Here is a 57,671-nt window from a genome sequence, read left to right as displayed (position 1 = left end):
AGCCGGAGCTCGTCGTGCGCGGCTCGACGGCCGCCGCGCGCACGACGGGTCGTGACGCGACGGTCGCCTGACCGCACCCTCTTCCTCCTGGGCCCCGGCCCGGCCGCCTCGTGCGCGCCGGGCCGGGGCCCTCGTCGTCTGCCCTGCGGCGGGAGCCGCTCCCACCTCCGGCCGAAGGCGTCGCGGTCTGGACACGTCGAGATAGCGTTTCGATAACGCTGCTGTCAGGTTCTTGCGCGGATGCTGTCGACTAGTTACTGTCATGCCGACGGCGCGGTCGGCACCCGGTGCACGACGGCCGTCCCGGGACCATCCCGGGACCAACCCGGGACCAACCCGGACGGCATCGAACGCCGTGCGCCGACCGGCGGGGCGACCGCCCCGACCACCCGGCCACGCACTCACGGAAGAGGACGCGGTGAGCAGCGACCACCCCCGAGCCGCCGACGGCGCGCCCACCCCCGACGCGGCCCCCGCGGCGGCGGCACGGCCGGGGGCCTCGTCGCCCGACTGGTGGCGCAGCGCCGTGATCTACCAGGTGTACGTGCGCAGCTTCGCGGACGGGAACGGCGACGGGACGGGCGACCTCGCGGGCGTGCGCCAGCGCCTCGGCTACCTGCGCGACCTCGGCGTCGACGCGATCTGGTTCACCCCCTGGTACGTGTCCCCGCTCGCGGACGGCGGCTACGACGTCGCCGACTACCGCGCGATCGACCCGCAGTTCGGCACGCTCGCCGAGGCCGAGCAGCTCATCGCCGAGGCCCGCGCGCTCGGCATCCGCACGATCGTCGACGTCGTCCCGAACCACGTCTCGTCCGAGCACGAGTGGTTCCGCGCGGCCCTCGCGGCCGGGCCCGGGTCGCCCGAGCGCGAGCGCTTCTGGTTCCACCCGGGCCGGGGCGAGGACGGCTCGCAGGTCCCGACGCACTGGGTCTCGGAGTTCCAGGGCGGCACGTGGACGCGCACGACGAACCCCGACGGCACGCCCGGCGAGTGGTACCTCCACGTGTTCGCGCCCGAGCAGCCCGACCTCAACTGGGACCACCCCGACGTGCGCCGCGAGCACGAGGACATCCTGCGGTTCTGGTTCGACCGCGGCGCCGCGGGCATCCGCATCGACTCGGCGGCGCAGCTCGTCAAGGACCCGGCGCTGCCCGAGGTCCCGGACCACCCCGGCCCCGGCGAGCACCCGCACGTCGACCGCGACGAGCTCCACGACATCTACCGCGGCTGGCGCGCCGTCGCCGACGCGTACGACGAGCCGCGCGTGCTCGTGGGCGAGGTCTGGCTCGCGGACCGGGAGCGGTTCGCCCGGTACCTGCGCCCGGACGAGATGCACACGGCGTTCAACTTCGACTTCATGGCCCGCCCGTGGGACGCGAAGGCGCTGCGCGAATCGGTCCAGACCACGCTCGACGCGCACGCGCCGGTCGCCGCCCCCGCGACCTGGGTCCTGTCCAACCACGACGTGACCCGACCCGTGACGCGCTACGGACGCGAGGACAGCTCGTTCGCGTTCGCCACCAAGCGGTTCGGCACGCCGACGGACCTCGCTACCGGGCGGCGTCGGGCGCGCGCGGCCGCGCTGCTCTCCGCCGCGCTGCCCGGCTCGCTGTACCTCTACCAGGGCGACGAGCTCGGGCTGCCCGAGGTGGAGGACCTCCCGCTCGACGCGATCCAGGACCCGATGCACGCGCGGTCCGGCGGCGTCGACCCGGGCCGCGACGGCTGCCGCGTCCCGCTCCCGTGGACGCGCGGCGGCACGAGCCACGGCTTCGGGCCCGACGGCGGGGCGCCGCCCTGGCTGCCCCAGCCGCGCGGCTGGGGCGAGCTCTCCGTCGAGGCGCAGACCGGCGACGAGACCTCGGTGCTCACGCTCTACCGGCGCGTCCTCGCGACCCGCCGGGCCGAGCCCGCGCTCCGGGCCGGCGGGTTCCGCTGGCTCGACTCGCTCGGCGGGGTCGTGCTCGGCGACGACGTGCTCGCCTTCGCCCGCGAGGCTCCCGGCGACGGCGACGGCCGCGGGGTCGCCTGCGTCGTCAACCTCGGGCCCGACGACGTCCCGCTCCCCGCGGACGCCGAGGTCCTCCTGCGCAGCGACGCGCCCGGGAGCGTGTCCCGCGCGAGCGACGCGCCGGGCGCGGCGCGCCTGCCCACCGACACCGCCGTCTGGCTCCGGGCCTGACCGCGGCGACCGCCACGAGAACCCGGGCCGCGGGGCCCCGGCCTCACGACCCGCACCCGCTACCCAGCACCCCGTAACCCACCCAGCACCACCGGAACCCAGGAGCGACGATGAAGTCCACACGTCAGGCGACCGCCCTCACCCTCGCGGGGGCGCTCGCGTTCAGCACGCTCGCCGCGTGCTCGAGCGGCGGCTCGGGCAGCGACGACGAGAGCAGCGGCTCGGGCGGCGACGGGAAGGTCACCCTCAAGGTGGTGTCCCTCCTGCCGGGCTCCGAGCAGGAGGCGATCGACGCCTTCAACGCCCAGGTCGAGGAGTTCGAGGCCGCGAACCCGGACATCGACGTGCAGCCGGAGGAGTACGAGTGGAAGGCGACGACGTTCGCCCCGCAGCTCGCCGGCGGCACGCTGCCCGACGTCTTCGAGATCCCCTTCACCGACGCCAAGACGCTCGTCGAGAACGGCCAGCTCGCCGACCTCGACGAGCAGTTCCGGACCCTGCCGTACGCCGACAAGTTCAACCCGGCGATCCTCGAGGCCGGGACGGGCTCCGACGGCCACGTCTTCGCGATCCCCGCGAAGAACGTGTACGGCGTGGGCCTGCACTACAACCGGGAGCTGTTCGAGTCCGCCGGCCTCGACCCCGACCAGCCGCCGACCACGTGGGACGAGGTCCGCGAGGACGCGAAGAAGATCGCGGACGCCAACCCGGGCGTGGCGGGCTACATGCAGATGTCGCAGAACAACACGGGCGGCTGGCAGCTCACGGTCAACACGTTCGCGCGCGGCGGCCGGACGCAGGAGGTCGCCGACGACGGCACCGCCACGTCGACGCTCACGAACGACGGCACCAAGGAAGCGCTCGAGTGGCTCCAGGCCATGCGCTGGGAGGACAACTCCCTCGGGAGCAACTTCCTCCTCGACTGGGGGACCATGAACCAGGCGTTCGCCGCGGGCCAGGTCGCCATGTACACGTCGGGCTCGGACGTCTTCACGTCGCTCGTCCAGACGAACGCGATCGACCCCGCCACCTACGGCCTCGCGGCGCTCCCGCTCGAGGGCGACGACGCGGGCGTCCTCACCGGCGGCACGCTCGCCGCGATGCCGGCGGACGTGGACGAGGCGAAGAAGGAGGCCGCGATCAAGTGGATCGACTTCTTCTACCTCGGCAAGCTCGTCGACGAGAAGCGCGCCGTCGCGGACGCCGAGACGCTCGTAGCGAACGACCAGCCCGTCGGCACCCCGGTCCTGCCGATGTTCTCCCCGGAGCAGTACCAGCAGAACCAGGAGTGGATCAAGGACTACATCAACGTCCCGCTCGACCAGATGACGAGCTACACGGACACGATGTTCGACCTGCCGCTCGTGGGTGAGCCGTCGCAGAAGACGCAGGAGATCTACGCCCTGCTCGACCCCGTCGTCCAGGCCGTCCTCACCGACGAGAACGCCGACGTGGACGCGCTGCTGGAGCAGGCGAACACCGAGGCGCAGGCCCTGCTCGACCAGGGCTGACGCCCGTCGGGGCGCGCGGGCACCGTCCGCGCGTCCCGGCCCGCAGACCCGGGTCGGCCGGCGGCACCCCCTGCCGGCCGACCCGTACCCCGCCGGTGCCCGACGGCGCGACGCACCTCGCGTCGTCGGGCACCTCCCACCGCACCGAAGGACGTCCGCCCGTGACCGCCACCACCGCCCCGCCGCGACGGGGACCCGCCTCGCACGCGCGGGCCGACCGCGGCGGCCGACGCCGCAGCCCCGTGACGTGGTTCCGCGGCGGCGGCCTGAGCAACCTCGTGTTCCTGCTCCCGCTGATCGTGATCTTCGGCGTCTTCTCGTGGTTCCCGATCGTGCGCGCGGTGATCATGAGCTTCCAGGAGACGAACCTCGTGAGCGACCCGACGTTCGTCGGGCTGGACAACTTCCGCCAGGTGCTCAGCGACCCGCTCCTGGGCAAGGCCGTGAAGAACACGCTCTACTTCGCGTTCCTCGCACTGCTCTTCGGCTACCCGATCCCGCTCGTCGCCGCGGTGCTCATGCGCGAGGTCCGCCGGGCGCGCGGGCTGTACTCCGCGCTCGCGTACCTGCCGGTCGTCGTGCCGCCGGTCGTCGCGGTGCTGCTGTGGAAGTTCTTCTACAACGGCAGCCCGACGGGCGTGTTCAACACCATCCTCGGCTGGGTCGGGCTCGGTCCGTACCCGTGGCTCCAGGACGCCTCGACCGCGATGCCCTCGCTCGTGCTCGCGGCCACGTGGGCCGGCGCGGGCGGGACGATCATCATCTACCTCGCGGCGCTCACGAGCGTGCCGCCCGAGCTCTACGACGCGTCCGAGGTCGACGGCGCCGGACTGTGGCGCAAGATCTGGCACGTCACGCTGCCCGCGCTGCGCGGCGTCCTGTTCATCACCCTGATCCTCCAGGTGATCGGCACGGCGCAGGTCTTCCTCGAGCCCTACCTCTTCACCGGGGGCGGGCCGAACAACGCGACCCTGACGATCCTGCTGCTCATCTACCGCTACGCCTTCCAGAACAGCCTGGGCGGCGACTACGGGGCCGCGACCGCGCTGTCGATCATGCTCGCCGCCGTCCTCGCCGTCTTCTCGGTCCTCTACTTCCGGCTCACCCGGTCCTGGAGCACGTCATGACCCTCTCGCCCACCGACAACCCGAGCGAGATCGGCGTCGTCTCGCAGGACTCCGCGGCGGCGACGGACGCCGCCGACGACCCGGCGGGCACCGCTCGCCGCGCCGCGGAGGCGAGCCGCACCCGTCGTGAGGCGGACCGCCGACGGCTGCGCGCGCGCCGCCGCAAGGCGCTCGACGGCGTCGAGGACCGCGGCGCGCTCTCCGAGGCGGACTGGCGCCGCCCGTCCGTGCGGTGGGGGATGGGCACGACCCACGTCCTGCTGCTCGTGGTCCTCGTCGTCGCGGGCCTTGGCCCGATGCTGCTGCTCGCGAAGTACGCCGTCACCCCGACGCAGGACATCCTCCGCACGCCGATGGCCGTCTTCCCGAACGGCATCGCGTGGGACAACCTCGACAAGGCGTGGAACGACGTCCAGGTCAGCCGGTACTTCCTCAACACGATCTGGCTCGCGGTCGGGTCGTGGGCGTCGCAGATCCTCGTCGCGACGACGGGCGGCTACGCGCTGTCCGTGCTGCGCCCGCGGTACGGGAAGGTCGTGCAGGCGCTCGTGCTGTCGACGATGTTCGTGCCCGCGATCGTCCTGCTCGTCCCGCTGTACCTGACGATCCTCGACCCGCCGCTGCTGGGGCGCTCGCTCATCAACAGCTTCTGGGCAGTGTGGCTGCCCGCGGGCGCGAGCGCGTTCAACGTGCTGCTCGTCCAGCGGTTCTTCGACAGCCTGCCGCGCGAGGTGTTCGAGGCCGCGCGCATGGACGGCGCCGGGCCCTACCGGCTGTTCTGGTCGGTCGTGCTGCCGATGTCGCGCCCGATCGTCGGCGTCGTCTCGGTGTTCGCGGTCATCGCGGCCTGGAAGGACTTCCTCTGGCCGCTGCTCGTCCTCAAGGACCCGGCGATCCAGCCGCTGTCCGTGCGCCTGCCGTCCATCGAGGCGTCGACCGACCTCGGCGTCTTCCTCGCCGCGCTCGCGATCTCGACCCTCATCCCCGTCGGCCTGTTCCTCGCCTTCCAGCGCATGTTCCTCCAGGGCGCCGGCCTCGGAGGAGCGGTCAAGGGCTGACCCCCCTGGCGCTCTGCCCCCTCGGTCCCCGCCCCGCACCCCCTCTCCGCCCCCACCTCTCCGTCGAGCACGGGGTCGGCGACCGGATCGAGACGATTCCGGTCGCCTACCCCGTGCTCGGCGGCGCCAGGGCCGTGGTCGGCGGCGCGGGGCCGGGCGGCTCCCCGGGGCTCAGCCGCGGCCGCGGGGCTGCATCGCGCGCAGGACGGCGTCGTGGACATCGGTGTTGCGCTGCGCGCCCGCGAGCCGTGCGGCGCCCGGGCCCTGCGCGGTGATCGGCGTCGCCTCGCCCGTGTGGCCGCCCGTCGTCCAGTCGACGGTGAACTGCAGGTCGGAGCCCGCGAGGTCGAACGGGCCGTCCTCGGCCGTCGCGCCCTCGCCGCCCTCGTCGTCGGGGTCGACGTTCTCGATCGCGAGCCCGCCCGTCGCGTGGTCGCCCACGACGAGCACGAGCGTGTCCCGGTTCCGCTTCTGGAAGTCGAGCGCCAGCGCGACGGTCTCGTCGAGCGCCTGCCCGGCCTGGATCGTGCGCGTCGCGTTGGAGCGGTGCGCGAACTCGTCCACGCCCTCCTCCTCGACGAGCAGGAAGAACCCGTCGCGATCGCGCGACAGCACGTCGAGCGCCTTGGCCGTCATGTCGACGAGCGGCACCTCCGGCTCGTAGAGGTCGCCCTCGCCCTCGTTGCGCTGCTCGAACATCTCCTCGTTCGCGAACAGGCCGAGCAGCTTGCGCCCGCGCGCGTCCGCGAGCCCCTCGGCGTCGCTCACGTACGTGTAGCCGAGGTCCTGCGCGCGCTCGACCAGGTTCCCCTTCGTCCCCTTGCTCTGCTCGGTCGGGTCCTTGGCGGGGTTGTCCTCCCACGCGCCGGGGTCGCCCGCCGGGTACCACCAGTCCTCGCCGCCGCCGAGGACGACGTCGGGCCGTGAGCCCTCGAGGAGCTGGCGCGCGATCTCGCTCTGGTCGCCCCGGTCGGGCACGTGCGCGCCGAACGCCGCCGGTGTCGCGTCGGTGACCTGCGCCGTCGTGACGAGTCCGGTGGCCTTGCCCGCGCCCCGGGCCGCCTCGAGGAGCGTCGGGACCGGGTTGCCGTCGACGTCGACGCCCACCGCCCCGTTGTACGTCCGGACCCCCGACGCGAACGCCGTGGCGCCCGCCGCGGAGTCCGTGACGGCCTCCTCGGGGTCGGCCGAGTCCGTCGTGGTCCACCCGGCGTGCTCGAGCGAGTCCATCGCGAGCTGCCCGTCCTTGCCCACCGTCGCGAGCCGGATCAGCTCGCGGTGCGAGAGCCCGAGCCCGTCGCCCTGGATGAAGATGACGTTGCGGGCGCGGTCGTTCCCGTGGCCCTGGCCGCCGCCGCGGTCGCCGCCCCGGTCGTCGCCGCGCTCGCCACCGCCGCCGAGCGGCAGGAGCATCACGAGCGCCGCGGCGGCCGCGACCCCCGTCGTCCCCGCGCTGAACCGTCCTCGTCGTGCCTGCATGAGACTCCCCTTTCCCACCGGCGCCGGCTCCGGTGCCGGCACGGCCGCCGCGGACGGGGTCGCCGTCGTCGCGGGGCACGCCCGACGGCGTCGGTGCCGTCGGGACGTTCCCCACGCTAGGCAGGGGCGGGGGACTGGCAAGCCGGGCCGGGGTGCGGGGCGGTCACCAGCGGTTGTGGACCTCCTCGGCCCAGCCGACGAGCCCGTCGAACCGCACCGGCGCGGGCGGGGTGCCGCCCGCACCCGGCGCGGCCGGCGGCGTGAACGTGCCCGACCAGTGCCCGAAGCACTGGTCGGTCGACGACGAGACGACCCCGAGGTGCGTGCGCGTGACCTTGGTGTGGAAGGGCACGAACGTCGCGTCGAGGCCGCCGCCGGTGACGCGCCACGGCCGGTCCGGGTCGGCGAGGTCGTAGTCCCACACGAGCTCGTCGGGGAGGTGGTGGAGGCGCCCGTCGACGAGGACCGCGTTCTCGGTCGATCCCGTGCCGACCGTCCAGCGGCCGCCCACCTGGATCCCGACGACCCGGCCGTGGCTCTCGCCCGATCCCGCGCCCCAGTTCCACCGGACGTCGTACGGCCAGCGCCCGCGGCCGTGGTCGAGCACTGCCCACGACGACCCGGCGGGCACGTCGACCGTCCGGCCGTCGACCCACAGCGTCCCGTGCGCCGGGCGGGCCACGTCCTTGACCGTGTACTGGAACCGCGTGTCGCTCCACGGGACCACCACTGCGAGCCGCTCGTGACCCGGCGGCAGCGTGGCGACGACGTCGAACGAGACGTCGCGCGTGCGTGCCCGCAGACGCGTGCCGCCGTCGACCTCGTCGAGGTCGATCGCGAGGTTCCTCGCCCGGGCGCGCGCCGGGCCGTCGCCCAGCGTGCCGGGGAGCTCGACGCCGCGCGCCGGCGCCACGGTCGCGGCGGCACCCCACGTCCGGCCCGACTCCCGGTCCAGGACCCACACCTCGTGCACCGCGGCGTAGTCGATCGAGGAGACGGTGAGGGCGAGGACGTGCGTCGGGGTGGTGACGCCCCAGTACTCCCAGCGCTTGTTCCGGCCGAACCGGCGCGGGCCGCCCGCCCCGCGGCGCCCGATCGCGTCGGTGTCGACGAGGGGCTGGCGGGCCCAGCCGACGGCCCGGCGGTCGAGGCGGCCGTCGGGGCGCGTGAGCGGCACGCGCTCGGTGATCTCCGGGAGCGGCACGGCTCCACCTCCACGTGGTCGGCTCGGGCGGCTCGTGCGCGGGCGTCGGTGCCCGCGGCGCGGCCCGAGGGACGAGCGGCCCGAGTCTAGGGTGCGACCGGCCTCGCGAGGGACGAGGTGACACTCTGTCCCGTCAATGTCACGTCCGAGGTGCCCGCTTCCGGACGAGCGGGCTCAGGAGCGGGTGCCATGATCGGGAGCATGCCCCCGTTCTCCCCCCAGGACGTCACTGCCGACACGGGCCGGGCCGCCGAGCCTGTCGAGCCCGTCGAGCCCGCCGCCACCCCCGCGAGCACCGTCGACCCCGGCCCTGCGCCCGACCTGCGCCCGTACGACGCGCTGCTGCTGTACTCGTTCGGCGGGCCCAACAAGCCCGAGGACGTCGTGCCGTTCCTGCGCAACGTCACCGCGGGCAAGGGCATCCCGGACTCCCGCCTCGAGGAGGTCGGCGAGCACTACTACGGCTTCGGCGGCAAGAGCCCCATCAACGAGCAGAACCTCGCGCTCAAGGCGGCGCTCGAGGCCGAGCTCGCGCGCCGCGGCGTCGAGCTGCCCGTCGTGTGGGGCAACCGCAACTGGGAGCCGTACACGACCGACGCGATCGACGAGCTCGAGGCGCTGGGCGCGAAGAACGCCGTCGCGCTCGTGACGTCCGCGTACTCGTCGTACTCGGGCTGCCGCCAGTACCGCGAGGACCTCGCGGTCGTGCTCGACGGGCGCGGCCAGCTCGGCCCCGACGGCTCCACGGGCGTGCAGTTCGACAAGGTGCGCTCCTACTTCAACCACCCGGGCTTCGCGCAGGCGAACGTCGACGCGGTGCTCGACGGCTACGCGGCGCTCGCGGACAAGGGCGGCGACGGCGCGGCCGCGCGGCTCGTGTTCGTCACGCACTCCATCCCGGACACGATGGAGGCGGCGTCGCGCATCTCGTTCGCGACGTACTCCGAGCAGCACCTCGACCTCGCGCGCGTCATCGCCGCGGAGGTCTCGGCGCGCCTGGGCCACGACGTCGCGTGGGACCTCGCGTACTGCTCGCGGTCCGGCCCGCCGAGCCAGCCGTGGCTCGAGCCCGACGTGAACGACCACCTGGAGGCCCTCGCGCAGGACGGCGTCCGCGACGTCGTCCTCTCGCCGATCGGCTTCGTCTCCGACCACATGGAGGTCGCGTACGACCTCGACACCGAGGCGATGGAGACCGCGACGGGGCTCGGGATGACCGCCGTCCGCGCAGGCACCGTGAGCACGCGCGAGCCGTTCGTGCGCGGCCTCGTGGACCTGCTCGTCGAGCGCGCGGCGCTCGCGCGCGGCGAGGACGTCGCGCAGGCCACGGTCGGCGCGCTCCCGGCGTTCCGCTCGGTGTGCGCGCCGGGCTGCTGCCTGCGCCGCGACGGCGAGCCGAGCGGCGTCCCGGCGCTGTGCAGCACGGACATCCACAGCTGAACCCCGGCGGACACCCCCGCACGGACCCGAGAGGAACCCCGATGAACGACGCCGCGCGCGTGCCCGCGGACCACGAGCAGATCAACACCACCATCCGCTACGCGATGTGGTCCGTCTTCGCGACGGCGGCGCCCCTGCCCGCCGACGCGGACGAGCGCGCGGGCCTCGTGGCCGACGCGCTGGCCGCTGTCGGTGGCGGCGACGACCCGTCCGCGACGGACGGCGACCTCGTCGTGCGCGGCTGGTACGACGTCGCGGGCCTGCGCTCGGACGCCGACCTCATGGTGTGGTGGCACGGCCCGACGGTCGAGTCGGTGCAGCGCGCCTACCAGCACCTGCGCGCGAGCGGCCTGGGCGCGCACCTCGAGCCCGTGTGGTCGAACGTGGCGCTGCACCGCCCGGCGGAGTTCAACCGGGGGCACGTGCCCGCGTTCCTCGCGGGCGAGGAGCCGCGCGACTACCTGTCGGTGTACCCGTTCGTGCGCTCGTACGACTGGTACCTCCTGCCCGACGCCGAGCGTCGCACCATGCTGCGCGACCACGGCCTCGCGGCGAAGGACTACCCGGACGTGCGGGCCAACACGGTGGCGTCGTTCGCGCTCGGCGACTACGAGTGGATCCTCGCGTTCGAGGCCGACGAGCTGCACCGCATCGTCGACCTCATGCGCGAGCTGCGCGCCACCGAGGCGCGCCGCCACGTGCGCGAGGAGGTCCCGTTCTTCACGGGCCCGCGCACGACGCTCGCCGACTGGGCGGACCGCCAGCCCCTGGCCTGACCCCCACCCCACCCGCCCGCCCGGCAGGCCCGGCCCCGCCCCGGGCCTGCGGCCGAGAACGACTCTGGTGTCGGTATCTCCGCGATACCGACACCAGAGTCGTTCTCGGCGGGGAGCAGAGTCGTTCTCGTCGGCGAGCAGCGTCGTTCTCGGCGGGGGAGCGGCGACGCTCCCAAGATGCTCAGCATGCTGAGTGATGTCAGGCTGGAGGTATGACCACCGCAGCCGCCGTCCCCGCGGGAAGCGTCCGCGCCCCCGCTCCCTCCGACCGGGTCCGCCAGGTCGTCGTCCTCGTCGGCTCGCTCGTCGCGGCCGGCGCCGCCGCGTACGGCGCGGGCGCCTTCGGCGGCACGTCCGTCGAGCAGACCGCCGGCGGAGCGCTGTCCTCGACCGCGACGCCCGTCGCGCCCGACAACCCGGCGTTCCGCATCTGGTCCGTCATCTACCTGGGCCTCTTCGCGTTCGCCGTCTACCAGGTGCTGCCGCGGCACGCGACGAGCCCCCGCCTGCGCGCGACCGCGTGGTGGGTCCTGGTGTCCATGGTCCTCAACGCCGCGTGGATCGGCGTCGTGCAGGCCGGGTGGGTGCCGCTCAGCGTCGTCGTCATCGCGGCGCTGCTCGCCGTCAACGCCGTGGTCGTCGTGCGGCTCGTGCGCCGTCGGCCCGAGTCGGCGGCGCAGGCCGTCGTGCTCGACGGGACGATGGGCCTGTACACCGGCTGGGTGAGCGTCGCGACGCTCGCGAACGTCGCCGCGGCGCTCACCGACGCGGGCGTCGGCGAGCTCGGCCTCGGCGCGACGGGCTGGTCGGTCGTGCTCGTCGCGGCGGCCGCCGCCCTCTCGGTCGCGTGGGCGGCGTTCGCCGCCGGTCGCCGCGCGGTCGTGCTCGGCATCGGCCTCGCGATGTCGTGGGGCCTCGCGTGGATCGCCGTCGGGCGGTTCCAGGGCGAGCTCGTGAACCCCACCGTCGCCTGGGCCGCCGTCGCAGCATCCGCGATCGCCCTCCTGTCGGCGCTCCTGGCGACAACCCGCCACCCACGCCCCTGATCACCCGCCGAGCACGGGATCCGCGACCGGATCGAGCCCAGGACGGTCGCGGACCCCGTGCTCGGCGGGGCCGAGCGTGGTCCGTCAGGGGTAGAGGCCTCGGATCTGGTGGGCCTCTGCTACGCGCTGGACGCCGATGACGAGCGCTGCGTCGCGCAGGCTCAGGTCCTCTCGGCGCGCGAGACCCGCGACCTCCTCGTAGGCGTGGAGCATGCGGTGCTCGAGCTTGTCGCCGATCTCCTCCGCGGTCCACCAGTACGCCTGGTTCGCCTGGACCCACTCGAAGTAGGAGACGACGACGCCGCCCGCGTTCGCGAGCACGTCCGGCACCACGGTCACGCCGTTCTTCGCGAGCACGCGGTCGCCCTCGGCGGTCGTCGGGCCGTTGGCGCCCTCGACGACCCAGCGCGCGCGCACGGTGCGAGCGGTGTCGCCGTCGAGCACGCCCTCTACCGCGGCCGGGACGAGCACGTCGACGTCGAGCGCGAGCAGCGCGTCGTTGTCCACCGGGTCGGCCCGGTCGAAGCCCACGACGCTCCCCGTCGCGGCGACGTGCTCGACCAGGGCGCGCACGTCGAGACCGTCCGGGGCGTGCACCCCGCCGTACTGGTCGGAGACCGCCACGACGCGGGCCCCGCGGGCCGCGAAGATCGCGGCCGCGTGCGACCCGACCTTGCCGAAGCCCTGGATGGCGACGCGCACGTCGGACAGCGGCACGCCCGCCTCCTCGAGCGCCGCGGCGGTGACGTGCACGACCCCGGCGCTCGTCGCCGTCGTGCGGCCGAGCGACCCGCCCACGGTGATGGGCTTGCCCGTCACGACCGCCGGGATCGTGTAGCCCTGGTTGACGGAGTAGGTGTCCATGACCCAGGCCATGGTCCGCTCGCTCGTGCCCATGTCGGGCGCCATGATGTCCCGCTCGGGCCCGATGACCGGCATGATCTCCGACGTGTAGCGGCGCGTCACGCGCTCGAGCTCCGCGTCGGAGTAGGAGCGCGGGTCGATCGCGACGCCGCCCTTCGCGCCGCCGTACGGCAGGTCCACGAGGGCGCACTTCCACGTCATCCACATGGCGAGCGCGCGGACCTCGTCGATGTCGACGCTCGGCGCGTACCGCAGGCCGCCCTTGCCCGGACCGCGCGACACGTTGTGCTGCACGCGGTAACCGTGGAAGAGGACGGTGCGGCCGTCGTCGCGCCGCAGCGGCACGGCCACGTTCACCTCGCGGCGCGGGGTCGCGAGCATCTCGTGCAGGCCGTCGTCGTAGCCGAGGAAGCGGACCGCGCCGGCGAGCTGCGCGTGCGCGGTGTCGAGCGCGGACGCCGGGGCGCCGGCGTCGGGGGAGCGGCGCGTGCCGCGGGGGAGATCGGTGCTGTCGGTGGGGGTGGGGCCGTCGCTCGTGGTGGCGGGCGGCACGGACGTCGTCGTCACGGTTCCTCCGGTTCGAGGTTCTCCTCGGTGCCGCGGGGGTGTGCGGCACCGAGGGTCACGCTACCCCCGGCGCGGTCGCTCGCCCCTCACGCGCCCCGGCGGTGCCCGAGCGCGTCGACCGCCGCGAGCTCGTCGGCGGTGAGGGAGAACCCGGTCACCCGGAAGTTCGCCTCGATCCGCTCCGGCGTCACGGACTTCGGGATGACCACGAACCCGTGGTCGAGGTGCCAGCGCAGCACGACCTGCGCGGGGGTGACGCCGTGCGCGGCCGCGACCTCCGCGAGGACCGGCGCGTCGAGGTCGGTGCGCTTGAACGGGCTGTACCCCTCGAGCACGACGCCGCGCTGCGCGAGCTCGTGCACGACCCGGTGGTCGTAGTCGGCCGGGCTCCACGGGATCTGGTCGACGGCGGGCGTCTCGCCGACCTGCTCGGACAGCACGTCGACCTGCTCGACGGAGTAGTTGCTCACCCCGATCGAGCGCACCTTGCCCTCGTCGCGCAGCTCGACGAACCGCTCCCACACCCACGGCGACGCCTCGCCCGCCGGAGGCCAGTGGATGAGCCACAGGTCCACGTGGTCCGTGCCGAGGTCGCGCAGCGACGCCTCGAGAGTCTCGCGCTCGCGGCCCGCGGCGTCCGGCGGGAGCTTGGTCGTGACGAACACGTCGGCGCGGTCGACGGACGAGTCGGCGAGCGCGCGCCCCACCTGCGCCTCGTTGCCGTAGCCCGTCGCGGTGTCGACGTGCCGGTAGCCCACGTCGAGCGCGTGGCGCACGGCGCGGTAGGCGTCGTCGCCCTCGGACTGCCAGGTGCCGAGGCCGAGCAGGGGCATCGTGCCGCCGGGCAGCTCGACCGTGGAGACGGGGGCGGGGTCTGCGGAGGTCATGCCGTCAGTCTCCGTGCCCGACGCCGTCTCTCGCCACCGCGGGCGCGCGCGGCACCGCGGGCCCGCCCGTCGTCGCGCGGGCGGGAACGGGTCAGCGCCGCGTGCGGCGCCGGTACTGGGCCGGGGTCTCGCCCGCGAGGCGCGCGAACGTGCGCGTGAACGACGGCTGGTCGTAGAACCCGCTCGCCGCCGCGACGTCGCCGATCGACACGGCGCTCCCCGCGAGCAGGCGCGTCGCGTGGTCGACCCGGGTGCGCAGCACGAGCTGGCGCGGCGTCACGCCGTACACGCGCCGCACGCGCCGGTCGAGCACCGCGGGCGTGCACCCCGCCGCCTCGGCGAGCCGCGCCGTCGTCCAGCGCGCCCCGAGGTCCGCCTCGACCGCGGCGACGAGCGCGGCGAGGGAGTCCATCGTCGCGTCGTCCGCCGCGCCCGCGCGCAGGTCGTGCGAGACCGAGACGATCCCCACGAGGTGACCGGCGTCGTCGTGCACGGGGAGCTTGGAGGTGAGGAACCAGCCCGACGTGCCGCCGAGCCGCCGGATGCGCTCGAGCTCGCCGCGCAGCGCGCGCCCGCGCAGCACCTCGGCGTCCTGCTGCTCGTAGCGCTCGGCGAGCTGCGCGACGAACAGGTCGCGCGCGCGTCGGCCCAGCACCGCGCGGCGCGAGCGCTCGTTCGTCCGCGCGACGAACACCGGGTTGACCGCGACGTACCGGCCCGTGACGTCCTTCGCGCAGAACATCGTGTCCGGCAGCTCGTCCATGAGCGCGACCATGGCGGGGCTGAGGGCGGCGAGGAGCTGGTCCGCCGCGGGCGGCGAGGTCTCGGCGTTGTCGCGGACGGGTGCCATGTCGCCCTGGATCGTACAAGACGAGCTACCGCGACCCGAGGCACCCTGGAGGGATGAGCAACGACGCGCCCGCCCGGCCGCTCCCCACCCCCGGAGCCGTCGGCGACACGAGCCTCACCTCCCCGGACGACCTCGTCGAGGAGGCCGTCGCGCTGGCCCGGCGCTGGCTCGCCGCCAGCGAGGGAGCGGGCGACGCGCGCGCCCGCAAGACCGCCGAGCGGCTCGGTGCGCTCGTCTCCGACCCCGCGGGCCTCGAGCTCGCGGTCCGGTTCGTCGACGACGTCGCGCGCCCCCAGGACGTGCACGTCGCCGCGCGCGCGCTCGGCCGCCTCGGCGAGCTCGCGGGCAGCGCGGGGTCGTTCCTCGGGCCGGTCGACCGGTCGCTCCTGCGCGTCGGGGCGGGCGTCGCACCGGTGCTGCCGCGCGTCGTCGTGCCGGCCGCGCGCGTGCGCCTGCGCCAGCTCGTGGGCCACCTCGTGGCCGACGCCGGCCGCGGCCTCGGCCCGCACCTCGCGCGGACCCGCGCGGAGGGCTACGCGCTCAACGTCAACCTCCTCGGCGAGGCCGTGCTCGGCGAGGCCGAGGCGGACGCTCGCCTCGAGCGCACGCTCGCGCTCGTGCGGCGCCCCGACGTCGACTACGTGTCGGTCAAGGTGTCGTCCGTCGCGTCGCAGCTCGTCACGTGGGACCTCGACGGGTCGTGCGCCCGCGTCGTCGAGCGGCTGCTGCCGCTGTACCGGGCGGCGCGCGACCACGGCGTCTTCCTCAACCTCGACATGGAGGAGTACAAGGACCTCGCGCTCACGACCGCGGTCTTCCGCGAGATCCTCGCGCACGACGACCTGCACGACCTCGAGGCCGGGATCGTGCTCCAGGCGTACCTGCCCGACGCGCTCGGCGCGCTCGACGGGCTCACCCGCTTCGCGACCGAGCGCGTCGCCGCCGGGGGAGCGCCGATCAAGGTGCGTCTCGTCAAGGGTGCGAACCTCGCGATGGAGGCCGTCGAGGCCGAGCTGCACGGCTGGCCGCAGGCGCCCTACCCCACGAAGCCCGACGTCGACGCGAACTACGTCCGCCTCCTCGACCACGCCCTGCGCGCGCCGCGGACCGACGCCGTGCGCATCGGCGTCGCGAGCCACAACCTCTTCCACGTCGCGCTCGCCGTGCTCCTCGGCCGGGCCCGCGGCGTGAGCCACGCGCTCGACGTCGAGATGCTCCAGGGCATGGCCCCCGGCGAGGCGCGCGCCGTGCGCGACGAGGTCGCGGCCGACCGCGTCGAGAGCGGCCCGCACGCCGGCCGCGGCGGCCGCGTCGTGCTGTACACGCCCGTCGTGCGCGACGAGGACTTCGACGTCGCCATCTCCTACCTCGTGCGCCGCCTCGAGGAGAACGCCGCCGAGCAGAACTTCCTGCACGCCATGTTCGCGCCCGACGGGTCGCCCGCGGGCAGCCCCATGGAGCGCCAGGAGGCCGCGTTCCGCGCGTCGGTGCGCCACGGGGTGCACTACGCCGAGACCGACGTCGCGCCGCGCCGCACGCCCCGGCCCGCCGTCGGCGGCGGGACCGACGCCGGGTTCGCGAACGCCCCCGACACCGACCCGGCCGTCGCCGCCTCGCGCGACTGGGCCCGCCACGTCACCGGGACCGGCTCCGGGTACGTCCCCGTCCGCACGCCCGAGCTCACGACGACCGCCCAGGTGGACGACGCCGTCGCGACCGCCGTGCGCGCGACCGCCGCGTGGTCGCAGGTCGCCCCGGCGGCCCGCGCCGCCGCCCTGCGGGCCGTCGCCCGGCGCCTGGAGGAGGCGCGCACCGACCTCGTCGCCGCGATGGTGCACGAACCCGGCAAGACCGTCGCCGAGGCCGACCCCGAGGTGAGCGAGGCCGTCGACTTCGCGCGCTACTACGCGCGCTCCGCCGAGGAGCTGGACCACGTGCCCGGCGCCCGGTTCGCGCCCGACGGCGTCACGCTCGTCACGCCGCCGTGGAACTTCCCCGTCGCGATACCCGTGGGCGGGGTGCTCGCGGCGCTCGCGGCCGGGTCGGCCGTGCTCGCCAAGCCCGCGCCGCCGACGCCGCGCTGCCTCGAGGTCGCCGTCGAGGCGGTCCACGCGGGTCTGCGCGACGCGGTGGCGGCGGCACCCGGTGACTTCCCGGGGCTGGACGCGGGCTCGGTGACCGACGTCGTGCAGTACGTCCGCGTGCCCGACGACGAGCTCGGCACCCGCCTCGTCACGCACGACGACGTCGCGCGCGTCGTGCTCACGGGCTCGATCGAGACCGCGCAGCTCTTCGCGCGGTGGAAGCCGTCGCGCCCGGTGCTCGCCGAGACGTCGGGCAAGAACGCGCTCGTCGTCACGCCGTCGGCGGACCTCGACCTCGCGGTCGCGGACCTCGTGCGGTCGGCGTTCGGGCACGCGGGGCAGAAGTGCTCGGCCGCGTCGCTCGCGATCCTCGTCGGCTCGGCGGGCGACCCGCGGACGGAGACGGGCCGCCGGGTGCGGCGCCAGCTCGTGGACGCGGTGCGCTCGCTCGCCGTCGGTCCGGCGACCGACGTCGCGACGACCATGGGCCCGCTCACCGAGCCCGCGTCGGGCAAGCTGCTGCACGCCCTGACGACGCTGGAGCCGGGGGAGTCCTGGCTCGTACGGCCGCGGCTGCTGGACGGCGGGCCCGAGCTGGAGGGCCGCCTCTGGACGCCGGGTCTCAAGGAGGGCGTCGCGCCCGGGTCGCCGTTCCACCTCACGGAGTACTTCGGGCCGGTCCTCGGGATCATGACGGCCGCGACCCTCGACGAGGCGATCGCGCTGCAGAACGCGGTGCCGTTCGGCCTCACCGGCGGCATCCACAGCCTCGACGACGCCGAGGTCGAGCGCTGGCTCGACGCCGTCCAGGTGGGCAACGCCTACGTCAACCGGCACATCACCGGCGCGATCGTGCAGCGGCAGTCGTTCGGCGGCTGGAAGCAGTCGGCCGTCGGTCCGGGCGCCAAGGCGGGCGGGCCGAACTACGTCGCGCAGCTCGGGCGCTGGAGCGACGCGCCCGACACCTCGACGAGCGCGTCGGCGTCGGGCACCGACAGCACGCACGACGCGGTACCGCCCGCGCGCGAGGCCGCGCCCGAGGCGTGGCTCGCGTGGGCGAAGGCCGACGACGCGCGCTGGTGGGAGCGGGAGTTCTCCGTGGGCCACGACCCCTCGGGCCTGCACGTCGAGGCGAACGTCTTCCGCTACCGCCCGGTCGACGTGCTCACCGTGCGCGTCGGCGCGGACGCGCTCCCCGTCGAGGTCGAGCGCGTGCTCCACGCCGCGCGCACCGCGGGGGTGCCGGCCGTCGTCGTGCCGAGCACGGGCGACGCCGCGGTGAGCGACGAGGAATTCGCGCGCCGCGTCGCGTCGGGCGCCGTCCGGGGCCGGGTCCGCGTCGTCGGCTCCGCGCCGGGGCTGCACGAGGCCGCGGCCGAGCGCGTCGGCGAGGTCACGGTGCTCGACCACCCCGTCGTCGCGAGCGGGCGCCGCGAGCTGCTCACCGTGCTCCACGAGCAGGCCGTCAGCCGCACGACGCACCGGTACGGCCACGTGAAGCGCTGACCGCTCCCGGCGCGCGGGAGAGGCTCGGCCACCGCCGGGCCCCTCCCGCGACGACCGCGCGGCACCCCGGTCGCTACCGCGCGTCCGGCACCGGCGAGACGGTCACGGACGCCGCGTCGCGGTACGCGCGCAGGCGCTCCGCCTGCTCGGCGACGGCGTCGGCGAGCCCGGCGTCCCACGGGACCCAGGGGTCGGTGAGGACCGTGAGGCGACGGCCCGACGCGCGGGGCCGCCACGTGCCCACGACCTCGCCGCCCGCGAGCACGGCCCCGGGCCGGCCGAGGACCCGCCACAGGTCCTTGGCACGCGCCACGTCCGGGACGAGCGTCGCGCGGTCGCGCAGCTGCAGGAACAGGTCGTAGGGGCCCACGAGGCGCACGACCGGGGCGCCGGGCGCGGGTCGCGCGTCGCGCTCGCGCGCGGCGGCGCCCGTGACGCGACCGAGATCCTCGGCGAGCACCCAGCGCTCGGTCGGCCGCGGGCCGGGCTCGACGTCGGCGACCTCGACGCGGACCGCGTCGTCGGGCCACCGGTCCCGGACGTCCTTCACCGGGGCGTCGAGGAACGCGGCGACGTCCTGGACGCTGGCGGCGGGGAAGAAGCGCAGGTAGCCGCGGACGACGTCCAGGCGCGGCAGGGCGTCGCCGCCGAGGCGCCCGTAGAGCGGCGGCTCGAGGCCGGGGACGCGCCGCAGCACGGGCGGGGACGAGCCCGGTTCGAGCTCGAGCCCGGCCTGCAGGGCCGCGAGGCGGAACGTCTGCTCGTAGCTGTGGGTGGCGCCGCACGGCCCGCACCAGCGCAGGTGCGGCTCCGGGAGCCGCGCGGTGAGCCGCGTCGAGAGGTCGCCCTTGACGGTCGGGGTCTCGACGAGCTCGCGCTCGAGCCGCGCCTCGGTGCGCAGGGCGTCGAGCACGGCGACACCCGCCGCGCGGAGCGGTCGGCTCGCGTCGTAGACCCGCTTGGCGGCGTCGGCCTCGGAGAACGGCGCCGTCGCGGTCGCGACGTCGGCGAGGTCCGCGCGGCGGTAGACGTGCGGGGCGCCGCGCAGCGTCCACGCGAGCGCGAGGTCGGGCGGCAGGGTGCCCGGCGCGACGTCCGGGGCGCCCCGGACGGCGAGCGCCCACGCGGCGCCGTCGGACCCCGTGTCCTGGACGCCCAGGTCGAGGACGGCGACGTCCGTCACCGCGGCGGCCGCGCCCGGCGCCCGGTCGAGCTCGTGGGCGTGCCAGCGTGCGGCGAGGACGTCGGCCCGCGAGAGCGTGGCCACCACCGGTTCCGTGGACGGGTGCACGACGCCAGGCTACGAGCGACCACCCACAGCGTCTCGGCCCCCCACGCCTCGGGTGCCGCGCGGCGCCGCGGGGGTCAGACGGAGTCGCGCTCGACGAGCTCCGGCGCGAGGACCTGCGACGCGATCTCGTCGCCGCGGCCGCCCACGAGGTCGAGCAGGAGGTCGGTCGCGCCGCGCACCATCTCGACCATGGGGTTCTGGACCGTGGTGAGCGGGGGCGACGTCGTGGCGGCGGTGGCGAGGTTGTCGAAGCCGACGACGGACACGTCGCGCGGCACGTCGCGGCCGTGGGCCGCGAGCACGCGCAGCGCGCCCTCGGCCATGAGGTCGGACGCGACGAAGAGGCCGTCGAGGTCGGGGTGCGCGGCGAGGAGGCGTTCCATGGCCGCCGCGCCGCCCGCGACGGCGAAGTCGCCGATCTCGACCGCGTCGTCCGGCAGGCCGGCGTCGCGCAGCACCTCGCGGAACCCCGTGAGCCGGTCCACGCCCGCCGTCATGTCCTGCGGGCCGGCGATCGTCGCGATACGGCGCCGGCCCGCCTCGACGAGACGCCGCGCCGCGAGGCGGCCGCCCTCGACGTTGTCCACGTCGACGTACAGGAGGTCCGGCGTCGGGTGGAACGGCCGCCCCACGAACACGGCGGGCAGGCGCGCCGCGAGGAGCGCCTCCTCGAGGTCGTCGTCGCGGTGGTGGGACGCGACGATCGCGCCGTCGACGTGGCCGCTGCTGAGGTACCGCACGATGCGGCCCGGCTGCTCGTCGGGACGCGCGAACAGCAGCACGAGCTGCAGGTCCGTGCCGCCGAGCGCGGCGCTCACGCCGCGCATCGTCCCCGCGAGGAACGGGTCGGTGAGGATGCGCTCGTCCGGCTCGGGGACCACGAGGGCGATCGAGTCCGTGCGGCGCGTCACGAGCGAGCGGGCGGCGCGGTTGGGCGTGTAGCCGAGCTGCGCGACGGCGGCGTCGACCGCCGCCTGCGCCTCGGGCGACACCCGCAGGCCGCCGTTGATGGCGCGCGACGCCGTCGAGCGCGAGACACCCGCCGTCTGGGCCACCTCGTCCAGGGTCGGCGCGGAGCGCAGGCTGTTCATCGGGACAGTATGGCGCGCGCGCTCCCCGGTCCGCACCGCCCCGCTCACCGTGTCCTCACCGTCGCCCTCACTCGGCCGGGGCGGCGTCCGCGGCCGGCGTCTCGCGCGCGGGGATCGCGTTGTCGCGCGCGACCTGGGCGTACCAGGCGCCGCTCGCCTTGACGGTGCGCTCCTGCGTCTCGTAGTCGACGCGGACGATGCCGAAGCGCTTCGTGTAGCCGAGCGCCCACTCGAAGTTGTCCATGAGGGACCACGCGAAGTAGCCGCGCACGTCCGCCCCCGCGTCGATCGCGTCGCGCGTCGCGCGCAGGTGCGCGTCGAGGAACTCGAGCCGGTCCTGGTCGTCGACCGAGCCGTCCGGGCCCACCTGGTCCGGGTAGGCGGCGCCGTTCTCGGTGATGTACATCGCGACGCCGCGCGGGCCGGTGAAGTCGCGCTGCAGGCGCGTGAGGAGGCGCGTCAGCCCCTCGGGCTGGACCTCCCAGCCCATGTCCGTGCGCGGCAGGCCGCGGGAGTGGGCGTGCACGCCGTCCGCGGCGGGGTAGGGGGACGACGTCGGGCGCACCGGCGTGGCGTCGGCCTCCTCGTCGCGGACGCCCTCAGGGCGGGTGCCGCCGCCGCCGTCGCTCCCGGCGCCGGGCGCCGTCGTCTGCGGGCGGGCCGAGACGGCCCCGCCGTTGTAGTAGTTGACCCCGAGCGTGTCGATCGGGGTGGAGATGATCTCGAGGTCCCCGTCCTTGACGTGGTCGAGCAGACCGTAGGGCGCGACGTCCTCGAGGACGTCGGCCGGGTACTCGCCGTGGAAGACCGGGTCGAGGAAGATCCGGTTGAACTGGCCGTCGATCCGGCGCGCGGCGTCGACGTCGGCCGGGTCCTGCGGGTCGACCGGGTCGGACACCGTGAAGTTCAGCGTGAGCCCGAGGTTCGCCTCCGGCGCGCGCTCGCGCAGCGCCTGGACCGCGAGGCCGTGCCCGAGCAGCAGGTGGTGCGCGGCCGCGAGGCCGTCCTCGCGCGACTGCCGGCCGGGCGCGTGCACGCCCGCGGTGTAGCCGAGGAACGCGGAGCACCACGGCTCGTTGAGCGTCGTCCACACGCCGACGCGGTCGCCCAGCGCCTCGTGCATCGTCACCGCGTACTCGGCGAAGAGGTACGCCGTGTCGCGCGACGTCCAGCCGCCCTTCTCCTCGAGCGCCTGGGGGAGGTCCCAGTGATAGAGCGTGAGCCACGGCAGGACGTCCGCCGCGAGCAGCTCGTCCACGAGGCGGTCGTAGAACGCCAGCCCGGCGGGGTTCACCGCGCCGCCGTCGGGGCGCACGCGGGCCCACGACGTCGAGAACCGGTACGTCCCCAGGTTGAGGTCGCGCAGGAGCGCGACGTCCTCGCGGTACCGGTGGTAGTGGTCGCACGCGACCATGCCGTCGTCACCGTTCACGACGGCGCCCGGCACGCGGGCGAACGCGTCCCACACGGAGTCCGTGCGCCCGTCGGTGTGCCCCGCGCCCTCGATCTGGAACGCGGCCGTCGCGGCGCCCCAGAGGAAGCCCGGGGGCATCTCGACGCGTCCGGTCGCGGTCGCCGGGTTCGGGGGGAGGGGCGCGGACGGGACGAAGCTGGTCATGGTCGATTGTCCTTCGAGAAGTCGCGGGATGGCACGCGGGCGGGCCGCTCGGGCCCGCCCGCGCGACGGTCGGCGCGCAGCACGGACCGCGCCCACCGGGTGGTGGGCGGGTCGTGCGGCGCGGGGCGCCGGGCGTCAGCCCTTGACGGCGCCCTGCATGATGCCCGCCACGAGCTGGCGGCCGGTGAAGATGAAGATGACGATGAGCGGCAGTGTGACGAGGAAGATGCCGGCCATGACGAGCGAGTAGTCGACGAAGAAGTTCGACTGCAGGGACCGCACCACGAGCGGCAGCGTCGGGTTGTTCTGGTTGAGCACGATGGACGGCCAGAAGAAGTTCGTCCACTGCTGCACGAACGTGAACAGGCCCAGCATCGCGGCGGCCGGGCGGGCCGCCGGGAGCGCGATGGACCAGAACGTGCGGATCATGGACGCGCCGTCGACCCGGGCCGCCTCGATGAGCTCGTACGGGAGAGCCTCGCCGAGGTACTGCGTCATCCAGAAGACGCCGAACGCCGTGACGAGCGCGGGCACGATGACGGCCTGGAGCTTGCCGATCCACCCGAGGTCCGACATGAGGATGTACATCGGGATGACGCCGAGCTGCGTCGGCACCGCCATCGTCGCGATGACGAACACGAGCAGCGGGCCGCGGCCGCGGAACCGGAGCTTCGCGAACGAGAAGCCGGCGAGCGTCGAGAACAGCACGACCGAGAGGGACGTGAGCACCGCGACGACCACCGAGTTCCAGGCGGCCTTCCAGAAGTTGATCGCGTCCGAGCTCATGACGTCGGCGAACCGGTCGAACAGGCTCGCGTCGGGCAGGAGCTGGGGCAGCGCGCTGCGCGAGATCTCCTCGGGCGTCGAGGAGCCGAGGATCAGCGTGAAGTACAGCGGGAACACCGAGATCAGCAGGACGATCCCGAGGATGGTGTACGTGACCCAGCGCGGGCGGCGCTGCGTGCCGCCGACGTTCTTCCCGGCGCTCCGGCGGCGGGACGCGGCGCGGGCCGCGCCCGGGCCGGCGGTCTGGGCGATGACGGGGACGGAGCTCATCGCTTCCTCCGGTCGGTCGGGCTGGCGGCGGTCGGGACGGACGCCTCGGTCCCCGCGGCGGAACGCTGCGCGGACATGGCGTCCTCGGCGCGCAGGCGCTTGCGCGCCTCCTGGCGGCGACGCACCCAGCGTGGCGGGCGCGGCTGCGCGTTCGACGTGGCGATCCGCCGGGTGACGAGGAAGTTGACGATGCCCACGAGGATGATGAGCAGGAACAGCAGCCACGCGACGGCGGCCGCACGGCCGAAGTTCTTCTGGTTGCCCCACGCGACGTCGTAGAGGTAGAGCACGGTCGTCATCCACTGCCGGTCGGCGCCGCCGAGACCCTGCGCGTCGAACATGCGCGGCTCGTCGAAGATCTGCAGGCCGCCGATCGTCGACGTGATGACGACGAAGATGATCGTGGCGCGGATCTGGGGGACGGTCACGGAGAAGAACTGGCGCACGCGCCCGGCGCCGTCGATGATCGCGGCCTCGTAGAGCTCGCGCGGCACGGCCTGCATCGCGGCGAGGAAGATCAGCGCGTTGTAGCCGGTCCAGCGGAAGTTCACCATCGACGCGATGGCGACGTGGCTCGCGAGGGCGTCGGCGTGCCAGCGGATCGGGTCGACGCCGACGAGGCCGAGCAGCTCGTTGATGAGCCCGTACTGGTCGGCGAACAGGCGGCCGAAGATCATCGAGACCGCGACGGGCGCGACGACGTACGGCAGCAGGACGCCCATGCGCCAGAACGTCGCGGCGCGCAGGTTCTGGTCGAGCAGGGCCGCGATCGCGATCGCGGCGATGACCTGCGGCACGGACGAGAGCACGAAGATCGAGACGGTGTTGCGCAGGGACTTCCAGAACGTCGGCTGCGCGAGGACGTCCGTGTAGTTCTGGAGACCGACGAAGTCGCCCTGGCCGCCGAGCAGGTTCCAGTCGTAGACCGACACCACGGCGGTGTACACGAGCGGGAAGAGTCCCGTGATCGCGAACAGGATGAAGAAGGGCGAGATGTAGAGGTAGGGCGAGACCTTGACGTCCCAGCGGCTGAGGCGCTGGGAGAAGCCGACGCGGCGCGGCGTGCGCGGCGGCGGCCCGCTGAGCCCCGGCGAGGGCTGGGTGGGCGTGAGGACGGCCATGTGGGATTCCTGGGCTGCTCGGTGGCGCTGGGTGGCTGCGGGTGCGGGGCGTCGTCCGCGGGCGGACGCGCGCGGGGCCGGGGGCGGCAGGTCGTGCCGCCCCCGGCCCCGTCAGGTCACAGGCCCAGGTCCTGGAAGGACTGGAGCGTCTTCTGCCACGAGGAGGCGGCGTCGTCCGTCTTCTCGACGTCCACGCGCTTGATGCCGTCCTGGACGGTCGTGTGGATCGAGAAGTAGTTCGCGCCCTTGAACGGCGCGCTGTCGATCGCGAGCGCACGGTTGACGAAGATCGTGCCGACCGGGGCGTCGTTGAAGAAGTCGTTCGTGAAGGACTGCACGGCGTCGGACTCCTGCGCCTCGAGCTGCGACGGGAACGTGCCCGCGTTCTCGAAGGCCGTCGTCTGCTGCGCCGGGTCGGTCAGCCACGCGGCGAGCTCCTTGGCCGCCTCGGCGTTCGGGCCGGAGGCCGGCACCGTGAGGAACGAGCCGCCCCAGTTGAGGCCGCCGCCGGGGAAGACGTCCGCGACGTTCCAGCCGGTGACGCCGCCCGAGCGCTCCTCGACCGGGCCGGTCATCCACGCGGGGCAGATCATCGTCGCGAAGCCGTCGTTCTGGAACGCGGCGTCCCAGTCGCCCGACCACTGCTCGAGGCCGGCGGAGAGCTCGTTCGTCGTCGACTGCTCGAGCACCGTGTCGTAGATGTCGATGATCGGCTGGTTGGACGCGAGGTCCTTGGGCGTGCCGTCGGACTCCTCGTAGGCGTTGTCGATCTGGTTGACCATCGCCTGCGAGATGGACATCGCGGAGTCGTACCAGGCCGCGTCGCTCGCAGCGACGAAGGTCTTGCCCGCGGCGAAGTAGTCGTCCCACGTGGCGTCCTCGCCACCGAGGAGCTCCGCCACGCCGGCCGGGTCGCTCGGGAGGCCCGCGGCCTCGAAGAGGTCCTGGCGGTAGCAGATCGCGCTCGGGCCGATGTCGGTGCCGTAGCCGATGAGCTTGCCGTCGGTCGTCGTCGCCTGCTGGACCTTCCAGTCCACCCAGCGGCCGTCGAGCGACGAGTCGGTGAGGTCGGTGAAGAGGTCGGGGTACTGCATGAGCTCCGGGAGCCAGTCGACCTCGATGGCCTCGATGTCCGCGAGGCCCTCGCCGCCGGCGGCGAGCTTCGTGGTGAGGTTGGTCCGCGCGTCCTCGGACTTGGCGGCCTTCGTCTGCTTGACGGTGACGTTCGGGTGCTCCGCGGTGTACGCGGCGAGGAGCTCGTCCGTGTAGCCGAAGTCGTTGAACGTCGCGACGGTGAGCGTGATCTTGTCTCCGTCGCCGGAGCCCGTCGCGTCGTCGTCCGAGCCGGAGCCGCTCGAGCACGCGGTCAGGGTGAGGGTGATGGCCGCGAGGCCTGCGACGGCGGCGATCGCCTTGCGGGGCCGGCGGGTCGTACGGGTGCTGCTCAGCACGGTGACTCCCTTGTCGGTGGGGCGGGTCGTGGCAGCGCTCCCACCTCCAATGTGGTAGCGCTTCCACACAACGGCCTGATCGTGCGTTCCCGCCCGAACCCGTGTCAAGCCTGGGTCGGGTCCGCACGGGTGTGGTCGCGCTCCCACCCAGGTATCGCCGCAGGTCAGGGCGTTGCAGCGACCTACCAGTTGGTCGGGTTCTGTGGAAATCGTTACCGGTTCGAGACCGGTCGCCGGGCGGGCGTCGCCGGGTCGCCGGTCAGGTCCGGCCGGGCGCCGCTCGGTCGGTGGTCAGCGCGACAGCCACGCGAGGCCGGCGGACTCCTCCGCGGCGAGGGCCGTCCGCACGGCCTCGGCCGCGGCCTGCTCGATCGCCCCGCCGAAGAGCGGCACGTTGGCCTTGACCTCGCCGTCGTAGCGCTCTACGGTGCCGTCCCCCTCCGGGGAGAGCGTCACGGTGCCCGTGAGGCGCACCGGTGCGCCCGTGATCTCGAGCGACACCGTGCCCGACCGCTCGCCGTCGCGCTCCGGCTCCCAGGCCTCCGCCTGCCGGATCTCGAGACGACCCCCGACGAACGAGCGGACGTGCGCCGGGATCTGGTCCGTGGGCAGCGTCCGCCGCACCGTGACGGTGAACCCCTCGTCCGGTCCGCCGGTGACGTCCACCTGCTCGACGTGGGCGCCCTCTCCGCCCGAGCGGGCGGCGCGCCAGCGGACGAACTCCTCGTCCGCGAGCATCGCCCCGACGGCGTGGACGGGGGCGGGGTAGCGGAGCTCGACGCTCAGGTGCACGGGACCTCCTCGGGCCCTGCGCCGGCCCGTGACGGACCGGCCGACGGGACGGCTGACGGTTCGGGCGACCGCGCACGCGGGCGCTGAGGGGACTCTACCGGTCGCGCCCCTCTACGCTGGGGTCCGTGTCTGCCATGAGTGACCTCATCTCCCGCCACGCCGACCTCAGCCCGGCGGACAACGAGTGGTTGCACCTGCTCGTGGGCGACTGGCAGGTGATCTCCGACCTCGCGTTCGCCGACCTCGTGCTGTGGCTGCCCACGAGCGACGGCAACTTCGTCGCCGTCTCCCAGTGCCGGCCGTCGACGGGCGCGACCGTCCACTACGACGACATCGTCGGGTCGTTCGCCCCGGAGGGCCAGCGCCCGCAGCTCGAGCGCGCGCTCACCGAGGTGCGGTCGCAGCGCTCGCGCGAGCCGCGCTGGTTCGGCGCGTACGCCGTGCGCGAGGAGGCCATCCCGGTCCTGCACTCCGGGAAGGCGATCGCCGTCGTCGCGCGGCAGACCAACCTCGGGAGCGGGCGCACGCCCAGCCGCCTCGAGCTCAACTACGTCGAGGCCGCGGACGACCTCATCGCGATGATCTCGCGCGGGGAGTTCCCCTTCCCGAACGCCGCGACCGGTCCGCGTCGCGGCGCGCCGCGCGTCGGCGACGGCCTCATCCGGCTGAACTCCGAGGGCGAGGTCCTCTACGCGAGCCCCAACGCGCTGAGCTGCTTCCACCGCCTGGGGGTCATCGGCCCGCTCGTCGGGCGGTCGCTCGCCGAGGTGACGGCCGACCTCATCGAGCACCAGACCCCCGTGGACGAGTCGCTCCCGCTCGTCGTCATGGGCCGCGCGCCCTGGCGCACCGAGATCGAGGCGCAGCGCGTCGCGCTGTCGCTGCGCGCGCTCCCGCTCACCGAGTCCGGCCAGCGCATCGGCGCCGTCCTGCTGTGCCGCGACGTCTCGGAGCTGCGCCGCCGGGAGCGCGAGCTCATCACCAAGGACGCGACGATCCGCGAGATCCACCACCGCGTGAAGAACAACCTCCAGACCGTCGCGGCGCTCCTGCGGCTCCAGGCCCGGCGCATGGACGTCCCCGAGGCGCGCGCGGCGCTGGAGGAGGCGATGCGCCGCGTCGCGACGATCGCGCTCGTGCACGAGAGCCTGTCGCAGACGCTCGACGAGGAGGTGGAGTTCGACGACATGGTCGGTCGCGCGCTGCGCCTCGCGGCCGACGTCGCCTCCGCCGACACGAGCGTGCGCACCGTCCGCACGGGGAGCTTCGGGCTCGTGCCCGCGGAGGACGCGACCCCCCTCGCGCTCATCCTCACCGAGCTCGTCACGAACGCCGTCGAGCACGGCCTCGCGAAGCAGGAGACCGGCACGGTCGAGGTCGCGGTCGAGCGCGACGGCTCGGCCCTGCGGATCGTCGTGTCGGACGACGGCGTCGGCATGCCCGACGGCGACGTCGCGCGAGCGGGCAAGGCCGCCAAGAGCGGACTGGGCTCGCAGATCGTGCAGACCCTCGTGACGAACGAGCTCGGCGGCACCATCGAGTGGTCGCCGCGGCCCGGCGGGGGCACCCAGGTCGTGCTCGCGCTCGTGCTGCGCGACGGCAACCGCCAGGGCTGACCGGCCGGCACGACCGGGGCCGCCGCGCGGAGGCGCGCACGGCACGGGTCGCGGAGCGGAGGCACCGCACGACGACGGGCCGCCACCCCGGGGGGTGACGGCCCGTCGTGCTGCTCGACGCCCGGAGGCGGAGCGGCGTGTCAGCCGGCGCGGCGTGCGCGCGCGGTGCGGCGCTTGAGGGCGCGGCGCTCGTCCTCGGAGAGACCGCCCCAGACGCCGGCGTCCTGGCCGGACTCGATGGCCCACTTGAGGCACGTGTCGACGACGTCGCAGCGGCGGCAGACGGCCTTCGCCTCCTCGATCTGGAGGAGCGCAGGGCCGGTGTTCCCGATGGGGAAGAACAGCTCGGGGTCTTCGTCGAGGCAGGCTGCGCGGTGGCGCCAGTCCATGTTCGTCGTCTCCTTCGGGCAGAGGGGAGCCTGGTCGCGAGGTGATGACTCGTCGCTGGGCGACCCGGCAGGGGGCTGCCCGGGCCAAGGGCTCGAGGCGGGGGTGATTGATGCTTGAACCAGGTTCACACCTCGTGAAGCACAGCACAAGGGGTTACGAGAAAGTTTCCGTCGCATGAATCGTGAGGCCTTCGTCACACGGGTGTGAAGCCGCAGGTCGGCGCGTACGCTGGGTGATCGTGCCCTCCCGCGAGCCCTCCGGAACCCCGCCCGAGCCCCGCCCGACGCCCCCGGGACCGTCGTCCGACGGGGGGTCGCGGCCGCCCGCGCTGACGGCGCTCGTCGCCGGGGTCGGCATCGAGATCGCCGCGCTCGCGGTGGGCGCCGTGCTGATCCTCGTCGAGCTCCTCCGCGGTGGTTCGCAGTCGTTCGGGGTGAGCGTCTTCCTCGTCGTCTTCGCCCTCGGCGTGGGGGCCGTGCTCGCCGCGAGCGTGCGCGGGCTGCTGCGCGGGCAGCGCTGGGCGCGGTCGCCCGTCGCGACCTGGCAGATCCTCCAGGGGGTCGTCGCGGTCAGCTCGCTCCAGGTGGGCGTGACCCCGTGGGTCGTCGTCGCGCTCGTGCTCGCCGTCGTGGTGCTCGTCCTCCTCATGCTGCGTCCCGTCGTCGAGGCGACCACGCGCGACGTCCGCCCGGCTGCCTGACTCCCGGCGCGCTGCTCGATTCCGGCGCGCACGCCTGCGGCCCGGCCTGTTCGCCTGACGGCCCCGGAGGACCGGCCCTGCCCCCGCCGTGGCCGACGCTGCGCCGGGCGCGGCTCTCGTCCGTCACGGGCGGGCGACCTGGAGCGGCGCCAGCCACGCGCCCTGGACCAGCACCCCTCGGCCCGGTCGGGGTCGGCCGGGTTCGGTGAGCCACTCCAGCCCGTGCCCGAACACCTCGGCGCTCCCGCGTTCCCGCGGCGCGAGGACGATCCCGCTGCGCGCCCCGCGCAGGTCCGCGAGCGGACCGCGCAACGCCGAGGCCGCGGCGCCCGTGGTCGCCGACGCGAGCAGCACGAGCCCGTCCCGGCACAGCGCCGCGAGCCGGTCGGCCTCCAGCACGCAGAGCTGGGTCAGCACGTCCAGGTCGTCGACCACCACGACCCGCGGCGCCGTCGCCCTGCTCGGGAACGTCGCAGCGCCCTGACCTGCCTCCAGCGTGTCGAGGAGGCGCGCGACGTCCGCCGGCGCGTACCGCCGCACGACGATCGCCCCGTTCCGGTTCCCGTTTCCGTTCCCGTTCCCGTTCCGGATCCCGTTCCCGCTCTGGTTCCCGTTGCTGCTGCCGCTCGCTCTCCAGTCGGTCGTCCCGCTCCCGTCCCGGTTGCCAGGGCTGTTGCTGCTCGCCCTCCCGTCTTTCGTGCCGTTCCCGCTCCTGGCCCGGCCGGTGGTGCGCGCGGTGCGCCCGGGGGCAGGCATCGCCGCGCTCGCCAGCACGTCGTCGCGGCTCACGACCGCGCGGAGCGAACCGGTGGCGGCCGCGTGCCGGGCGAGCAGCGCGAGCGTGCTCGTGCGGCCGCTCCCGGGCGGCCCGACGACGAGCGCGCCCCGCGCGACGTCCATCCACAGCGTCCGGCCGTCGTCGCCGCCCCGGCCGACCGCGACGTCCGCGGCGCCTCGACCGACCGGGTCGCAGGTGGGTCTCGGGCCGGGCGCGACGTCCGTGCCGTCACGGTCAGTCGAGGCGACCGCGAGGCCGGGGTCCGTCACGACGAGGACGGTGCCCGCGTCGATCCCGCCCGACGCGTGCCCGGCCACGTCGAGATCGGCGGTCCCGACGTCGTCGGGCAGCGGGTGCAACCGGAACGCGCCCCGGCGGAGTGGCGCCGGGCGCCGTGCTCGTCCTCGCGCGACGGTCGGTGGCAGCACGACCTGGCACACGAACGGGTCGCCCGGCCCGAGCCACACCGCCCGGCCGGGCGGTCCGCCTTGCCCGGCGAGCGCTGCTGGCACGCCCAGCGACACGTCGTCGTGGCGGTCGCGCGAGGCCAGCACCGCTCTGACACCGACGAGCGACGCCAGGCCGCCGACCGTCGGCCCGCTCGCGCTCACGGCGACCGCCGTGGGGGAGTCGGCGAGCACGTCCGCGAGGGCGTCGGCGCCGGCTCCGCCCGCGACGCCGGCGAGCACGCCCCGCACGGCCTCGACGTCGTCCACGAGGAGGAGGGTGCGTCCGGTCGTGCGGTCGAGCCCCGCGGGTCGGGACTGACCGTCGTCGTGACCGGCTAGGAGCCGGAGGAGGCGGACGACACGGCGCGGGTCGCTCCGGTCCACGACCGTGCCGGTGCCGGGGTGCGCCGCGAGGTCCGCGAGCCCTGACCCGATCGCGTGGACCGCCCAGCCGCGGTCGAGCGCGGCCAGCCCGACGGTGCGCAGGGCCGTGGTGCGGCCCGACCGGGGTCGGCCCTGGACCGCGAGATGACCGTCGCGCGGGTCCCAGCGGACCACCGTGCGGCGCTGCAGGGCCGGCAGGTCACCGAGTGCGACGGGCAGCGTGCGGTCGTCGGAGCGCACCGCCTCGCCGTCGACCCTGGCGATCCCGTCGATCCCGTCGACCCTGGCGAGCTCGTCGGGCCCGACGCGGGTGGGCAGGGCGGGGAGCCATGGCGCGGGGTGCGGGCGCAGTCCCGAGCGCTCCGCGACCTCGCGTGCCGCCGCGACGAGGAGCGGCAGGTGGTCGTCCGCGGACCCGGGCGCGGGCCCGTCCGCGCTGCGGTGCGGGCCCCACGGGTCCGCGAGCCGCACGTGCGCCTCCGGGCGGGCGAGCGGCCCGCCGGCTCGTGCGCACTGCACGGCCACCGGCGGCTCGGCGCCGCGGCGCAGGATCAGGCGCCCGGGCGTCGATGCCGGGACGCGGGCGGCGTGCGGCGAGTCGACGACGTCGCGCGAGTCGGCGACGTCCACGACCCGGAGCGCGAGCCGCAGCGTGACGTTCGCCCGTACGTCGGCGCTGACGGCGCCCGCGGGCCGCTGCGTCGCGAGGACCAGGTGCACGCCGAGCGACCGGCCCTGCGCGGCGACGCGCAGCAGCGCGGGCACGAGGTCGGGCAGGTCGTCGGCGAGCGCGCGGAACTCGTCCACCACGACCACGAGCCGCGCGAGCCGTCCCCGGGGGAGGGCGTCGATGCTCGCGACGTCCGCCGCGGCGAGGATCCGCTCGCGCCGGTGCAGCTCGGCCCGGAGGCCGGCCAGCGCCCGTCCCGCGAGCCCCGGGTCGAGGTCGGTCACCTGGCCCACGACGTGCGGCAGCCGGCCGCACGCCCCGAAGCTCGCGCCACCCTTGAAGTCGACGAGCGCGAACGACAGCTCGTCGGGCGAGCGTCCGAGCGCGAGCCCGGCGACGAGGGTCTGCAGGAGCTCGGACTTCCCGGCGCCCGTCGTGCCGGCGACGAGCACGTGCGGGCCGTCGTGGACGAGGTCGATGGCGACCGGCGCGCCCCCGGGTCCGACGCCGAGCACGGTCCGCAGGCCGTGCCCGTCCCGGCGGGCCGCGTCCTGCCAGCGCTCGGCGACCCACGTCGCGAGCCGGTCCGGCGCTCGCGGAGCGCCCAGCAGCGGACCGAGCGCGACCGCCGACGGCAGCGACCGCGCCGTGGGGTCGCCCGGGTCGGGCTCACCCGCACGGTCGCCGTCCCCGGTGCCCAGCCGGCCGAGGTGCTCGGCCGCGGCGAGCCGCCGCGCGAGGCCGAGCGCCCACCCGGCGCTCACGCCGACGTGCTCGCGCGGCGTCCGGGCTCCGTCGGGACCCGTGACGACGGGGACGGCTCCGGTGACGTCGACGAGCGTCCGGCACCACGCCGGGACCTGCGTCCGGTCCCCGAGCACCAGCAGCACGTCCGTGCCCGCGGGTGCGCACCTCTCCCACGCCCGGGCGAGCTCGCCCGCAGGCACCGGGCCGTCGACGACGACGAGGCCGGGCGGGTCGGCGGCGGCCACGGCGTCGAGCGTCCGGACGGCGCGGGCGTGCGGCAGCCAGCGGCACCACGACCACGCGGGTGCGTCCTGCGCCGCGGGCCGCACCGTCAGTGGCGCCCCCGACGCGAGGACCTCCACGAGCAGGGCCCGGGCCGCGGCGAGCGCGACGTCCCGGGGCCCGACGACGGCCACGCACCCGTCCGGCAGCCGGACCCGCGACGGGCTCGTCCCACCCGGCGCCGCGAGCGGCGCCCCGCCGCCGGCCGCGCCCACGGACCCGCCCGACGTCGTGCCGACGGTCGTTCCCGGCGCCGCCCCCGACGACCCGGCGCGCGCCGAGAGAGCGCCCGCCGCCCCCGCCCCCGCCAGGTCGGCGCCCGGGGCGAGCCGGGCGACCGTCGCCCAGAGCAGGACGTCGGCGGGCCGGGGGTGCAGCGGGTCCACCGGCACGGTGCTGGGGGCGGCCCCGACGTCCGGCGGGGCCCCGGACGGCGCGGCGCGCTGCGCGGCGCGGCGACGGCGTACCTCGGCGAGCGCGGGACCGAGGACCGCGAGCGGCCCCACGAGCGCGAGCAGCGCGAGGAGCGGCTGGCGCAGCGCCACCGCGAGCCCGATCGACGCGACGGCTGGCACGAGCGCGGTCGCGAGCTGCGCCGTCCCGAGGCGGCCGGCCTCGACGGGACGGTCCGGACCCACGGCCGGTCCGGACCGCGGACCGTGCACGAGCGCGGGCCGCGCGCGCAGGGCGTACGCGCCGTCGGGCGTCACCAGGGCGCGGCCGTCGCGCCAGCGCACCGCGCGCCACGCGCCCACCCGCCGACCGGCCCGGGCCGGGCGCGCACGGAGGAGGGCCGCGTCGTCGGGCACCCGGCGCGTGCCGCGCGGCACGCGCACCCGTACCCGGGGCCCGCGCCGCGTGGTGCGCCAGCGGACGTCGAGCCGGTCGACGCGGGTGCGTCCCCGGTCGCCGTGCCCGACGGCGACGAGCCGCCCGGCGTCCGGGCCGCCCAGGACCGCGACGTGCCGGGGCGCCGCGAGCACGTCCTCCGGCACCGGCCCGTCGTCGCGGCCCCGGGGGTCCGACCCCGCCCGCACGACTGTGACCGTCGCCCCGGGCAGCAGCGGGCGCGTGCCGCAGCGCTGGTCGTCGTCGACGGGGACGCCGTCCACGGCGAGCGGTGCCGTGCGCAGCTCGGGACGGCACCCGAGGTCGGCGAGAGCGGGTCGCGCGTCGCCGAGGCGCGTGCCCGCGGCGAGCAGGACGTCCGTGCCCGGGTGGACCGTCACGCGTACCCACGCCCCGCCGTCGGTCCCGGGCGCGGGCGTGCCGCCCGGCGGTGCGCCGGGAGCGAGGGGCGGGGCGGGGGAGAGCACCCGGCGATCGTGCCCGACGGCGGTCCGCGCGGGCCGCGCACGACCGCGCCCCTGTGGACGGGGGTCCGTCCACAGGGGCGCGCGTCGGCCGACGGCCGGTGGGGCGTGTCGCTCAGTCCACGGCGAGCGCCGCGACGGGCGACGTCCGGGCCGCGGTGCGGCCGGGGACGACAGAGGCGACGAGCCCCGCGACGAGCGCGACCACGAGCACGAGCGCGATGTCGCGCCACGGCACGGCGAGCGACACGTCACCCATGACGCTCAGCGCCGTGGCCGCTCCGGCCCACCCGTAGAGGACGCCCAGCACGATCCCGAGGACCGCCCCGACGCCCGCGATGAGCATGCCCTCGATCGCGAGCATCCAGCGCAGCTGGGAGCGGCTGAGGCCGATCGCCCGGAGCGTCGCCGACTCGCGCCGCCGCTCGATGACCGAGAGCGAGAGCGTGTTCGCCACGCCGATGAGCGCGATGACGACCGCGACCGCGAGCAGCCCGACGATGACCCCGAGGATCGTGTCGATGACGCTCTGCATCGCCGCGCGCTCGACGGCGATCCCGGCGACCTCCACGGGCGTGTCCGACTCCACGACGGCGTCCTGGATCGCGGGCACCACCTGAGCGGCGGCGCCGGTGTCGTCGAGGCCGACCCACAGCCGGGACATGAGGCTCGTCGGGTCGACGGCGCGCGCGTCGTCGACGGTGAGCAGCCCGCCGGAGCCGATCCCCCCGGTGCGGACGACCACGTCGAGCGTCTCGCCCGTCGGGCCCGTGAGCTCGGCGGTCTCGCCGTCCGCGAGACCGTAGTTCTCCGCCTCGCCCTCCGAGAGGAGGAACGTCCCCGGACCGAAGGCCGCGAGGTCGTCCGGCGTCCGCACCACGGAGCGCGCGGCGTCGGGGTCGACCCCGTGGAACGACGTCTCGGTGCCGTCCGGCATGGTCACCGTCGCGGCGTACAGCTCGACGACGCGGGACACGCCCTCGGTGCCGGACACGGCGCGCACGACGTCCGACGGCACCGGCTCACCGGTCGACCCGTACGCGTCCGTCGCGAGCATGACGTCGACGGGGTACTGGTCGTCGAGCGCGGCGTCGAGCGAGGTGCGGGCGCTCGCGGCGCCGGTCGACATCATCGCGACGAGCGTGACGCCGATGAGCAGCGCGGTGCTCGTCGCGGTGGTGCGGCGCGGGTTGCGCAGCGTGTTCGCGGTGGCGAGGCGCGCCGTCGACCCGGTGCCCGCGAGCAGGCGGCCGACGAACGACACGACGGCGGGCAACCAGTAGACCGCTCCGACGAGGACGCCCACGAACGACAGCGCGCCGCCGGCGACCCCGGCGAGGAGCCCGATCTCGGGCTTGTCGGTGAGCCCGAGCCAGATCCCGCCCGCGAGGACGGCGACGCCGCCCAGCGTGAGCAGGGACGCGATGACGAGCCGCACGCGGCCGCCGCCGCGCAGGATGCTCGGCGCGTCGGCCGGGCGCAGCGCCTCGAGCGGGGCGACGCGGGTCGCGGCGCGAGCGGGGGCGAGCGACGCGACGACCGTCACGAGCGTGCCGACCACGAGCGGCACGAGCACCACCACGGGCGTGACCGTGATGGTCGCGGGGACCGGGACGCCCAGGTCGGCGCCGCGCGCCACGAGGAGCGCGATCTGCGTGAGCAGGCCGCCCAGGACGATGCCGGCGAGCGACGACACGACGCCGAGGATCGTCGCCTCGGTGAGGACGGACCGGGCGAGCTGCGACTTGTTCGCGCCGACCGCCCGCAGGAGCGCGAGGGTGCGCGTGCGCTGCGCGACGAGGACCTGGAACGTGTTCGCGATGACGAGCGCGGCGACGAGCAGCGCGACGGCGGCGAACGAGAGGATGACGTACGTGAAGACGTCCTGGTCGCCGGTCATCTTGCGCGCCTGCTCCTGCGCGTGCTCGTCCGGCGTGACGGCCTTCGCCCCGTCCGGCGAGGCGGCGACGAGCTCGGCGCGCGCCGTCTCGAGGTCCGTGGCGGGCGCGAGGGCCACCATCGCCGACGAGTAGGTGCGGGCCGGGTCGTCGGGCGTGGCCTGTGCGGCCTCCCAGGCGGCGACGTCCTCGGCCGGGACGACGACGGCGCCACCCATCTGGGCGTACGCGCCGTACGGGTCGTCGGTCGTCCCGACGACGGTCAGCTCGTCGCGGACCTCCGTGTAGTCGCCGCCGTCGGGCGCGGTCTCGTCCCACACGTTGCGCGAGCTCGTGACGGTGTCGCCGATCCCGACGCCGAGGCGCTCGGCCACGGCGGTGGGCAGCGAGACCTGGCCCGACGCGGTGGGCATCGAGCCCTCGACGACCTCGAGCGCCTCGAAGCGCGGGTCGGACGGCGCCGGGACGCCGAGCTGGAACACGCGCTTCGCACCGTGCGAGAGGTCGAGGTAGGTGAACGCCGTGGCGTCGACGGCCTCGACGCCGGGCACGGAGCGCAGGGCCTCGACGTCGGGCGCCGTGAGGTCGTCCGGGGCGGACACGACGAGGTCGGCGTCCGCGTACTGCGCGGCGATCGAGTCGTTCGTGGTCTGGGTGATGACGTTGCCCGCGATGAGCGTCGCCGTGACGAAGGCCGTCCCGATGACGATCGCGACGCCGGCCGCGACGAGGCGGCCGATGCTGCGGCGCATCTGCGCCAGGGTGAGCCGGAACATCAGGCGCGCACCGCCTGCGGGGCGGGGCCGTCGGTGCCGGCGTCGAGCGTGCGGAGCGCGTCGAGCCCTGCGAGCACCGACTCCGGCGTCGGGTCCGTGATGTCGCCCGCGATGCGCCCGTCGGCGATGAGCACGACGCGGTCCGCGTAGGCCGCGGCCGTCGGGTCGTGCGTGACCATGATGATCGTGCGGCCGAGCTCGCGCACCGAGCGGCGCAGGAAGCTCAGCACCTCCGCGCCCGAGCGCGAGTCGAGGTTGCCCGTCGGCTCGTCGGCGAACACGACCTCCGGGCCGGCGATGAGGGCGCGCGCGATGGCGACGCGCTGCTGCTGCCCGCCGGACAGCTCGCTCGGACGGTGGCTCAGGCGCGCCTCGAGGCCGAGCGTGCGCACGAGCGTCTCGAACCACGCACGGTCCACCTTGCCGCCCGCGAGCTCCACGGGGAGCGTGATGTTCTGCTCCGCCGTGAACATCGGCAGGAGGTTGAACGACTGGAACACGAAGCCCACGCGGTCGCGGCGCAGCTGCGTGAGCGCGTTGTCGTTGAGCCCAGTGACCTCGGTGTCCCCGATGAAGGCGTGCCCGCTCGTCGCGGTGTCGAGGCCCGCGAGCAGGTGCATGAGCGTCGACTTGCCCGAGCCCGACGGCCCCATGATGGCCGTGAAGTGCCCGCGCTCGAAGTCCACGTCGACGCCGTCGAGCGCGTGCACCGCCGCCTCGCCCGTGCCGTAGGTCTTGCGCAGCGTGCGGGCCCGCACCGCGGGCGGGCCGGCGGGGGCCGGGTCGGTGGGTCGGTACACGGTCGTGTCCACGTCGTCTCCTGGTTCGTCGTGCCGCACGCGGACCGGTGGTCACGGGCGTGCGTCGGGATCGTGGACGACGCTACGGAGAGGGCCCGGCCCGCCGCGTCCGGCGACGGTCGGGTCATGGCCGCGGGCCGGGTCATCCTCTGGTCGTAGGAGTGCCCCGCCCAGGGTGGACACGACGACGCCCCACCGGTCGGGGACCGGTGGGGCGCGGGCGGAGCGGGTCAGGCGCCGGGGCGCACGAGCCCCGTCTCGTAGGCCGTCACGACGGCCTGCACGCGGTCGCGTGCGCCGAGCTTGGCGAGGATGCGCCCGACGTGCGTCTTGACCGTCGCCTCGGCGACGAACAGGTCGCTCGCGATCTCGGTGTTGGAGCGGCCGCGCGCCATGAGCACGAGCACCTCGCGCTCGCGCTCGGTGAGGCCCTCGACGGCCGCGTGCGCGGGCGAGTCCTGGACCTGCTCGGCGGGCAGCGCCGTCACGAGGTGCTCGAGCAGGCGCCGCGTGGACGACGGCGCGATGACCGCGTCACCGCGGTGCACCGTGCGGATCGCGGCCAGCATCTCCTCGGGCGGCGCGTCCTTGAGCAGGAAGCCGCTCGCGCCCGAGCGGATGGCCTCCAGCACGTACTCGTCGAGGTCGAACGTCGTGAGGACGATGACCTTGGGGGCGTGCGCGCCGTCGGCCGCCGCGGCCGTGAGGCGGGCCGTCGTCTGGAGCCCGTCGAGGTGCGGCATGCGCACGTCCATGAGCACGACGTCGACCGGGTGGTCCGCGAGCAGGCGCAGCGCCTGGAGCCCGTCGCCCGCCTCGACGGCGACCGTGAGGTCGGGCTGGGAGTCGATCACCATGCGGAAGCCCGCGCGCACGAGCTGCTGGTCGTCGACGAGCGCGATGCGCACGGGGGCGTGCGGCTCGGCGGCGTACGCGTCGCCGGGCACGGGGAGGGCGTCGGTCATGGTGTCCTGTCGGTCGGTCCGGTCGGAGGGCTCGCGCGCGGGTCAGGGGGGCGGCGGGGGCGGGGCGAACAGGCCCGGCGCCGGTCCGGTGGCCGTCCTGCCCGGTCCCATCCTGCCCGACGGTCCCGACCTGCCCGGCAGCGCGGGCCCCGACGGCACGGGGCCAGACGGCGCGGGGCCCGGCGGCACAGGTCCCGACGGCGCAGGTCCCGACGGCACGGGGCCGGGCGGCACGGGCGCGCGACCGGGGACCGGCGGCACGGGCAGGCGCAGGTGCACGCGGAACCCGCCGCCCGCGCGCGGCCCCACCTGGACGGACCCGCCGAAGAGCGCGGCCCGCTCGCGCATCCCGAGCACGCCGTAGCCGCCGGAGCGGGCGTCCTGCCGGGCCTCCGCCGCGCTGGAGGCGCCCCGGCCGTCGTCCTCGACCTCGAGGTCGAGGGTCGTGGCGCCCCAGCGCACGACGACCGTGACCTCCGGGTCCGGTCCCGCGTGCTTGAGGACGTTGGTGAGCGCCTCCTGGCAGACGCGGTAGACCGTGAGCCCGGCCCCGGGCGGCAGGGTGCGCGCCTCGCCCACGCGCACGAACGACACGCGCATCCCGCTGTCGCGCACCTGGGCGACGAGGCTCTCGAGGTCGGCGGCGTCGGGCTGCGGCGCGCGCTCGAGGGCGGCCGGCGGGGGGTTCCCCGGGAGCTGCTGCGTGGCCGCACCGGGTCCGGACGGCGAGCCCGGGCCGAGGACGCCGCCGCGCCCCGCGGGCAGCGCCAGGGTGCCCCCGGGCCCGACGGCGGCCCCCGGCGCGGGCGGGCGCGGCGGCTCGGACCGCAGCACGCCGAGCAGACGACGCATGTCGGCCAGGGCGGTGCGGCCCGTCTCCGAGACGGTCGCGAGCGCGCGGGCCGCGGCGTCGGGGTCGTGGGCGGCGGCGTACCGGCCGCCGTCGGCCTGGGCGATGATGACGGACAGCGAGTGGGCCACGATGTCGTGCATCTCGCGGGCGATGCGCGCCCGCTCGGCGGCGGTCGCGATCTGGGCCTGCTGGTCGCGCTCGACCTCGAGCCGCTCGGCGCGGTCGACGAGCGCGGCGATCGTCTCGCGCCGGGACCGCCGCACGAGGCCGAACGCCCAGACGGCGAGGAACGTCATCCCGCCGAACGCGGACGTCAGGAAGACCATGAGCGCGAGGTCGGTGAGCCGGCCCGACAGCAGCCCGAGCGCGACGCCCAGGACCACCGCGCCGACGAGCGAGGCGACGATCGCGGTGCGGTGCGCCCAGCGCGGCCCGTAGACCGTGACCGAGTAGAGCGCGACGAGCACGGCGAAGTCGGCGGGGAAGATGAGGAGGTAGCCCGCGAGCAGGTGCACGAGCGCGACCGAGTACACCGTGACCGCCGACGCGAGCGGGTGCGAGCGTCGCCAGGGGAGCGGCGCGAGGAGCAGCACGGCCCAGAACGCGGCCCAGCCGCCGCTCGTGCCGACGCCGCTCGCACCCGACGCGGAGAACGCCGCCGACGCGGGCACGAACACCACCGCGAGGACGAGCGTGACGGTGAGGTCCACACCGAAGCGGTGCTCGTCGGACCACTGCCCGAGGCGCTCGTACCAACCCATGCGTCCAGCCTAGGCAGGGGGCGGTCGCGCGGCGTCCGACCAGGGTCGCAGAGTTCACCGGGCACGATGGGACCGAAGTCGTACTGATGCCCTAGCATGAGCGAATGACCCACGTACTGCTAGCGGAGGACGACCCGGCGATTGCCGAACCTTTGGCGCGCGCACTGACACGTGAGGGTTACAACGTCGTCGTCCAAGGAACTGGTCAAGGGGCGATCGACTCGGCCAGCGGTGCGGACATCGTGGTGCTCGATCTGGGCCTTCCGGACATGGACGGCCTCGACGTCGCACGCGAGATCCGTCACAAGGGCCTGACCACGCCCGTGCTCGTGCTCACCGCGCGCGCCGACGAGGTCGACCTCGTCGTGGGGCTCGACGCGGGCGCCGACGACTACGTCACCAAGCCGTTCCGCCTCGCGGAGCTCCTCGCCCGGGTCCGGGCGCTCCTGCGGCGCTCGCACGGCGAGCAGGTCGACGAGGAGGAGCTCGCGGCGCAGGACGTCCGCATCGACGTCTCCGCGCACCGGGCGTTCCAGGGCGAGCGCGAGCTCCACCTGACCACCAAGGAGTTCGAGCTGCTGCGCGTGCTCGTCGCGAGCGCGGGCTCGGTCGTCGTCCGCGACGCCCTGATGCGCGACGTGTGGGGCTCGGAGCCCGTCGGCTCGACGAAGACGCTCGACATGCACGTGTCGTGGCTGCGTCGCAAGCTCGGTGACGACGCCAACGCGCCGCGCTACATCTCGACCGTCCGGGGCCTCGGCTTCCGCTTCGAGACCGGCGAGAGCTGACCGTCCCCTGACGGGACGAGGGACACGGGGAGCGAGGAGCAGCGTGCGGCGTCGGATGCTGCAGGCGACGGTGGCGGCCGTGGCCGTCGCCGTGATCCTCCTCGGGTTCCCCCTCGCCTTCTACGGCGCCCGGTTCGTGCTCCAGGGCGAGGTCGACGACCTCTCCTCGCGCGTCGAGCGCCTCTCCCGGTCCATCGACGCGCGCCTCGCGACGGGTGACGAGATCCCGGACCACGTCATCGAGGACGCGGTCCAGCCCCGCGCGAGCGACCCCCCGGCGCACGTCTACGTCGCGCTGCCCGACGGCACGGTGCTCACGGCGGGCGACGAGGTCACGGGCCGCGAGATCGAGCAGCCCCTGCACTCCGACTCCGGCGCGCTCGTGACCCTCACCGTCTCCTACTGGGACGCCTACCTCCGGGCCGCGCAGGTCGTGCTGCTCGTCGTGGCCGCGGCGATCGTCGCGTTCGCCGCGGGCATCGGGATGGCCGTGTGGCAGGCGAACCGCATCGCCGCGCCGCTCGTGTACCTCGCGGCGTCGGCGGAGCAGCTCGGCTCGGGGCAGGTGCGCCCACGGCTCGAACCCTCGGGCGTCGAGGAGATCGACCTCGTCGCGGCCGAGCTCGCGCGCAGCTCCGACCGGCTCGCGGGCCGGCTCGCCGCGGAGCGTCAGTTCGCGGCCGACGCGTCGCACCAGCTCCGCACGCCCCTCACGGCCCTGAGCATGCGGCTCGAGGAGATCTCCCTCGCGTCCGACGACCCGGCCGTCCAGGAGGAGGCGCGGATCTCCCTCGAGCAGGTCGAGCGGCTGGTCGGGGTCGTCGACGACCTCCTCGCGTCGTCACGGCGCGCGCAGGGCGGGACGACGGAGGCGGTGAGCCTGCTCGACGTCGTGCACCAGCAGGAGGAGGAGTGGGTGCCGACGTTCGCCAAGGCGGGACGCCGGCTCGTCGTCGACGTGCCGCCCGAGTACCAGGTGCTCGCGACGCCCGGCGCGCTCGCGCAGGTCCTGGCCACGCTGATCGAGAACTCCCTCAAGCACGGCGGCGGCACGACGACGGTCCGCGCGCGCCCGTCCGGCACGAGCGGCGCCATCGTCACCGAGGTGTCCGACGAGGGCGCGGGCGTCCCCGACGACCTCGCGCCGCGCATCTTCGAGCGTGAGGTCACCTCGGGCGCGGGGACCGGTCTCGGCCTCGCGCTCGCCCGGGACCTCGCCGCGTCCGACGGCGGCCGCCTGGAGCTGGCGCAGCGTCGGCCCGCGGTCTTCGCGCTCTTCCTCGCGGGGGTGCCGCGGCGCCTCGACCCGCGCGTCGTGCTGCCGACGGGGACGGCCGTCGCGGCCGGTGGCCGGCGCCGGCGCCGACGCGGCTGACACCTCCGGGACGCGTGCGGCTCAGTCGGCCCGCACGTCCGCAGGAGGGCGAGGGGCGTCGTCCGCGGGTCCCGTGGGGGGCTCGACGTCGGGGCTGTCTCCCGTGAACACGAGGTGGCGGTACGCCACGTAGCGGAACGCCGTGCCCAGGGCGAGCCCCACGACGTTCGCCGAGACGTTCTTGGCGAGCGGCGACGTCAGCCCGAGCGCGTACGTCGAGATCGCGAGGCACCCCACGGCGATGAGCATGCCGCCCACGTTGACGACGACGAACGCCGCGAGCTCGCGCCCGCGCGACTGCGTGCGCCGGTCCGAGAACGTCCAGTACCGGTTGCCGACCCACGCCACGAGCGTCGCGACGGCGACGGAGACGATCTTCGCGGTGAGCGGCTTGTGGCCGAGCAGCTCGCCCGGGCCGAAGCTCAGCAGGTTGAACAGGCCCAGGTCGACGACGTACGCGAGCGCGCCGACCGACCCGAACTTCGCGAGCTCGCGGACCCGCGCCAGCACGCGCTCGCGGCGCGACCCGGACGTCGCGGACGTCTCCGCTCGCCGGTCCAGGTCGTTCACCACCCCTCGAGGCTACCGGCCGGTCCTGGGCCCCGCCCGGGTGCCGTCCGCCGTCCGTCCGACGGGCGGTCGAAGGAGGGCCGTCCCGCGGCCAGGCATTAGGGTGGGTGCACGTGGCAGCCCCAGTGATCGCCGTGGTCGGCGGAGGACAGCTCGCACGCATGATGGCCCCGGCGGCCGGAGAGCTCGGCGTGCACCTGCGCGTGCTCGTGGAGGCCGCGGACTCGTCCGCGGCCCAGGTCGTCGTGGACGCGCCCGTCGGCGTCGCGTCCGACGAGGCCGCGGTCCGCTCCCTCATCGCCCCCGCGGACGCCGCCCCGGCCGACGTCCTGACGTTCGAGCACGAGCACGTCCCGAACGCGCTGCTCACCGACCTCCTCGAGCACGGCACGCCCGTGCGCCCGGGCCCGGACGCGCTCGTCCACGCCCAGGACAAGATCGTCATGCGCCGCCGGCTCACCGAGCTCGGCGTGCCGTGCCCGCGCTGGGCCGCGCTGCCCACAGAGCCGGCCGCGGCCCGGGCCGCGCTCACCGACTTCCTCGCCGAGGTCGGGGGCGAGGCCGTGGTGAAGACGGCGCGCGGCGGGTACGACGGCAAGGGCGTCCGCGTGGTCTCGACCGCGGAGGGCGGCCCCGAGCAGGTGGCGGAGTGGATCGAGGCCGCTGCGACCGACGGCCCCGAGCTCCTCGTCGAGGAGAAGGTCCCGTTCACGCGCGAGCTCGCGGTGCTCGTCGCCCGGCGCCCGAGCGGCGGAGCGGACGGGCGGGGCGAGGTGCGCACCTGGCCCGTCGTCGAGTCGATCCAGCGCGACGGCGTGTGCGCCGAGGTGATCGCGCCCGCGCCCGGCCTCACCGACGCCGAGGCGGAGCGTGCGCGCGCCGCCGCCGTGCGGATCGCCGAGGGGCTCGGCGTCACGGGGGTGCTCGCGGTCGAGATGTTCGAGGTCGCGGGGGAGGAGGGCCCGCGCGTGCTGGTCAACGAGCTCGCGATGCGCCCCCACAACTCCGGCCACTGGACGATCGACGGCGCGGTGACGAGCCAGTTCGAGCAGCACCTGCGCGCCGTGCTGGACCTCCCGCTCGGCGACACCGCGGCGACCGCGCGCTGGACCGTGATGGCGAACGTCCTCGGCTCGACCCTCGACGAGCTCACCGACGCGCTGCCCGACGTCCTCGCCGCGTTCCCCGACGCCCGGGTGAACCTCTACGGCAAGGGCGTGCGCCCCGGGCGCAAGCTCGGCCACGTCAACGTGAGCGGCGACGACATGGACGAGGTCCGGCGTCGGGCCCTGGCCGCTGCCGCGACCCTGCGGGGCGAGCGCCCCGCGACCGACCCGAACGAGGAGCGCGCATGAGCCAGAACCCTGTCGTCGGCATCGTCATGGGGTCGGACTCCGACTGGCCCGTCATGGAGGCCGCCGCCGACGCGCTGGCCGAGTTCGACGTGCCCGTCGAGGTCGACGTCGTCTCCGCCCACCGGATGCCCGTCGAGATGATCGACTACGGCCGCACCGCCGCGGAGCGCGGCCTGCGCGTGATCGTCGCGGGCGCCGGGGGAGCGGCCCACCTGCCGGGCATGCTCGCCGCCGTCACGCCCCTGCCCGTCATCGGCGTCCCCGTGCCGCTGCGCCACCTCGACGGCATGGACTCGCTCCTGTCGATCGTGCAGATGCCCGCGGGCGTCCCCGTCGCGACGGTGTCCGTCGGCGGCGCGCGCAACGCGGGCCTGCTCGCCGCGCGCATCCTCGCCGCGGGCACCGACGACGACGCCGCGCGGCTGCGCGAGCGCATGGTCGCCTTCCAGGCGGACCTGGGAGACCAGGCGCGTGCCAAGGGTGCCCGGCTGCGCGCGTCGCGCGCCGGCGGGCAGCGCACCGGCTTCGGCGCCTGAGCCGAGGCGTCAGCCCGTCGGCTGCGGGAGGCCGCCCACCCGACCGGGTGCGAGGTTGCCGTCCCGGATGTCGACCCAGAACTGGCCGACCGTCTCGGGGTCGAGCTGCACGGTCGACCCGAGGTTGCCGCCGGGGCGGAAGTCGGGGTTCGAGATCGGCGGGGTGCCGGTGATGCCGTCGGGCCCGTTGGCCTTGCGGAAGGCGAGCGCGAGCTTGCCGAGGTCCACGATGCCGGTCTTCTCGTCCACGGTGAGGGCACCCAGCCCGGAGTCGAGCAACGAGACCTGGTCGCCCGGGCGGAAGAGGATGCTGGGGTTCGCCGCCTGCGAGCTGATCGCGCCGATGACCTGGCGCTGACGCTCGGCCCGTCCGATGTCGCCCTGCGGGTCGGAGTAGCGCATGCGCGAGAACGCGAGCGCGGTGTGCCCGTCGGCGACGTGGCAGCCCGCCGTCCAGACGAGCTCGCTCTTCGGGTCGTCCACGTCGTAGTCGAGGCACAGCTCGACGCCGCCGACGGCGTCCACGATCCCCTCGACACCGCCGAACCCGACCTCGACGTAGTGGTCGACCGTGAGGCCCGTGAGCTGCTCCACGGTCTGCACGAGCAGCGCCGGGCCGCCCCAGGAGTACGCCGAGTTGAGCTTGCTCGACCCGTTGCCCGGGATCTCCGCGTACGTGTCGCGCGGCAGGCTGATGAGCGCGACCGGGCCGCTCGGCGGCGCGTGGAGGACCATGATCGTGTCGGTGCGGGCGCCTTCGGTGCCGTCCTCGCTGATACCGTCCCCCCGCGCGTCCGACCCGGCGAGCAGGTAGGTGTTGCCCGCCGTGCCGGGAGCGCCGGAGAGCGCCTCCACGTGCTGGATCTTGCCGTTGGCCCAGAGGAGGAGGCCGACGGGCCAGGCGAGGAGCGCGACGATGACGACGCCGGCGACGAGCCCGACGATGCGGCCCTTGCGGACGCGGAAGCCGCCGCCCGGACGGGACGCCCCGGTGGCGGCGGGCGGGCGTCCGCCGCCCGGGCCGCCGGGGCCGGCCGGGCGCGGGCGAGGTGCCGCCGTGGGTCGACGTCCCGCGGTCGCGGTCGCGGCGCGCGCGCTCGCGTGCGGGGACGACGAGACGCGAGCGGGAGCCGAGCGCTCGGGCGACCGCGCCGGCGCGACGGACGGGGGCAGCGCCGAGGCCGCGGGCTCGCTCCGAGGTCGTGCGCGCCCCGCGGGCGGCGCCGGCGGCGGCGTGCCCTGGCGGGCCGGGGTCACGGGGATCTCGCGCGACGACTGGCGCCGGATGCGTGGCTCGGCCCGGACGGCGTCGTCGGGCACCGGCCGGGCCGGCGGTCGGGGGCGACCGCTGTTCCCGACGGCGATCGCGTCGTCGGCCGACGTAGGCCGGGGCGAGCGACCGCCCTGGGGCGTGAAGCTCGGGGGCAGCGACCGGGGATCGCGGGAGTCGGTCATGGGATCACCCGCACTGCGCGGTCTCGTCGGCGGCGGAGAACGCCTCCTTGCCGGCTTCCTTCGTCTGCACCGGCGCGGGCTCGTCCGAGGCGGTGTCCGGCACCGGGGCGTCGTCGCCCTCGCTCGCCGGTGGCGCGTCGGTCGCGGCGTCGTCCGCCGGCTGGTCGGCCGCGGGGGCGGGCGTCACGATCGGCTCGTCCGCGCGCACCTTCGCCCACAGCTCGTCGGCCTCCGAGGTCCAGACGACCTTCGCGTCGGGGTCCCGCGGGTCCGGCGCGTTGGGAACGGTCATGAAGGTGATGTTGCCACTCGTCGCGCCCCGGAGGCTGAAGGCGAGCCCGGCGAGGCTCGGGATCGACGAGAGGTTGTCGCTCGTCGTCAGCGACCTGGTGCCCGCGTCGACGAAGCCGTAGATCTGGCCGAGGTCCGAGAGCACGTTCTTCGACAGCACCTGGTTGACCGTCGCGGCGAGGAGCTGCTGCTGCCGGCCGATGCGGCTGAGGTCCGACCCGTCGCCCACCCCGTACCGGGCGCGCGCGAAGCCGAGCGCCTGGGCACCGTCGAGCGTCTGCCACCCCGCGGCGAGCTTCAGGTCCGCCTTGGGGGAGTCGATCGCCTCGGGGATGCACATGCGCACCCCGCCGATCGCGGACACCATGTTCTGGAAGCCCGCGAAGTCGACGACGACGAAACCGTCGACGTAGACGTCGGTGAGGCTCTCGACGGTCTGCATGGTGCACGCGGCGGCGGAGTCCACGTCGCCGCCGACGGTCGCCCCGTTGGCGAACGCCGCGTTGAAGCGGGTGTTGGCGGGGGCGGTCGTCTTCCCGCTCGTCGTGTTGCACGCCGGGACGTCGACGCGCGAGTCGCGCGGGATCGAGATCATCTCCACGCGCGAGCGGTCGGCGGACACGTGCACGAGGATCGTCGTGTCCGAGCGCATGCCCTCGACGCCCTCGACGTCGTGGCCGTTCTCCCCGCCGCGCGCGTCGGACCCCATCACGAGGATGTTGAGCGGCTTCCCGGCGTTCGGGTCGCTCGGGTCCGGGGTGGTCTGCGCGGGACGGTCGTCGAGCAGGTCGAGCGCGCTCGACGACGTGATGTTGCCCTGGATGTTCGACAGCGCCGAGGCGCCGCCGACCGCGCCGAACGCGAGGACGGCCGTGGCGACGAGGCCCACCGAGCGCGCGACCCGGTGGGTGCGCTGCCGCCTCGCGTGCGCAGGACCGCGCGACGGCCGGGAGGCCGCGGCGCTGCGGTTCTGGGCGCGGGAGCGTGGGGTCACGGGCATCGAGCATAGGCGGACGCCGCGACGCGCTGGCGCGTGCACGGGGCTCGCGGCGTGGAGGAGTTGTGGAACCTACGGTTCCGACCGGGGACGCGTGGGCACCACGCCGTCGTCGATCGTGGCGGTCCGCGCGGACTCGTCGTGCTCGAGCTGGCCGACCGAGTCGTCGACGCGCTCGAGCGTGGCCTCGGCCAGGCCGAGCTCGCGCGTGAGCACGGTGATCTTCCGCTCGAGCTGGTTCGTGCGCCGGTGGCTCGTCGCGATGAAGCCGACGAACGCGATCACCAGCGCGTAGAGCAGCAGGTCGGTGCCTCGCCCGACGTCGAGCAGGTTGGCGACGAAGGTGAGCCACTCCGGGAAGAGGATCGCGAGGACCGCGCCGATGACGAACGCGACGAGCAGCAGCCGACGGATCGCCTGGTGCCGGGCGTTCGCGGTCGACCGGGTGAGCAGCACGGTCACCACGACGACCGCGACGACGAGGATGATCTGGATGAGCATGGCCGATCCCTGCTACTTGAAGACGAGGTCGACGAGAATGTTGACGGAGTTCCAGAGCGACTGGCCCTTGCCCTTGGAGTAGTCCGTGTACAGCACGTGGACCGGGTGCTCTCGCCACGGCAGCCGCGTCCGGCCGAGCTGGAGGACGATCTCGCTCGCGTGCGCCATACGATCCTGGCGCAGGTCGACCTGCCGGGCCGCGTCCACGCGGATGACCCGGAGGCCGTTGTGCGCGTCGGTCAGGCGCAGCCCGGTGCTCCGGTTCGTGAACCACACGGCCGTCCGGAGGACGAGCCGCTTGAGGAGGCCTGGCCTCGTGCGGTCGTCGAGGAATCGCGAGCCGAACACGACCGCCACGTCCTCGGCGCGCGCCAGCTCCACCATCGCGAGCGCGTCGTCGACCTGGTGCTGCCCGTCCGCGTCGAACGTCACGAGGTAGCGGGCGCCCTCCTGGGCGCGTGCGTACTCGATGCCCGTCTGGAGCGCGGCGCCCTGGCCGAGATTCACCGCGTGGCGCACCACGACGGCACCTGCCTCGCGAGCGCGTGCCGCCGACTGGTCGGTGCTGCCGTCGTCCACGCAGACGACGTTCGGGAACGTCTTCCGCGCGTGGGCGACGACGTCGCCCACCACCGCGTCCTCGTTGTAGAGCGGGATCACGAGCCAGACGTCGTCGGTGACGGTGCGGGTGGGCGCGCGACCGTCCGTCGCCGCGTCCGAAAAGTCCATGCCCTCATTCTTGCAGCATCCGGAGCGAGGTCGGGACGAAGGTCAGTCGTCCCGTGCCGACCGCGTCGGTAGGCTGGCCGGTGCGGTGCCGCGGTTAGAGTGAGCCCGCCCACTGCTGTCGAGAGCGAGGAGCTCCTCCCATCATGAGTGTGCGCATCGCACCCAGCGCCGACGTCGCCGAGAGTGCCGCGATCGGCGACGGCAGCCAGATCTGGCACCTCGCCCAGGTGCGCGAGGGGGTGTCGATGGGGGAGTCGTGCGTCGTCGGACGAGGCGCCTACATCGGCACCGGCGTGCAGATGGGCCGGAACTGCAAGGTGCAGAACTACGCCCTCGTGTACGAGCCGGCGACGCTCGCGGACGGCGTCTTCATCGGGCCCGCCGTAGTGCTGACGAACGACACCTACCCGCGCGCCGTGAACCCCGACGGCACGCTGAAGAGCGCGGACGACTGGCACGCCGTCGGCGTGACGATCGGCGAGGGGGCAGCGATCGGTGCGCGCGCCGTGTGCGTCGCCCCCGTCACGATCGGCGCCTGGGCGACCGTGGCCGCCGGCGCCGTCGTCACCAAGGACGTCCCGGACCACGCCATCGTCGTCGGGGTTCCCGCGCGACGGGTCGGCTGGGTCGGACGAGCGGGCCGACCGTTGGAGCGCGACGGCGAGCACTGGGTGTGCCCCGTGACGGGGGCCCGCTACGAAGAGAACGACGACACCATCAGAGAGGTTGCGGCCGAATGAGCCAGACACTGATCCCCGCGGCGAAGCCGATCGTCGGGGACGACGAGCGAGCGGCCGTGGACCGCGTGCTGCGCAGCGGGATGATCGCCCAGGGCCCCGAGGTCGCCACCTTCGAGCAGGAGTTCGCCGACGTGCTCGTCGGCGGGCGCACGTGCGTCGCGGTCAACTCCGGGACCTCCGGCCTCCACCTGGGCCTCCTCGCCGCGGGCATCGGCCCTGGCGACGAGGTGATCGTCCCCTCGTTCACGTTCGCTGCGACCGCGAACTCGGTCGCGCTGACCGGCGCGACGCCGGTGTTCGCGGACATCGAGGCGGACCACTTCTGCCTGTCGCCCGACGCGGTGCGCGCCGCGATCACCGAGCGCACGAAGGCGATCATGCCGGTGCACCTCTACGGTCACCCGGCGGACATGACGGCGCTCGGAGCGATCGCCGAGGAGCACGGTCTGCTGCTCTTCGAGGACGCGGCCCAGGCGCACGGCGCGACGCTCGACGGCCGTCCGGTCGGCTCGTTCGGCACGTTCGCGATGTTCAGCCTCTACCCGACGAAGAACATGACGTCGGGCGAGGGCGGCATGGTGTCCTGCGCGACCGACGAGGTCGCCCGCAACGTCCGGCTGCTGCGCAACCAGGGCATGGAGCGCCAGTACGCGAACGAGGTCGTCGGCTTCAACGCCCGCATGACCGACGTCCACGCGGCGATCGGCCGGGTGCAGCTTACCAAGGTCCAGGGCTGGACCGCGGACCGTCAGCGCAACGCGGCGTTCCTCACCGAGAACCTCGAGGGCGTCGTCACGCCGCCCGTCGCCGACGGGGCGGTGCACGTCTACCACCAGTACACGATCCGGGTCGCCGACGACCGCGACGGCGTGGTGACCGCGCTGCGCGAGGAGCACGGCGTGGGCTCGGGCGTCTACTACCCGATCCCCAACCACCGTCTCGAGAGCCTGCGGCACTTCGCGCCGGGCCTCGACCTGCCCGAGACCGAGATCGCGGCGCAGCAGGTGATCTCCCTGCCGGTGCATCCGTCGCTCACCCAGGCCGACCTCGACCGCATCGTCACCGCGGTCAACACCGTCGTGAAGGCAGGTGCGTGATGGCCGACCTCCGCGCAGGCCTCATCGGCCTCGGTGCCATGGGTCGGCACCACGCCCGGGTGCTCCGCGAGATCGACGGCGTCGACCTCGTGGCCGTCGCCGACCCGGGCGGCGACCCCTACGGCGTGTCGGGTGACCTCGACGTCCTCCCCGACGTCGACGCCCTGATCGCCGCCGGGATCCAGATGGCCGTCGTCGCGGTGCCCACCGTCTTCCACGAGGACGTGGCGCTCGCCCTCGCCGCCGCCGGCGTCCACACGCTCGTCGAGAAGCCCATCGCCGCCACGAGCGAGGCCGGCCGGAAGGTCGCCCAGGCGTTCGCGGAGGCCGGCCTGGTGGGCGCCGTCGGGCACATCGAACGGTTCAACCCGGCGCTCCAGGAGCTGCGCCGCCGCATGGAGGCGGGCGAGCTGGGCGACGTCTACCAGATCGCGACCCGACGTCAGGGGCCGTTCCCGTCCCGTATCGCCGACGTGGGCGTGGTGAAGGACCTGGGCACGCACGACATCGACCTCACCGCGTGGGTCGCGCAGAGCCCCTACCGCTCGGTGGCGGCGCAGACTACGCACCGCAGCGGTCGTCCGCACGAGGACATGGTGACGGCGACCGGGCGTCTCGAGAACGGCGTCGTGACCAACCATGTCGTCAACTGGCTCTCGCCGATGAAGGAGCGCGTCACCATCGTCACCGGCGAGCGCGGCGCGTTCGTCGCCGACACGGGCACCGCCGACCTCACCTTCTACGCCAACGGGGTCATCCCGACGGAGTGGGAGGCCGTCTCGGCCTTCCGGGGCGTCTCCGAGGGGGACGTCACGCGGTACGCCTTCGCGAAGCGCGAGCCGCTCCGCGTCGAGCACGAGGCGTTCCGCGACGCGGTGCTGGGGCTGCGCCACGACGTCGTGACCATGGAGGAGGGGCTGCGCACCCTCGAGGTCGCGGAGGCGGTGCTCGATTCGTCCCGAACGGGCACGATGATCACCCTCTGAACCTGCTCGCCCGCACTGCGGACTTTCTCCCGGGAACGTACGGTGACGAGAGAGTGCCCAAGGCACACATCTCGACCACAGGGGAGGAACGATGCAGTCGCATCGGTTCGGTACGTCACTTCGATCCCTCGTGGCGGGCGCCGCGGTACTCGCGCTGCCGTTCACGGCAGCGACCGCCGCGCCCGCCACGGCGGCACCAGCCACCGCGGCACCCGTTCGCGCCTCGCTCGAGGCCACGGAGGGCGGTGAGGGGATCGAGTCCGACGTCGCGGAGCTCGCCGTGGACGAGAGCCCCCAGGCGCTGGACGCGCCCACTGACGCCGACGCCCCGTTCACGGAGGCAGGTGCTCCCGAGCAGGACGGCACGGTCGTCGCGACCTCCGGCGAGACGACGGGCCTCGCGGTGGTCGGCGTCACCTGGGAGCAGGGCACCGCACCCGACGGTGCGACCGTGGTGCTGCGGACGCGCACGGCCAAGACCTGGTCGGAGTGGGCGGTCCTCGACCAGGAGGAGGTCGTCTCCGACGACCCGACGGAGGACGAGGTCGGGTCCGACGCGACCGTGCTCCGCGACGGCACGGAGCCGGCCTTCGTCGGGGACGTCGACGAGGTCGAGGTCGCGGTGCGCGGCGCCGCCGACAGCCTGCCCCAGGACATCCGCCTCGTCGTGATCGAGCCGGGGGAGGCGGACGCGGAGCCGACCGTGGCGACGACGAGGCTCGTGGAGGAGCCGGACGTCGCGCCGCCCGCGATCGTCGACGAGTCCGCGTCCGGCGGCACCACCTTCGAACCTGACGGCTTCGCGGCGGCCGCCGTGTCCCGTCCGACGATCAACACGCGCGCGCAGTGGGGCGCCGACGAGTCGATCATGACCTGGACGCCGCAGGTCGGCCGCGTCAACGGCGCCGTGGTGCACCACACCGCCGGCTCCAACAACTACACCGCGGCGCAGGTGCCGTCGATCATCCGGGGCATCTACACCTACCACGCGCAGTCCCGCGGCTGGGGCGACATCGGCTACAACTTCCTCGTCGACAAGTTCGGCCGCATCTGGGAAGGGCGCGCAGGCGGGGTCGAGCGGGCCATCGTGGGCGCGCACGCGGCTGGGGTCAACTCGCACACGTTCGGCCTGTCGCTCATGGGCAACTACGACCAGGCCTCGGTCCCTGCGGCCGCCATGGACGCGATGTCGCGTCTCCTCGCGTGGAAGCTCTCGCTCCACGGCGTCCGGGCGAACGGGACGGCGAGCATCGACGGCCGGACGCTGCCCGCAGTCGTCGGGCACCGTGACGTCGGCCAGACCGCGTGTCCCGGGGCCAACCTGTACCCGCGGCTCGGTGAGCTGCGCTCGCGCGCCGCCAACCTCCAGCCGAGCCCGCTTCGCGGACCGCTTGTACGCGACCTCACGGGCGATGGCTTCCCTGAGCTCCTCGCTGAGAATGGAGGCGTCGTCTCGCTGGTCACAGCTGGCCGCACGTGGTCGGCGTCCACGAGGTACGGGCCTGGCTGGAATGACGGGAGGGTCTTCTCACCCGGCGATTTCGACGGCAACGGCCGTGGCGACCTCATGCTGATCGACCGCACGGGGCGACTGTACTTCTATGGGTCGAGTGGCTCCGGCTGGCAGCCCCGACGATTCATCGGATCCGGCTGGAGCGTGATGGACGCGGTCGTCGGGGGTCACGACTGGGACGGGGACGGCCGTCCCGACCTGCTGGCGCGCCGTAGCAGCGACGGGTCCCTATGGCTCTACTCCAACAGCGGCGCGGGTGGCTTCCGAGGTTCACGGCAGATCGGCTGGGCGTGGCAGCAGATGTCCGCGATCACCTTGATGGGCGACCTGCGTGATGGCCGACCGTCGCTCGTGGCCCAGGAACCTGACGGTCGGCTCGTGACGTACGTCGGTGACGGGCGGGGGAATTTCGCGGTGAGCCGGCCTCAAGGAACCGGGTGGAACACGATGACGTCGGTCCTGGGGCCCGGTGACGCGACCGGAGACGGCGCGTTCGACCTCGTCGCTCGCGACGGCGCCGGGCGGCTCCTGCTATACCCCGGCAACGGTGACGGGTCCTTCCGTAGCCCCGTCCAGATCGGCCAGGACTGGCAACAGTTTTCCACGGTTTCGGTAACGCGGAGCGGGGAGACCATCGAGTTCTACCCGGTGTCCGGGAGCGGGGTGCTTCACCGCTACCCATACGTCCGCAGCGGGCAGTTGACGAGCTCGTTCTCGACATCGGTGCGCGCGGCACGCGGTTCGGACGTCATTGTGCCGGGCGACTGGGACGGTGACGGTCGGCCGGACCTCGTCGTGCGCGACCGAGCGGGGAGCCTTTTTCTGCACCGGGGTACAGGAACGGGGACCTTCAGCAGCACCGGCAACCAGATCGGTCGCGGATGGGAGGGCATGCGTGACATCGTGGGTGCACCGGGCTTCGGTGCTGACGGTGAGCCCGGCATCCTCGCGCTCGAGGCCTCCACTGGCCGGATCTGGCTGTACCCCGGAACGGCGCACGGTGCCTTTAAGTCGCGAGTGCTTATCGGGAGCGGCGCCGCCCGTGCAGACATGATCGTGAGCGTCGGGACGTGGACCGGAGGGAGCCACGACCTCGTGACCCGGGAAGGTGGCGACCTGATCCTGCGCAAGGGGAACGGGGCTGGTCAGCTCGGGCCCGCCCAGCAGATCGGGTGGGGCTGGGGCGGTGCATCCGCAATTGTCGGAGTGGGCGACGCGACGTCCGACGGCGTGCCTGACCTCGTCTTCGTCGACGCCGGCGGATCGGTCCGTCTCTACCCGGGCAACGGCAAGGGTGGATTCCTTGCGGCCCGGCCGTTCGGCCAGGTGTCGTCGGGAGCAGTGGTGTTTTGAGTCGGGAGCCTGCTGTCCCAGGACCGCGGGACTCGGCTGCTTTCTTTCCCAGTAGTCAGACGAGGCGCTCCACCGAAGTCCAGCCCGGACCAATGGCAGTGCGGCGCGGGAAACTTGTCCCTGACCACGCGTAGAGGTAGAGCGTTCCACCGGGATCGGCTGCAACCAGATCCGGTCGTGCATCGCCGTCGAGGTCCTCCGTCGTGGAGACGAGGCGCATCGGCGACCACCCCTGGCCGATCGGCGTCGCCGCGAAGCCCCCTTTGCCGTTGCCCCGGTAGAGGAACAAGGTCCCCGCCGCGTCCGTCGCGAGGAAGTCGGAATGACCGTCGTCGTTCCAGTCGCCTCCGCCGACCACGTTCGTCATGGAGCCCCAACCTGGGCCGACACGGACCTTCGAGCCGAAGCCCCCGCGACCGTTGCCCGCGTAGAGCCACATCGTGCCCATGTTGTCGACGGCCAAGATGTCGGAGTCCCCGTCGCCGTCGACATCTCCGGGCGCGACGACGGTCGTCATCGAACCCCAGCCCGGGCCTACGGCCACACGCGGTCCGAACCGACCTGCGCCGTTGATCGGGTACCGCCACATCCGGCCTGCGGCGTCGACCGCGAGGACGTCGACGCGCCCATTCCCGGTAAGGTCGTTGGCACGTACGGCTATGCGCATCGCCTGCCAGCCCTCGCCAACCTGCGTGACCCTACCGAAGGTTCCGGCACCCGTACCCTCGTAGTGGTCGAGCGCGCCGTCGTCCTTCTGGACGAGAAGATCCGGTCGACCGTCCGTGCTGAAATCGGTGTCCAGGCGTGTCGAGCCCGTGATCTTCCACCAGTCGCTCCGAAGCCCCAGCGCGGACCGGATGCCGACACCCGTCGTGGTCTGCTGACCCTGCGTACCGGTCACCGTCACGCTCTCGACACGGCCGCCCCACTCCCCATTGGCGGTTCGGGTACGAACCTCGATGCTCCGAATCTGGCCGATCCCTGGGAACGCGGCGGCGAACTGGGAGACCGAAACGGAGACGCTCCACGAATGGACCGGATTGCCGACTGCGTCCCAGGGATCTGCCCTCGCCACCAGGTACGGTTGGCTCCCCGTCTTCGTCCAGCCGCCGTTGGACGAGTTGAACTGCGTGAACGCCGGTGCGCCCCCGTATGTCCGAATCTGCCCGGCCGTCTCGCGGATCGCCGTGTCGGTGCGCGCGGCCTCGTGGACTGTGACGACCGAGCCACTCCCGTTGAGGGTCCGGTAGCCGCGATAGACCTGGCACTGCGTCGTGTCGCACGTGTCCCACGCACGCGAACCTGCGGCCCGTCGGTCGAACGAGGCGTAGGTGCGTGCAGCGACAGCCTGTGCGCGCAGGGCGTCGTAGGGCCAGCTGGACGGTGACTCGGCGGGCACGACAGAACGGAGATAGCTCTCCATCGAGACCTGGTTCACCGAGCGCAAGCCCGGGGAGGAACCGTCGGCGACAGCCCGGATCAAGCCTCGGTACTCTCGCCGTGTCCCGTCAGGGACAACGAGCTGGACTGTATCTCCGGGGGTCGCGAAATCGAGGTGCGTGGTCCGCAGGGTGGACCAGCGAACCCAGCTGCCCGCGGAGAGGCCGTCGACATGGAGGTCGGCTCCCGAGCGGACGACGCGCCACTGCGTGACCGTACGTCCTGCGAACTGGGGGGTTCGCACCGTCCCGGCCGCGTCCCTCACGGTCATCCCCGGGACGGCGACGACTCGCACGTCGTTGTCCGTGTCAGCGGAGACGAGTGCCCGGATCGGGGAGTCGCGCTGGCCGGTGTGCGCGGTGCCCGGGTAGTAGAAGTCGAGGATCGCCCTATATCCCACACCCTGCGTCGCCGCCCCGCGCGCACCGTACTGCGAGAGCCCGATCCCGTGCCCGTAACCGTGGCCGGCGATCGTTACGGTCCCGGACGGCGGTAGGTTCACGCGCTCGGCCGTCACGATCGACGCCTGGGCCGGGGCGCCACCCAGCAGGGCGAGCACGAGCCCGAGCCCTGCGACCACCGCCGCCCCATGTCGCTGCTGCGACCCTCGCAGCCATGTCCACGTCATCGTGCCACCTCGTTCCTTGCGTACGATTCCCCTCCAGGCTAGAGCGTGTCTTCCGCTTTGCGAGACAGGTGTCCTCGGGAGCATGGGGTGCCCTGTGACGTTTCGGATCCAGCTCCTCGGAGAGCGGAACGTTTTGTGACGGTTCGGTACACCAAGCTCGCAGACGGGGGACTGGCGGTGATCCGCGCTCTGCGTGCCAGGTAGTGTTCTCTCGGTCGTGCGGAGCGTTCGCGTGTCTTGCGAGGCGTCCCGGCGTCCGCGGAGCGGACGCGAGGGTCGCACGGGACTCATGCGATAGGAAGGTGGATGACGCCGATGGGTCGAGTGACCTTGGCGACGAGGATCTACGCACCCGAACCGGCCGCCGCGGCATTCCGGCTTCGCGCGCTGGCGACAGCGCTGGTGAACGAGGGTCTGAGCGTCACGGTGCTTACGTCGCGCGCGCCCCTGCGCGGCGGTGAACGTGGAGAGCACTCTCCCGGCGTCGACGTCCGACGCTTTCCCGTCCTTCGCGACCGTACCGGGAGCATCCGAGGCTACGTGCCGTACCTCAGCTTCGACATGCCGCTGCTCTTCCGGATGCTAGTCGCTCCCCGCCCAGACGTTGTCGTGGTGGAGCCGCCCCCGACGACCGGCCTCGCCGTGCGCCTCGCCTGCGCGATCCGGCGCGTCCCGTACGTGTACTACGCGGCGGACATCTGGTCCGACGCGTCGGCCGCGCTCGCGCCCCGGTTCGTGGTTCGCGCACTCCGCGCGCTCGAGTCGTGGGTGATGCGGGGCGCGGCGTCCGTGATCGCCGTGACCGACGGGGTTGCGGAGCGCGCGAAAGAACTGGGAGCTCGTGGCGTCCGACTCGTCCGCAACGGGATCGACACGGCGGTATTCACGCCCGCCGGCTCCACGCACCCGAACGCTCCAGCGGCACCGTACG

Annotated in this window: 44 protein-coding genes (2 of these 44 only partly in view); 20 read left to right on the top strand and 24 right to left on the bottom strand. The window is 74.3% G+C overall.

The annotated features are described in order from the left end of the window. The 5 genes from RSE42_RS14180 to RSE42_RS14160 all read left to right on the top strand — a co-directional run. Window positions 1-71, top strand: partial view of a LacI family DNA-binding transcriptional regulator gene (locus RSE42_RS14180; RefSeq protein WP_043658239.1) — the final stretch only. The gene continues 961 nt to the left of window position 1, outside the view; the window shows 71 of its 1,032 coding nt (coding positions 962-1,032); its start codon lies beyond the left edge, outside the window; the stop codon is at window positions 69-71. A gap of 347 nt (window positions 72-418) precedes the next feature. Further along, window positions 419-2,185, top strand: coding sequence for a glycoside hydrolase family 13 protein (locus tag RSE42_RS14175; protein ID WP_415296713.1), 1,767 nt, complete (start codon window positions 419-421; stop codon window positions 2,183-2,185). 110 nt (window positions 2,186-2,295) lie between these two features. After that, complete coding sequence (locus RSE42_RS14170; RefSeq protein ID WP_415296711.1) at window positions 2,296-3,696, top strand: ABC transporter substrate-binding protein; 1,401 nt, start codon at window positions 2,296-2,298, stop codon at window positions 3,694-3,696. 161 nt (window positions 3,697-3,857) lie between these two features. After that, complete coding sequence (locus tag RSE42_RS14165) at window positions 3,858-4,823, top strand: carbohydrate ABC transporter permease (RefSeq protein WP_170982177.1); 966 nt, start codon at window positions 3,858-3,860, stop codon at window positions 4,821-4,823. After that, on the top strand, window positions 4,820-5,881 hold the full coding sequence (locus tag RSE42_RS14160) for a carbohydrate ABC transporter permease (RefSeq protein ID WP_083711930.1): 1,062 nt from the start codon (window positions 4,820-4,822) through the stop codon (window positions 5,879-5,881). The genes RSE42_RS14165 and RSE42_RS14160 overlap by 4 nt, the downstream gene beginning before the upstream one ends. Window positions 5,882-6,052: 171 nt before the next feature. Here the strand turns inward: RSE42_RS14160 and RSE42_RS14155 are convergent, their stop codons facing one another. After that, a complete protein-coding gene (locus RSE42_RS14155; protein ID WP_085387496.1) occupies window positions 6,053-7,360 on the bottom strand; it encodes an alkaline phosphatase in 1,308 nt (435 codons plus the stop codon). A gap of 163 nt (window positions 7,361-7,523) precedes the next feature. Then, on the bottom strand, window positions 7,524-8,564 hold the full coding sequence (locus tag RSE42_RS14150; RefSeq protein ID WP_409141611.1) for a DUF2804 domain-containing protein: 1,041 nt from the start codon (window positions 8,562-8,564) through the stop codon (window positions 7,524-7,526). Window positions 8,565-8,765: 201 nt separating this feature from the next. On the opposite strand from RSE42_RS14150, the gene RSE42_RS14145 reads away from it, so the two are divergent. From RSE42_RS14145 to RSE42_RS14135, 3 genes are all read left to right on the top strand, one after another. After that, the gene (locus tag RSE42_RS14145) at window positions 8,766-10,004 is read left to right on the top strand and encodes a ferrochelatase (protein WP_114553513.1); all 1,239 of its coding nucleotides are present in this window, start codon (window positions 8,766-8,768) and stop codon (window positions 10,002-10,004) included. A gap of 41 nt (window positions 10,005-10,045) precedes the next feature. Then, a complete protein-coding gene (gene hemQ / locus RSE42_RS14140) occupies window positions 10,046-10,780 on the top strand; it encodes a hydrogen peroxide-dependent heme synthase (protein WP_061267467.1) in 735 nt (244 codons plus the stop codon). Window positions 10,781-10,992: 212 nt separating this feature from the next. Beyond that, window positions 10,993-11,826, top strand: coding sequence for a tryptophan-rich sensory protein (locus RSE42_RS14135; RefSeq protein ID WP_137281163.1), 834 nt, complete (start codon window positions 10,993-10,995; stop codon window positions 11,824-11,826). Between the two features lie 84 nt (window positions 11,827-11,910). On the opposite strand, the gene RSE42_RS14130 is transcribed toward RSE42_RS14135, so the two are convergent. The 3 genes from RSE42_RS14130 to RSE42_RS14120 form a co-directional block, all read right to left on the bottom strand. Continuing rightward, complete coding sequence (locus RSE42_RS14130) at window positions 11,911-13,257, bottom strand: Glu/Leu/Phe/Val family dehydrogenase (protein ID WP_249355976.1); 1,347 nt, start codon at window positions 13,255-13,257, stop codon at window positions 11,911-11,913. A gap of 86 nt (window positions 13,258-13,343) precedes the next feature. Beyond that, window positions 13,344-14,144 carry an aldo/keto reductase gene (locus tag RSE42_RS14125; protein ID WP_415296706.1) on the bottom strand — a complete coding sequence of 267 codons (801 nt, stop codon included), beginning with the start codon at window positions 14,142-14,144 and terminating at the stop codon, window positions 13,344-13,346. 91 nt (window positions 14,145-14,235) lie between these two features. Further along, complete coding sequence (locus RSE42_RS14120; protein ID WP_043653362.1) at window positions 14,236-14,994, bottom strand: helix-turn-helix transcriptional regulator; 759 nt, start codon at window positions 14,992-14,994, stop codon at window positions 14,236-14,238. 53 nt (window positions 14,995-15,047) lie between these two features. On the opposite strand from RSE42_RS14120, the gene RSE42_RS14115 reads away from it, so the two are divergent. Beyond that, a complete protein-coding gene (locus RSE42_RS14115; RefSeq protein WP_415296704.1) occupies window positions 15,048-18,584 on the top strand; it encodes a bifunctional proline dehydrogenase/L-glutamate gamma-semialdehyde dehydrogenase in 3,537 nt (1,178 codons plus the stop codon). Between the two features lie 73 nt (window positions 18,585-18,657). Here RSE42_RS14115 and RSE42_RS14110 read toward each other — a convergent pair whose 3' ends face one another. The 7 genes from RSE42_RS14110 to RSE42_RS14080 all read right to left on the bottom strand — a co-directional run bounded on the left by RSE42_RS14110 (window position 18,658) and on the right by RSE42_RS14080 (window position 27,004). Next, complete coding sequence (locus tag RSE42_RS14110; protein WP_415296702.1) at window positions 18,658-19,875, bottom strand: DNA glycosylase AlkZ-like family protein; 1,218 nt, start codon at window positions 19,873-19,875, stop codon at window positions 18,658-18,660. Between the two features lie 74 nt (window positions 19,876-19,949). Further along, a complete protein-coding gene (locus RSE42_RS14105) occupies window positions 19,950-20,966 on the bottom strand; it encodes a LacI family DNA-binding transcriptional regulator (protein WP_061267473.1) in 1,017 nt (338 codons plus the stop codon). A gap of 67 nt (window positions 20,967-21,033) precedes the next feature. Further along, complete coding sequence (locus RSE42_RS14100; RefSeq protein WP_415296701.1) at window positions 21,034-22,584, bottom strand: glycoside hydrolase family 1 protein; 1,551 nt, start codon at window positions 22,582-22,584, stop codon at window positions 21,034-21,036. Between the two features lie 135 nt (window positions 22,585-22,719). Then, window positions 22,720-23,640, bottom strand: a complete 921-nt coding sequence (locus RSE42_RS14095; protein WP_034651858.1) for a carbohydrate ABC transporter permease — start codon at window positions 23,638-23,640, stop codon at window positions 22,720-22,722. After that, the gene (locus RSE42_RS14090) at window positions 23,637-24,761 is read right to left on the bottom strand and encodes a carbohydrate ABC transporter permease (protein WP_051027891.1); all 1,125 of its coding nucleotides are present in this window, start codon (window positions 24,759-24,761) and stop codon (window positions 23,637-23,639) included. Before RSE42_RS14090 ends, RSE42_RS14095 begins: the two co-directional genes overlap by 4 nt. 116 nt (window positions 24,762-24,877) lie before the next feature. Beyond that, on the bottom strand, window positions 24,878-26,212 hold the full coding sequence (locus RSE42_RS14085) for an ABC transporter substrate-binding protein (protein WP_034651856.1): 1,335 nt from the start codon (window positions 26,210-26,212) through the stop codon (window positions 24,878-24,880). A gap of 291 nt (window positions 26,213-26,503) precedes the next feature. Beyond that, window positions 26,504-27,004 (bottom strand): DUF2505 domain-containing protein, encoded by a 501-nt coding sequence (locus tag RSE42_RS14080; protein WP_021481970.1) that lies wholly within the window; start codon window positions 27,002-27,004, stop codon window positions 26,504-26,506. A 134-nt stretch (window positions 27,005-27,138) separates the two neighbouring features. On the opposite strand from RSE42_RS14080, the gene RSE42_RS14075 reads away from it, so the two are divergent. Continuing rightward, on the top strand, window positions 27,139-28,620 hold the full coding sequence (locus RSE42_RS14075; protein WP_085387501.1) for a sensor histidine kinase: 1,482 nt from the start codon (window positions 27,139-27,141) through the stop codon (window positions 28,618-28,620). 140 nt (window positions 28,621-28,760) lie between these two features. On the opposite strand, the gene RSE42_RS14070 is transcribed toward RSE42_RS14075, so the two are convergent. Then, on the bottom strand, window positions 28,761-29,009 hold the full coding sequence (locus RSE42_RS14070; RefSeq protein ID WP_021481972.1) for a WhiB family transcriptional regulator: 249 nt from the start codon (window positions 29,007-29,009) through the stop codon (window positions 28,761-28,763). Window positions 29,010-29,248: 239 nt separating this feature from the next. Here RSE42_RS14070 and RSE42_RS14065 point away from each other — a divergent pair, with 239 nt between their 5' ends. Continuing rightward, window positions 29,249-29,710, top strand: a complete 462-nt coding sequence (locus RSE42_RS14065; RefSeq protein WP_228485038.1) for a hypothetical protein — start codon at window positions 29,249-29,251, stop codon at window positions 29,708-29,710. Between the two features lie 123 nt (window positions 29,711-29,833). Here the strand turns inward: RSE42_RS14065 and RSE42_RS14060 are convergent, their stop codons facing one another. The 5 genes from RSE42_RS14060 to RSE42_RS14040 all read right to left on the bottom strand — a co-directional run bounded on the left by RSE42_RS14060 (window position 29,834) and on the right by RSE42_RS14040 (window position 40,386). Beyond that, window positions 29,834-34,336 (bottom strand): FtsK/SpoIIIE domain-containing protein, encoded by a 4,503-nt coding sequence (locus RSE42_RS14060; protein ID WP_415296696.1) that lies wholly within the window; start codon window positions 34,334-34,336, stop codon window positions 29,834-29,836. Between the two features lie 112 nt (window positions 34,337-34,448). Next, window positions 34,449-37,007 (bottom strand): ABC transporter permease, encoded by a 2,559-nt coding sequence (locus tag RSE42_RS14055; protein ID WP_415296695.1) that lies wholly within the window; start codon window positions 37,005-37,007, stop codon window positions 34,449-34,451. Further along, window positions 37,007-37,819 (bottom strand): ABC transporter ATP-binding protein, encoded by an 813-nt coding sequence (locus RSE42_RS14050; protein WP_144722728.1) that lies wholly within the window; start codon window positions 37,817-37,819, stop codon window positions 37,007-37,009. Before RSE42_RS14050 ends, RSE42_RS14055 begins: the two co-directional genes overlap by 1 nt. 218 nt (window positions 37,820-38,037) lie before the next feature. After that, window positions 38,038-38,772, bottom strand: a complete 735-nt coding sequence (locus tag RSE42_RS14045) for a response regulator (RefSeq protein WP_051028602.1) — start codon at window positions 38,770-38,772, stop codon at window positions 38,038-38,040. Between the two features lie 42 nt (window positions 38,773-38,814). After that, the gene (locus RSE42_RS14040; protein WP_415296692.1) at window positions 38,815-40,386 is read right to left on the bottom strand and encodes a sensor histidine kinase; all 1,572 of its coding nucleotides are present in this window, start codon (window positions 40,384-40,386) and stop codon (window positions 38,815-38,817) included. A gap of 104 nt (window positions 40,387-40,490) precedes the next feature. Here RSE42_RS14040 and RSE42_RS14035 point away from each other — a divergent pair, with 104 nt between their 5' ends. Continuing rightward, window positions 40,491-41,174 (top strand): response regulator transcription factor, encoded by a 684-nt coding sequence (locus RSE42_RS14035; RefSeq protein ID WP_031316534.1) that lies wholly within the window; start codon window positions 40,491-40,493, stop codon window positions 41,172-41,174. A 43-nt stretch (window positions 41,175-41,217) separates the two neighbouring features. Further along, complete coding sequence (locus tag RSE42_RS14030; protein ID WP_085387506.1) at window positions 41,218-42,549, top strand: ATP-binding protein; 1,332 nt, start codon at window positions 41,218-41,220, stop codon at window positions 42,547-42,549. A gap of 21 nt (window positions 42,550-42,570) precedes the next feature. On the opposite strand, the gene RSE42_RS14025 is transcribed toward RSE42_RS14030, so the two are convergent. Further along, a complete protein-coding gene (locus RSE42_RS14025) occupies window positions 42,571-43,122 on the bottom strand; it encodes a GtrA family protein (protein WP_391516201.1) in 552 nt (183 codons plus the stop codon). Between the two features lie 110 nt (window positions 43,123-43,232). On the opposite strand from RSE42_RS14025, the gene RSE42_RS14020 reads away from it, so the two are divergent. Both RSE42_RS14020 and purE read left to right on the top strand, forming a co-directional pair. Next, entirely contained in the window at window positions 43,233-44,474 is a 1,242-nt protein-coding gene (locus RSE42_RS14020; RefSeq protein ID WP_415296689.1) for a 5-(carboxyamino)imidazole ribonucleotide synthase, read from the top strand. Then, entirely contained in the window at window positions 44,471-45,010 is a 540-nt protein-coding gene (purE, locus tag RSE42_RS14015) for a 5-(carboxyamino)imidazole ribonucleotide mutase (protein WP_074807746.1), read from the top strand. The genes RSE42_RS14020 and purE overlap by 4 nt, the downstream gene beginning before the upstream one ends. Before the next feature lie 9 nt (window positions 45,011-45,019). On the opposite strand, the gene RSE42_RS14010 is transcribed toward purE, so the two are convergent. From RSE42_RS14010 to RSE42_RS13995, 4 genes are all read right to left on the bottom strand, one after another. Beyond that, complete coding sequence (locus RSE42_RS14010; protein ID WP_415296687.1) at window positions 45,020-46,465, bottom strand: LCP family protein; 1,446 nt, start codon at window positions 46,463-46,465, stop codon at window positions 45,020-45,022. Window positions 46,466-46,469: 4 nt separating this feature from the next. After that, the gene (locus tag RSE42_RS14005) at window positions 46,470-47,756 is read right to left on the bottom strand and encodes an LCP family protein (RefSeq protein WP_415296685.1); all 1,287 of its coding nucleotides are present in this window, start codon (window positions 47,754-47,756) and stop codon (window positions 46,470-46,472) included. 69 nt (window positions 47,757-47,825) lie between these two features. Then, window positions 47,826-48,254, bottom strand: a complete 429-nt coding sequence (locus RSE42_RS14000) for a DUF2304 domain-containing protein (protein WP_415296683.1) — start codon at window positions 48,252-48,254, stop codon at window positions 47,826-47,828. A gap of 12 nt (window positions 48,255-48,266) precedes the next feature. Beyond that, on the bottom strand, window positions 48,267-48,983 hold the full coding sequence (locus tag RSE42_RS13995; RefSeq protein ID WP_415296681.1) for a glycosyltransferase family 2 protein: 717 nt from the start codon (window positions 48,981-48,983) through the stop codon (window positions 48,267-48,269). 143 nt (window positions 48,984-49,126) lie between these two features. Here RSE42_RS13995 and RSE42_RS13990 point away from each other — a divergent pair, with 143 nt between their 5' ends. The 4 genes from RSE42_RS13990 (at window position 49,127) to RSE42_RS13975 (ending at window position 54,672) form a co-directional block, all read left to right on the top strand. After that, window positions 49,127-49,723 (top strand): acyltransferase, encoded by a 597-nt coding sequence (locus RSE42_RS13990; protein WP_085387512.1) that lies wholly within the window; start codon window positions 49,127-49,129, stop codon window positions 49,721-49,723. Next, entirely contained in the window at window positions 49,720-50,820 is a 1,101-nt protein-coding gene (locus tag RSE42_RS13985; RefSeq protein WP_415296679.1) for a DegT/DnrJ/EryC1/StrS family aminotransferase, read from the top strand. The genes RSE42_RS13990 and RSE42_RS13985 overlap by 4 nt, the downstream gene beginning before the upstream one ends. Then, the gene (locus RSE42_RS13980; RefSeq protein WP_415296678.1) at window positions 50,820-51,806 is read left to right on the top strand and encodes a Gfo/Idh/MocA family oxidoreductase; all 987 of its coding nucleotides are present in this window, start codon (window positions 50,820-50,822) and stop codon (window positions 51,804-51,806) included. Before RSE42_RS13985 ends, RSE42_RS13980 begins: the two co-directional genes overlap by 1 nt. Before the next feature lie 91 nt (window positions 51,807-51,897). Beyond that, on the top strand, window positions 51,898-54,672 hold the full coding sequence (locus tag RSE42_RS13975; RefSeq protein WP_415296676.1) for an FG-GAP-like repeat-containing protein: 2,775 nt from the start codon (window positions 51,898-51,900) through the stop codon (window positions 54,670-54,672). 55 nt (window positions 54,673-54,727) lie between these two features. On the opposite strand, the gene RSE42_RS13970 is transcribed toward RSE42_RS13975, so the two are convergent. Then, complete coding sequence (locus tag RSE42_RS13970; protein ID WP_415296675.1) at window positions 54,728-56,671, bottom strand: SpoIID/LytB domain-containing protein; 1,944 nt, start codon at window positions 56,669-56,671, stop codon at window positions 54,728-54,730. A gap of 375 nt (window positions 56,672-57,046) precedes the next feature. On the opposite strand from RSE42_RS13970, the gene RSE42_RS13965 reads away from it, so the two are divergent. Then, window positions 57,047-57,671: the 5' portion of a glycosyltransferase family 4 protein gene (locus RSE42_RS13965; protein WP_415296674.1), read on the top strand. Its footprint extends 557 nt past the window's final position; the window shows 625 of its 1,182 coding nt (coding positions 1-625); its start codon is at window positions 57,047-57,049; its stop codon lies beyond the right edge, outside the window.

The sequence above is a fragment of the Cellulosimicrobium sp. SJTW-1 genome (assembly GCF_047716875.1).
GTDB lineage: Bacteria > Actinomycetota > Actinomycetes > Actinomycetales > Cellulomonadaceae > Cellulosimicrobium > Cellulosimicrobium funkei.
The sequence above is the reverse complement of the archived record's forward strand: the minus strand, read 5'-3'. Positions and strand labels throughout refer to the sequence as shown.

Bases quoted from the DNA above. Each gene is read 5' to 3' on its own strand.
- RSE42_RS14170 (WP_415296711.1), top strand. From the start codon at position 2,296: ATGAAGTCCACACGTCAGGCGACCGCCCTCACCCTCGCGGGGGCGCTC.
- RSE42_RS14160 (WP_083711930.1), top strand. From the start codon at position 4,820: ATGACCCTCTCGCCCACCGACAACCCGAGCGAGATCGGCGTCGTCTCG.
- RSE42_RS14155 (WP_085387496.1), bottom strand. From the start codon at position 7,360: ATGCAGGCACGACGAGGACGGTTCAGCGCGGGGACGACGGGGGTCGCG.
- RSE42_RS14145 (WP_114553513.1), top strand. From the start codon at position 8,766: ATGCCCCCGTTCTCCCCCCAGGACGTCACTGCCGACACGGGCCGGGCC.
- hemQ (WP_061267467.1), top strand. From the start codon at position 10,046: ATGAACGACGCCGCGCGCGTGCCCGCGGACCACGAGCAGATCAACACC.
- RSE42_RS14135 (WP_137281163.1), top strand. From the start codon at position 10,993: ATGACCACCGCAGCCGCCGTCCCCGCGGGAAGCGTCCGCGCCCCCGCT.
- RSE42_RS14125 (WP_415296706.1), bottom strand. From the start codon at position 14,144: ATGACCTCCGCAGACCCCGCCCCCGTCTCCACGGTCGAGCTGCCCGGC.
- RSE42_RS14120 (WP_043653362.1), bottom strand. From the start codon at position 14,994: ATGGCACCCGTCCGCGACAACGCCGAGACCTCGCCGCCCGCGGCGGAC.
- RSE42_RS14115 (WP_415296704.1), top strand. From the start codon at position 15,048: ATGAGCAACGACGCGCCCGCCCGGCCGCTCCCCACCCCCGGAGCCGTC.
- RSE42_RS14105 (WP_061267473.1), bottom strand. From the start codon at position 20,966: ATGAACAGCCTGCGCTCCGCGCCGACCCTGGACGAGGTGGCCCAGACG.
- RSE42_RS14100 (WP_415296701.1), bottom strand. From the start codon at position 22,584: ATGACCAGCTTCGTCCCGTCCGCGCCCCTCCCCCCGAACCCGGCGACC.
- RSE42_RS14095 (WP_034651858.1), bottom strand. From the start codon at position 23,640: ATGAGCTCCGTCCCCGTCATCGCCCAGACCGCCGGCCCGGGCGCGGCC.
- RSE42_RS14090 (WP_051027891.1), bottom strand. From the start codon at position 24,761: ATGGCCGTCCTCACGCCCACCCAGCCCTCGCCGGGGCTCAGCGGGCCG.
- RSE42_RS14075 (WP_085387501.1), top strand. From the start codon at position 27,139: ATGAGTGACCTCATCTCCCGCCACGCCGACCTCAGCCCGGCGGACAAC.
- RSE42_RS14070 (WP_021481972.1), bottom strand. From the start codon at position 29,009: ATGGACTGGCGCCACCGCGCAGCCTGCCTCGACGAAGACCCCGAGCTG.
- RSE42_RS14055 (WP_415296695.1), bottom strand. From the start codon at position 37,007: ATGTTCCGGCTCACCCTGGCGCAGATGCGCCGCAGCATCGGCCGCCTC.
- RSE42_RS14045 (WP_051028602.1), bottom strand. From the start codon at position 38,772: ATGACCGACGCCCTCCCCGTGCCCGGCGACGCGTACGCCGCCGAGCCG.
- RSE42_RS14040 (WP_415296692.1), bottom strand. From the start codon at position 40,386: ATGGGTTGGTACGAGCGCCTCGGGCAGTGGTCCGACGAGCACCGCTTC.
- RSE42_RS14035 (WP_031316534.1), top strand. From the start codon at position 40,491: ATGACCCACGTACTGCTAGCGGAGGACGACCCGGCGATTGCCGAACCT.
- purE (WP_074807746.1), top strand. From the start codon at position 44,471: ATGAGCCAGAACCCTGTCGTCGGCATCGTCATGGGGTCGGACTCCGAC.
- RSE42_RS14010 (WP_415296687.1), bottom strand. From the start codon at position 46,465: ATGACCGACTCCCGCGATCCCCGGTCGCTGCCCCCGAGCTTCACGCCC.
- RSE42_RS14005 (WP_415296685.1), bottom strand. From the start codon at position 47,756: ATGCCCGTGACCCCACGCTCCCGCGCCCAGAACCGCAGCGCCGCGGCC.
- RSE42_RS14000 (WP_415296683.1), bottom strand. From the start codon at position 48,254: ATGCTCATCCAGATCATCCTCGTCGTCGCGGTCGTCGTGGTGACCGTG.
- RSE42_RS13995 (WP_415296681.1), bottom strand. From the start codon at position 48,983: ATGGACTTTTCGGACGCGGCGACGGACGGTCGCGCGCCCACCCGCACC.
- RSE42_RS13990 (WP_085387512.1), top strand. From the start codon at position 49,127: ATGAGTGTGCGCATCGCACCCAGCGCCGACGTCGCCGAGAGTGCCGCG.
- RSE42_RS13985 (WP_415296679.1), top strand. From the start codon at position 49,720: ATGAGCCAGACACTGATCCCCGCGGCGAAGCCGATCGTCGGGGACGAC.
- RSE42_RS13980 (WP_415296678.1), top strand. From the start codon at position 50,820: ATGGCCGACCTCCGCGCAGGCCTCATCGGCCTCGGTGCCATGGGTCGG.
- RSE42_RS13975 (WP_415296676.1), top strand. From the start codon at position 51,898: ATGCAGTCGCATCGGTTCGGTACGTCACTTCGATCCCTCGTGGCGGGC.